This window comes from Vibrio mexicanus, assembly GCF_001012815.1.
GTDB classification, from domain to species: domain Bacteria; phylum Pseudomonadota; class Gammaproteobacteria; order Enterobacterales; family Vibrionaceae; genus Vibrio; species Vibrio mexicanus.
The window spans coordinates 1-57,671 of sequence record NZ_JYJP01000133.1; the positions used below are offsets into that span (position 1 = coordinate 1).

The 57,671-nt window shown below is 45.6% G+C and carries 40 protein-coding genes, 6 tRNA genes, 9 pseudogenes and 1 riboswitch (1 of these 56 running past the window's edge); of the genes and pseudogenes, 40 read left to right on the forward strand and 15 right to left on the reverse strand.

All coding sequences use genetic code 11. The features are described 5' to 3' along the window. Positions 1-60 precede the first annotated feature (60 nt). A tRNA-Trp gene (locus UA76_RS20280) sits at positions 61-137 on the forward strand. A 384-nt stretch (positions 138-521) separates the two neighbouring features. Here UA76_RS20280 and UA76_RS20285 read toward each other — a convergent pair. Continuing rightward, entirely contained in the window at positions 522-2,048 is a 1,527-nt protein-coding gene (locus UA76_RS20285; RefSeq protein WP_202906963.1) for a phospholipase D family protein, read from the reverse strand. Between the two features lie 311 nt (positions 2,049-2,359). Between UA76_RS20285 and crcB the strand changes: the two are divergent. From crcB to thiH, 7 genes and pseudogenes are all read left to right on the forward strand, one after another. After that, a pseudogene (crcB, locus tag UA76_RS20290) lies at positions 2,360-2,742 on the forward strand (fluoride efflux transporter CrcB). Between the two features lie 65 nt (positions 2,743-2,807). After that, positions 2,808-2,906: riboswitch (TPP riboswitch) on the forward strand. Positions 2,907-3,049: 143 nt separating this feature from the next. Further along, complete coding sequence (thiC, locus tag UA76_RS20300; RefSeq protein WP_047049705.1) at positions 3,050-4,993, forward strand: phosphomethylpyrimidine synthase ThiC; 1,944 nt, start codon at positions 3,050-3,052, stop codon at positions 4,991-4,993. Continuing rightward, on the forward strand, positions 4,990-6,288 hold the full coding sequence (locus UA76_RS20305; RefSeq protein WP_047049706.1) for a thiamine phosphate synthase: 1,299 nt from the start codon (positions 4,990-4,992) through the stop codon (positions 6,286-6,288). Before thiC ends, UA76_RS20305 begins: the two co-directional genes overlap by 4 nt. Then, positions 6,281-7,084, forward strand: a complete 804-nt coding sequence (locus tag UA76_RS20310; RefSeq protein ID WP_238322372.1) for a HesA/MoeB/ThiF family protein — start codon at positions 6,281-6,283, stop codon at positions 7,082-7,084. The genes UA76_RS20305 and UA76_RS20310 overlap by 8 nt, the downstream gene beginning before the upstream one ends. Before the next feature lie 19 nt (positions 7,085-7,103). Then, the gene (gene thiS, locus UA76_RS20315) at positions 7,104-7,313 is read left to right on the forward strand and encodes a sulfur carrier protein ThiS (RefSeq protein ID WP_047049707.1); all 210 of its coding nucleotides are present in this window, start codon (positions 7,104-7,106) and stop codon (positions 7,311-7,313) included. Between the two features lie 4 nt (positions 7,314-7,317). Next, positions 7,318-8,103: a thiazole synthase gene (locus tag UA76_RS20320; protein ID WP_047049708.1), complete on the forward strand. Its 786-nt coding sequence runs from the start codon at positions 7,318-7,320 to the stop codon at positions 8,101-8,103. A 28-nt stretch (positions 8,104-8,131) separates the two neighbouring features. Continuing rightward, a pseudogene (gene thiH / locus UA76_RS20325) lies at positions 8,132-9,242 on the forward strand (2-iminoacetate synthase ThiH). A 162-nt stretch (positions 9,243-9,404) separates the two neighbouring features. Here the strand turns inward: thiH and UA76_RS20330 are convergent. Together UA76_RS20330 and UA76_RS20335 are read right to left on the reverse strand one after the other, a co-directional pair. Further along, positions 9,405-11,210, reverse strand: coding sequence for an aminopeptidase P family protein (locus UA76_RS20330; RefSeq protein ID WP_047049709.1), 1,806 nt, complete (start codon positions 11,208-11,210; stop codon positions 9,405-9,407). Between the two features lie 94 nt (positions 11,211-11,304). Then, complete coding sequence (locus tag UA76_RS20335; RefSeq protein WP_047049710.1) at positions 11,305-12,264, reverse strand: LysR substrate-binding domain-containing protein; 960 nt, start codon at positions 12,262-12,264, stop codon at positions 11,305-11,307. 135 nt (positions 12,265-12,399) lie between these two features. Between UA76_RS20335 and UA76_RS20340 the strand changes: the two are divergent. Both UA76_RS20340 and tsrA read left to right on the forward strand, forming a co-directional pair. After that, positions 12,400-13,559, forward strand: a pseudogene (locus UA76_RS20340) (multidrug effflux MFS transporter). An 87-nt stretch (positions 13,560-13,646) separates the two neighbouring features. Further along, positions 13,647-13,928: an H-NS-like global regulator TsrA gene (gene tsrA / locus UA76_RS20345; RefSeq protein ID WP_047049711.1), complete on the forward strand. Its 282-nt coding sequence runs from the start codon at positions 13,647-13,649 to the stop codon at positions 13,926-13,928. A 58-nt stretch (positions 13,929-13,986) separates the two neighbouring features. Here the strand turns inward: tsrA and asnC are convergent, their stop codons facing one another. Then, the gene (gene asnC / locus UA76_RS20350; protein ID WP_047049712.1) at positions 13,987-14,451 is read right to left on the reverse strand and encodes a transcriptional regulator AsnC; all 465 of its coding nucleotides are present in this window, start codon (positions 14,449-14,451) and stop codon (positions 13,987-13,989) included. A 127-nt stretch (positions 14,452-14,578) separates the two neighbouring features. Here asnC and UA76_RS20355 point away from each other — a divergent pair, with 127 nt between their 5' ends. Together UA76_RS20355 and UA76_RS20360 are read left to right on the forward strand one after the other, a co-directional pair. After that, a complete protein-coding gene (locus UA76_RS20355; RefSeq protein WP_047049749.1) occupies positions 14,579-17,695 on the forward strand; it encodes a bifunctional diguanylate cyclase/phosphodiesterase in 3,117 nt (1,038 codons plus the stop codon). A 95-nt stretch (positions 17,696-17,790) separates the two neighbouring features. After that, positions 17,791-18,572: pseudogene (locus tag UA76_RS20360) on the forward strand (class I SAM-dependent methyltransferase). 81 nt (positions 18,573-18,653) lie between these two features. Here UA76_RS20360 and UA76_RS20365 read toward each other — a convergent pair. Beyond that, entirely contained in the window at positions 18,654-19,079 is a 426-nt protein-coding gene (locus UA76_RS20365) for a universal stress protein (RefSeq protein ID WP_047049713.1), read from the reverse strand. A 156-nt stretch (positions 19,080-19,235) separates the two neighbouring features. On the opposite strand from UA76_RS20365, the gene ftnA reads away from it, so the two are divergent. The 4 genes and pseudogenes from ftnA (at position 19,236) to UA76_RS20385 (ending at position 22,490) form a co-directional block, all read left to right on the forward strand. Next, positions 19,236-19,763 carry a non-heme ferritin gene (ftnA, locus tag UA76_RS20370; protein ID WP_047049714.1) on the forward strand — a complete coding sequence of 176 codons (528 nt, stop codon included), beginning with the start codon at positions 19,236-19,238 and terminating at the stop codon, positions 19,761-19,763. Positions 19,764-19,834: 71 nt separating this feature from the next. Continuing rightward, entirely contained in the window at positions 19,835-20,158 is a 324-nt protein-coding gene (uspB, locus tag UA76_RS20375) for a universal stress protein UspB (RefSeq protein ID WP_047049715.1), read from the forward strand. Positions 20,159-20,330: 172 nt separating this feature from the next. Next, complete coding sequence (locus tag UA76_RS20380; protein WP_047049716.1) at positions 20,331-21,524, forward strand: BaiN/RdsA family NAD(P)/FAD-dependent oxidoreductase; 1,194 nt, start codon at positions 20,331-20,333, stop codon at positions 21,522-21,524. A 143-nt stretch (positions 21,525-21,667) separates the two neighbouring features. Further along, positions 21,668-22,490: pseudogene (locus tag UA76_RS20385) on the forward strand (HDOD domain-containing protein). Positions 22,491-22,493: 3 nt separating this feature from the next. On the opposite strand, the gene UA76_RS20390 reads toward UA76_RS20385, so the two are convergent. After that, the gene (locus UA76_RS20390) at positions 22,494-23,384 is read right to left on the reverse strand and encodes a DMT family transporter (protein WP_047049717.1); all 891 of its coding nucleotides are present in this window, start codon (positions 23,382-23,384) and stop codon (positions 22,494-22,496) included. 143 nt (positions 23,385-23,527) lie between these two features. Here UA76_RS20390 and rmuC point away from each other — a divergent pair. The 7 genes and pseudogenes from rmuC to tatC all read left to right on the forward strand — a co-directional run bounded on the left by rmuC (position 23,528) and on the right by tatC (position 29,791). Then, a pseudogene (rmuC, locus tag UA76_RS20395) lies at positions 23,528-25,059 on the forward strand (DNA recombination protein RmuC). Positions 25,060-25,122: 63 nt separating this feature from the next. Next, the gene (gene ubiE / locus UA76_RS20400; RefSeq protein WP_075202613.1) at positions 25,123-25,965 is read left to right on the forward strand and encodes a bifunctional demethylmenaquinone methyltransferase/2-methoxy-6-polyprenyl-1,4-benzoquinol methylase UbiE; all 843 of its coding nucleotides are present in this window, start codon (positions 25,123-25,125) and stop codon (positions 25,963-25,965) included. Positions 25,966-25,997: 32 nt separating this feature from the next. Continuing rightward, positions 25,998-26,603, forward strand: coding sequence for a ubiquinone biosynthesis accessory factor UbiJ (locus UA76_RS20405; RefSeq protein WP_047049718.1), 606 nt, complete (start codon positions 25,998-26,000; stop codon positions 26,601-26,603). Continuing rightward, positions 26,600-28,234, forward strand: coding sequence for a ubiquinone biosynthesis regulatory protein kinase UbiB (ubiB, locus tag UA76_RS20410; RefSeq protein WP_047049719.1), 1,635 nt, complete (start codon positions 26,600-26,602; stop codon positions 28,232-28,234). The genes UA76_RS20405 and ubiB overlap by 4 nt, the downstream gene beginning before the upstream one ends. A 51-nt stretch (positions 28,235-28,285) precedes the next feature. Beyond that, entirely contained in the window at positions 28,286-28,525 is a 240-nt protein-coding gene (gene tatA / locus UA76_RS20415; RefSeq protein WP_047049720.1) for a Sec-independent protein translocase subunit TatA, read from the forward strand. 3 nt (positions 28,526-28,528) lie between these two features. Continuing rightward, entirely contained in the window at positions 28,529-28,966 is a 438-nt protein-coding gene (gene tatB, locus UA76_RS20420) for a Sec-independent protein translocase protein TatB (protein WP_047049721.1), read from the forward strand. Between the two features lie 75 nt (positions 28,967-29,041). Next, on the forward strand, positions 29,042-29,791 hold the full coding sequence (gene tatC / locus UA76_RS20425; protein ID WP_047049722.1) for a twin-arginine translocase subunit TatC: 750 nt from the start codon (positions 29,042-29,044) through the stop codon (positions 29,789-29,791). A 289-nt stretch (positions 29,792-30,080) separates the two neighbouring features. Here the strand turns inward: tatC and UA76_RS20430 are convergent, their stop codons facing one another. After that, positions 30,081-30,848: a TatD family hydrolase gene (locus UA76_RS20430; RefSeq protein ID WP_047049723.1), complete on the reverse strand. Its 768-nt coding sequence runs from the start codon at positions 30,846-30,848 to the stop codon at positions 30,081-30,083. 215 nt (positions 30,849-31,063) lie between these two features. Here UA76_RS20430 and hemB point away from each other — a divergent pair, with 215 nt between their 5' ends. The 3 genes and pseudogenes from hemB (at position 31,064) to spfP (ending at position 35,996) form a co-directional block, all read left to right on the forward strand. Continuing rightward, complete coding sequence (gene hemB, locus UA76_RS20435; RefSeq protein WP_047049724.1) at positions 31,064-32,110, forward strand: porphobilinogen synthase; 1,047 nt, start codon at positions 31,064-31,066, stop codon at positions 32,108-32,110. Between the two features lie 927 nt (positions 32,111-33,037). After that, positions 33,038-35,755, forward strand: a pseudogene (gene polA / locus UA76_RS20440) (DNA polymerase I). A gap of 193 nt (positions 35,756-35,948) precedes the next feature. Next, the gene (spfP, locus tag UA76_RS25805; RefSeq protein ID WP_438356636.1) at positions 35,949-35,996 is read left to right on the forward strand and encodes a small protein SpfP; all 48 of its coding nucleotides are present in this window, start codon (positions 35,949-35,951) and stop codon (positions 35,994-35,996) included. Positions 35,997-36,505: 509 nt separating this feature from the next. Here the strand turns inward: spfP and yihA are convergent. Then, positions 36,506-37,198 carry a ribosome biogenesis GTP-binding protein YihA/YsxC gene (gene yihA, locus UA76_RS20450; RefSeq protein ID WP_047049727.1) on the reverse strand — a complete coding sequence of 231 codons (693 nt, stop codon included), beginning with the start codon at positions 37,196-37,198 and terminating at the stop codon, positions 36,506-36,508. Between the two features lie 148 nt (positions 37,199-37,346). On the opposite strand from yihA, the gene UA76_RS20455 reads away from it, so the two are divergent. From UA76_RS20455 to hemN, 5 genes are all read left to right on the forward strand, one after another. Then, a complete protein-coding gene (locus tag UA76_RS20455; RefSeq protein WP_047049728.1) occupies positions 37,347-37,964 on the forward strand; it encodes a c-type cytochrome in 618 nt (205 codons plus the stop codon). A gap of 808 nt (positions 37,965-38,772) precedes the next feature. After that, a complete protein-coding gene (locus tag UA76_RS20460) occupies positions 38,773-39,414 on the forward strand; it encodes a class I SAM-dependent methyltransferase (protein WP_047049729.1) in 642 nt (213 codons plus the stop codon). Next, positions 39,411-39,980 carry a Der GTPase-activating protein YihI gene (yihI, locus tag UA76_RS20465; protein ID WP_047049730.1) on the forward strand — a complete coding sequence of 190 codons (570 nt, stop codon included), beginning with the start codon at positions 39,411-39,413 and terminating at the stop codon, positions 39,978-39,980. The genes UA76_RS20460 and yihI overlap by 4 nt, the downstream gene beginning before the upstream one ends. 21 nt (positions 39,981-40,001) lie before the next feature. Then, a complete protein-coding gene (locus UA76_RS20470) occupies positions 40,002-40,490 on the forward strand; it encodes a DUF2489 domain-containing protein (RefSeq protein WP_047049731.1) in 489 nt (162 codons plus the stop codon). A 169-nt stretch (positions 40,491-40,659) separates the two neighbouring features. Next, positions 40,660-42,048, forward strand: coding sequence for an oxygen-independent coproporphyrinogen III oxidase (hemN, locus tag UA76_RS20475; RefSeq protein ID WP_047049732.1), 1,389 nt, complete (start codon positions 40,660-40,662; stop codon positions 42,046-42,048). Positions 42,049-42,144: 96 nt separating this feature from the next. Here the strand turns inward: hemN and ilvY are convergent, their stop codons facing one another. Then, positions 42,145-43,035, reverse strand: a complete 891-nt coding sequence (gene ilvY, locus UA76_RS20480; RefSeq protein WP_047049733.1) for an HTH-type transcriptional activator IlvY — start codon at positions 43,033-43,035, stop codon at positions 42,145-42,147. Positions 43,036-43,177: 142 nt separating this feature from the next. On the opposite strand from ilvY, the gene ilvC reads away from it, so the two are divergent. Next, positions 43,178-44,662, forward strand: a complete 1,485-nt coding sequence (gene ilvC, locus UA76_RS20485; RefSeq protein WP_047049734.1) for a ketol-acid reductoisomerase — start codon at positions 43,178-43,180, stop codon at positions 44,660-44,662. Positions 44,663-44,966: 304 nt separating this feature from the next. On the opposite strand, the gene ubiK is transcribed toward ilvC, so the two are convergent. The 4 genes and pseudogenes from ubiK to UA76_RS20505 form a co-directional block, all read right to left on the reverse strand. Next, the gene (gene ubiK / locus UA76_RS20490) at positions 44,967-45,227 is read right to left on the reverse strand and encodes a ubiquinone biosynthesis accessory factor UbiK (protein WP_047049735.1); all 261 of its coding nucleotides are present in this window, start codon (positions 45,225-45,227) and stop codon (positions 44,967-44,969) included. Between the two features lie 169 nt (positions 45,228-45,396). Further along, positions 45,397-48,517, reverse strand: a pseudogene (locus tag UA76_RS20495) (multidrug efflux RND transporter permease subunit). 11 nt (positions 48,518-48,528) lie between these two features. Then, positions 48,529-49,634 (reverse strand): annotated as a pseudogene (locus UA76_RS20500) (efflux RND transporter periplasmic adaptor subunit). A gap of 18 nt (positions 49,635-49,652) precedes the next feature. After that, entirely contained in the window at positions 49,653-50,234 is a 582-nt protein-coding gene (locus UA76_RS20505) for a TetR/AcrR family transcriptional regulator (protein ID WP_157617701.1), read from the reverse strand. A gap of 242 nt (positions 50,235-50,476) precedes the next feature. Here UA76_RS20505 and rep point away from each other — a divergent pair, with 242 nt between their 5' ends. Continuing rightward, positions 50,477-52,492 carry a DNA helicase Rep gene (gene rep / locus UA76_RS20510; protein ID WP_047049737.1) on the forward strand — a complete coding sequence of 672 codons (2,016 nt, stop codon included), beginning with the start codon at positions 50,477-50,479 and terminating at the stop codon, positions 52,490-52,492. 94 nt (positions 52,493-52,586) lie between these two features. Here rep and UA76_RS20515 read toward each other — a convergent pair whose 3' ends face one another. Further along, positions 52,587-53,000 carry a c-type cytochrome gene (locus UA76_RS20515; protein ID WP_047049738.1) on the reverse strand — a complete coding sequence of 138 codons (414 nt, stop codon included), beginning with the start codon at positions 52,998-53,000 and terminating at the stop codon, positions 52,587-52,589. A gap of 288 nt (positions 53,001-53,288) precedes the next feature. On the opposite strand from UA76_RS20515, the gene UA76_RS20520 reads away from it, so the two are divergent. From UA76_RS20520 to UA76_RS20540, 5 genes are all read left to right on the forward strand, one after another. Then, positions 53,289-53,365, forward strand: a tRNA-Arg gene (locus UA76_RS20520). Between the two features lie 47 nt (positions 53,366-53,412). Then, positions 53,413-53,488: transfer RNA gene (locus UA76_RS20525), tRNA-His, on the forward strand. Between the two features lie 71 nt (positions 53,489-53,559). Next, positions 53,560-53,636, forward strand: a tRNA-Pro gene (locus UA76_RS20530). A 47-nt stretch (positions 53,637-53,683) separates the two neighbouring features. Then, a tRNA-His gene (locus UA76_RS20535) sits at positions 53,684-53,759 on the forward strand. Positions 53,760-53,766: 7 nt separating this feature from the next. After that, a tRNA-Pro gene (locus UA76_RS20540) sits at positions 53,767-53,842 on the forward strand. Between the two features lie 48 nt (positions 53,843-53,890). On the opposite strand, the gene UA76_RS23780 is transcribed toward UA76_RS20540, so the two are convergent. Next, positions 53,891-54,049 (reverse strand): hypothetical protein, encoded by a 159-nt coding sequence (locus tag UA76_RS23780; RefSeq protein ID WP_157617699.1) that lies wholly within the window; start codon positions 54,047-54,049, stop codon positions 53,891-53,893. An 881-nt stretch (positions 54,050-54,930) separates the two neighbouring features. On the opposite strand from UA76_RS23780, the gene UA76_RS20545 reads away from it, so the two are divergent. Both UA76_RS20545 and UA76_RS20550 read left to right on the forward strand, forming a co-directional pair. Further along, complete coding sequence (locus tag UA76_RS20545) at positions 54,931-56,646, forward strand: dipeptide ABC transporter ATP-binding protein (protein ID WP_047049739.1); 1,716 nt, start codon at positions 54,931-54,933, stop codon at positions 56,644-56,646. 108 nt (positions 56,647-56,754) lie between these two features. Next, positions 56,755-57,671, forward strand: the 5' portion of a protein-coding gene (locus UA76_RS20550) for an ABC transporter substrate-binding protein (RefSeq protein ID WP_047049740.1). 637 nt of this gene lie beyond the right edge of the window; only the first 917 of its 1,554 coding nucleotides appear in the window; its start codon is at positions 56,755-56,757; its stop codon lies off the right edge, out of view.

Genomic DNA, 57,671 nt, shown 5'->3' on the forward strand with positions numbered 1-57,671 from the left:
GCCATTTATTCCAAGACCTCGCTAACGCGAGGTTTTTGTGAATTTGCTATATAGAATTTTAGGGGTGTAGCTCCAATTGGCAGAGCAGCGGATTCCAAATCCGCGTGTTGGGAGTTCGAATCTCTCCACCCCTGCCATCTTAGAAGCCTCAGCAGAAATGCTGGGGCTTTTTTGTATCTGTTGCTTCTGCGAAGCAATGTTGGGATAACTAGGCGTCCCCCTGGATCGCCAGCCCGGTCGAATCCTCTACCTTGGCCATCTTAGAAGCTTAGCAGAAATGCTGGGGCTTTCTAGGTTTATAGATATGTAAAAGTAAGTATTAGGAAGTGTTCCTAGCCCCCGAGTGATGTGAGTATTACCGAAGGGCTCAGTCCAAAAGGGCGGAGCTTTTTGATGTAGATTACATTGAGAGCTCTATCGCTTTCTAAACGTTACTTTAGGACTGATACATAAAGTAATAGGTATCTACTTATATGGGTTCATACAAGAGCATATAGAGCCCTTCGCGCTATGTTTGAGTGTTAGAGTATACTTTTAGGGACAATGCGACGTATCTTCACACCTAACCGCTTAAAAATGCTCACCGTGTTGTCAGGGTTGAAATCTTTGGTAATTCGCCACGCGTTTTCAGGCTCCATCTCCTCGAGCATGCCATTTCTCACGCTTTGGGTAATTTCTTTAGATGGAATGATAGTGAAGCTTTCTGTATTAAGGTTTGCACTTCTAGGGTCCAGGTTATACGTGCCAATGACAGTAGTATGCTCATCAATGGTCATGGTTTTTGAGTGCAGACCAAATATTGGCGTAGTCGGTAAACGTTTGTGCATATGTTCGGTCATTACTCTCTGTCGAACTTGCGCGTTTGGTCTGAACTCATAAATGTCGACACCGGTTTTAAGTAACGCTTTTCGATCTCTTTGATAGCCACTGAAGGCCTCTAGGTTATCGTTAGAAGCAAGGCTATTGGTGAGTATTCTGATATCGATACCTTTGTTTACTAGGTCCGCAAGAAATGCTCTGTCAGCTTTCGTTGTAACAAGGTAGGGTGTCTGTATAAGGATACGTCGTTTAGCAGTCGTCGCGAGTTCGACCAGTCTATCTTTCGTTACACTACCGCCTCCAAGAAAGGTCTCTTGATCGTTTTTTCCAGGCTTATCTGCGACATATTCTACGCCGTCAACAAACTGCAGCTTTCCCTGTTTAATTAGCTCGGCAAAAGTATTAGGTACCTCTTCAATCTGAGCTCGGATCTCCGGATGAAAATTGCTCGGGTCGCAAGCGTACTGGTGCAATTTCGAGAAGTCTGGGTCTTCGATTAAGGGACTTTTTGATACGAGATTCTGAACTGGTACAGCGAGCTCATGTTGCCAATACTCTTCAAATGACGTGTTGATACTGTCGGATACTTCGCCTGCGAGCAGTACATCTCGATCCCTGAAGTTATAGGTATGATCAAAGCCAAAGTACTCATCTGCAATATTCCGTCCGCCAGTTATCGTCAGCTTCTTGTCCACTACAAATATCTTGTTGTGCATTCTTTGGTTAAAGCCATGAAAGTCGATCGCTAGGTTTGCGACTTTCTGAACTATATTTTTGCCAACGTTCGCGTTTGGGTTATATATTTTGATATCGATATTAGGATGGCTAGCAAGTAAGAACAGTTCGTTCCCTTTAGCCTCTAGCATTATGTCGTCTACCAGCACTCTAACTTTGACACCTCTATCGGCAGCTCGTACTAGATACTCTGTTGCTATCAGTCCTATATTGTCCACAGAGAAAATGAAGTATTGGATATCAATCGACTCTTCAGCTCTATCCGTTAACCAAGCTCGGGACATCATAGCTTCTGTGCCTTGCTCTAAAACGTATACTCCACTCTTTCCTTGCAGTTGCTTTTCGTACTTCGCCATATGAACTGACAATGGTTTAATTTCTCTATGGGGAAGTTCAGAGCAATACTCGTTGGCTAAACTGGATGTACTGAGCAAAGCAGTGAGGCTTCCTAATAGGAGTATGCGAGAGGAGAGTGGGTAGAAATTGGGTTTCATTCGTGACTCCGATCCGTGGATATCAATGCCTTGCATATGCTACTACCGATACTTGTAGTGACTCAATGTCTCTATTATTTCTTTACTTTGTTAAGCCGTACGTGTCTCAAATTCGCACTGTTTTGTCTTGCACGTAACTTATATAGACTCTCATACTGTTAAATGGTTTGTGTGTTGCTAATAAGTGACTCCTGTAACTTTTTAAAACGACGTTAGTTATTCTATATAGTCTCACTGAGTTTTTTCTATTTGTAGGTCCATTTTCGAACACTTACCGCTACAATAGCGACAGTTTAAAATTTGGAGGCGTTATGAGTCAGTTCGCTATTTTAGGTTTTATTGCATTGGGTGGGCGTTTGGTGCTTGTTCCCGATATTTGGTTTCCGAGTTTTGTGCGACTCTGCTTGGTAGAGGGTTTCCTTACGGCACACTCACCGTAAACGTAGTCGGTTCTCTCATTATGGGCTGCTTAATTGCTGCTTTTGAAAATGGGTCGTTAGCCACAGAACCTTGGCGCCAGATCATCGGCCTTGGCTTTTTAGGCGCTTTGACTACCTTTTCAACATTCTCGATGGACAATGTTACATTAATGCATCAGGGTGAATATCTAAAGATGGGTTTGAATGTCATTCTTAATGTCACCTTAAGCATCACGGCTGCGTGGGTGGGTTTTCAATTTATCATTAAGAGTTAATTTAAATTTACTGCGTTAAAATTAATCGATTAACTTGGTTTAAACAAATCGATTACTTATAATGCATCTACTTGTCGGAGTGCCATTAGGCTGAGACCGTTTATTCGGGATCCGTTGAACCTGATCAGGTTAACACCTGCGAAGGGAACAAGAGAAGATACTCTATTCCGTTGTCTAAATAGATCTATCCTATATCTGTTGTGCATGAGCTTTGAATCACCGTACAACAGCACCTCTTGTCGCATCTTTCCGCCAAGCATTTTTATCTAAGTTCTTTCTTCTAGAATAACAATTAAGGAAAAATGCTATGTCGAGTCGCAAGCAAGCGAGACTGGAAGCAAAACAGTTTATTGATACGTTATCAGTACAACCTTATCCAAATTCAACCAAAGTTTATGTCGAAGGCTCACGTCCTGACATTCAAGTGCCTATGCGTGAAATCGCGTTGGCTGACAGCTTAATAGGTGGGACAAAAGAAGCGCCTATCTTTGAGCCGAATGAAGCTATTCGGGTGTATGACACATCAGGTGTCTATACCGATCCTGAGCACACCATAGACCTATACAACGGCCTACCTAAGCTTCGCAAGCAGTGGATTGAAGAGCGTTCGGATACAGAGCTGCTAGATGAAGTGAGCTCTGTATATACCAAAGAGCGCCTAGCGGATGAAACACTGGATGATTTACGTTACGGCAACCTTCCTAAAATTCGCCGTGCTAAAGAGGGCAAGTGCGTTACTCAGCTTCACTACGCGCGTCAGGGGATTATCACTCCAGAGATGGAATACATTGCCATTCGTGAGAACATGGGCCGCGCTAAGTACCGCAACGAAGTGTTGACGCAGCAGCATCCTGGTCAAAGTTTTGGTGCAACACTACCAGAAGATATTACTCCTGAGTTTGTGCGTGATGAAGTTGCCCGTGGTCGTGCGATTATCCCATCGAATATTAACCATCCAGAATCTGAGCCAATGATCATTGGCCGTAACTTCTTAGTGAAGGTAAACGCCAACATTGGTAATTCTTCGGTAACTTCTTCAATTGAAGAAGAAGTAGAAAAGCTGGTTTGGTCGACTCGTTGGGGTGGCGACACGGTAATGGACTTGTCTACTGGCCGAAACATTCACGAAACTCGTGAGTGGATTCTTCGTAACAGCCCGGTACCAATCGGTACGGTGCCTATGTATCAAGCTCTAGAAAAAGTTAACGGTGTCGCAGAGAACCTTAATTGGGAAGTCATGCGAGATACGCTAATTGAACAAGCAGAGCAGGGGGTTGATTACTTCACAATCCATGCAGGCCTTCTACTTCGTTATGTGCCGATGACGGCCAAACGTGTCACGGGTATTGTTTCGCGCGGTGGTTCTATCATTGCTAAGTGGTGTCTTGCTCATCACGAAGAAAGCTTCCTATACACTAACTTCAGAGAGATCTGTGAAATCTGTGCTAAGTACGATGTCGCTCTGTCACTGGGTGATGGTTTACGTCCTGGTTCGATTGCAGACGCGAATGATGAAGCTCAGTTTGCCGAGCTACGTACATTAGGTGAGCTGACTAAAATCGCTTGGGAATACGATGTACAGGTCATCATTGAGGGCCCTGGTCACGTGCCAATGCACATGATTAAGGAGAATATGGACGTTCAGCTTGAGCATTGTGATGAAGCGCCATTCTATACTCTTGGCCCACTGACGACCGATATTGCACCCGGTTACGACCATATTACTTCGGGTATTGGTGCAGCTATGATTGGTTGGTATGGCTGTGCAATGTTGTGTTACGTAACACCGAAAGAGCATTTAGGATTACCTAACAAGGAAGACGTTAAGACGGGCCTAATTACTTATAAGCTTGCTGCTCATGCTGCTGACCTAGCAAAGGGTCACCCAGGTGCGCAGGTTCGTGATAACGCACTGTCTAAAGCGCGCTTTGAGTTCCGATGGGAAGACCAATTTAATCTTGCTCTAGACCCAGATACCGCACGTGCGTTCCATGATGAGACGCTTCCTCAAGAATCAGGCAAAGTTGCTCATTTTTGCTCTATGTGTGGTCCGAAATTCTGTTCGATGAAGATATCTCAAGAAGTTCGTGAGTATGCTAAAGACACTGAGCAAGTTGCTCGTGACCAGGCAATTCAGGTGAAGATGTTAGACGATCCTTTAGAAGGAATGCGTAAGAAATCTGAAGAATTCCGTTCAACAGGATCAGAACTTTATCACGCGGCAGTAACTAGTGAGGCGGAGACGCAATAGTGAAAATCTTGATTCCTTCTTCGAGAATCGAGTTTACTGGCCATATCCAACAGTCCCTGCTTTTGGCTCAAGAGCAGGGGTTGTCTATTGATGATATCGAGTTGGGTGTAAGCCCAACTCAATCTATTGTCATTGAGGCCGAAGGTAAACCGAGCTTATCTCTCTCTTCTAACTTACTTTGTGATGATATTGAGAATGATGCGTGTACTTTCCATATTCAATACCCTAACGAGCTAGGTAGCCAAGAGCTCGATGCATTACCTACAGAAGGTAATGTGCTGGTATCAGTAAAGGTTAATGATGGCATTTATGACATCTGGAATGATGGCACCTTAAAAGCGCTAGATATTTCCGAGAGTGACGCTCCTGATCTCGCGGCCAATATCCAGCATCTTTGCCATATTGCCAGCTTGCTAAGTCTAGATTTTCCTATTGAAGATTGTATGACTCTGGCAGGAGGACTACGTAATGTTTCACGTGAAACATGGCCAAAGTCGTTCCATGATTTCCCAACGCCAGTATTGGAAAATGCTTTACTCGATATCAAAGTAGGATGGTCTACGCGCAGTCATCACGTTAAATTCCCGTATCATGCCGACAAGAATCTGGGCCTGTATCCTGTTGTAGACAGCGCTGAATGGATTGAGCGTTTGCTTAAACTTGGGATTAAGACGCTCCAACTAAGAATCAAAGATCCTCAACAGCCAGACCTAGAGCAGAGTATTGCGAGAGCAATAGAGCTTGGACATCAATACAAGGCCAACTTGTTCATTAACGATTACTGGCAGCTTGCAATTAAACATGGAGCCTTCGGTGTACACCTTGGCCAAGAGGACATTGAGGAGTCTGACTTAACTCTATTGAGTGAGTCTGGAATTCATCTTGGCTTATCCACTCATGGATACTATGAGTTGCTACGAATTGTCCAAATCAACCCTAGCTACATTGCGCTTGGACATATTTTCCCTACCACGACTAAAGTCATGCCATCGAAGCCGCAAGGCCTAGTTAGATTGGCTCTGTATCAGCAACTGATCGACACTATTCCTTATGGCGATAACGTGGGTTACCCAACGGTGGCTATTGGTGGGATCGATTTGGAAACGGCCCCTAAAGTTTGGGAAACAGGTGTATCGAGTTTAGCTGTTGTACGCGCTATAACGTTAGCCGACGATCCCAAACAAGTCATACAGAGCTTCGATCAAATAATGCATAGCAGTCCTCAGTTAGAGCAAACTAAGCAAGCTGAAAAGATGCTTGAAGGAACAATGTTAGAAGGATCTGTGCGTGTCTAAAAAAACGATTTCTGATGCTGAATTTCTTCGCTATCAACGCCAAGTATCTTTGCCAGAAATTGGTGAAGAAGGTCAACACAACTTAGTTAATGCTTCCGTATTAGTTATCGGTTGTGGTGGGTTAGGCAGTGCTGCATTGATGTATTTGGCTGGTGCGGGCATCGGTAAAATTGTTATCGCAGATGATGATGTAGTGGATGTCAGCAATCTTCATCGTCAAACCATCTATCGTGAGGAAGATCTCGGTGTTAGCAAAGTGGCTGCAACGAAACGACAATTAAACGCGCTAAACCCGAAAGTCAGTATTCGGACTATCAACAAACGAATGGACAGTTTTCAGCTAGGTCTTGAAGTATCGTTAGCTGATATTGTCTTGGATTGTAGTGACAATTTTGAGTCCAGACATCAGTTAAATGAAGTTTGTTATAAGTACTCGAAACCGCTTATTTCGGGAGCGGCAATTGGTTGGACCGGGCAAGTTGCTATGTATTCCTTGGGTGATGACATGCCATCAACGATGGGGTGTTATGAATGTCTATATCCGAAAGAACATGGCAACAATCAAAATCAGGCAAATGCTAGGTGTAGTGATCTTGGTGTAATAGGCCCAATCGTTGGCGTGATAGGTAACATGCAAGCACTGCTTAGCATTCAACATTTAGCAGGCATGCACGAGCAAATCACGACGAGCAAAATTCATCTCTTTGACGGGCAAACAATGCAGTGGCAGCAACTGACGATTCCGAAAGACCCAACATGTTCTGTGTGCGGTGCTCATCAGAAAGCAGATTTCTAAGTTGGCAATTAGGTTAAATATGGAAACGATACAAGTAGTAATCAATGATACGCCGACCAGCGTGAAAAAGGGTGCATCATTAAGTGAAGTTATCTCAGAGCTGGACCTACCTAACGATGGATGTGTTTTCTCTATCAACAATACCGTTGTGCCTAAAAGTACTTGGCAAACGACAATATTAAATCAGGGCGACAGTATCTCACTGTTCCAAGCGATAGCAGGGGGCTAGACCTATGTTTGCATTAGAAAGAAAACTAAAGATAGCTGACAAAACTTTTGGCTCACGTCTGTTCACCGGTACCGGTAAGTTTTCGAATAATCAGATCATGGCTGAAGCAATCAAACGATCAGGGTCTGAACTTGCGACAATGGCGCTTAAGCGTGTAGACGTTAACGACAAGCAAGATGATATTTTAAAGCCCCTGGTTGATTCTGGTGTGAACCTACTGCCGAATACGTCTGGTGCAAAGACGGCTAAAGACGCTATTTTTGCGGCGCATTTGGCTCGCGAGGCGCTTGGTACTAATTGGCTAAAACTCGAAATACATCCAGACCCAAAATATTTAATGCCAGACCCAATCGAAACGCTAGCTGCGGCAGAGCAACTAGTTCGAGATGGGTTTGTCGTTCTTCCTTATTGTCACGCAGACCCTGTACTTTGCAAACGCCTTGAGGAAGTGGGCTGTGCTGCAGTGATGCCTTTGGGTGCGCCAATTGGCTCTAATAAGGGGATCGTTTCGAAAGACTTTCTCGAGATTATTATCGACCAAGCCAACGTGCCGGTTGTTGTTGATGCTGGTATAGGTGCTCCTTCTCACGCAGCATTTGCGATGGAACTTGGTGCCGATGCAGTGCTTGTAAATACTGCAATTGCAGTTGCGAGTAATCCTGTTGAAATGGCTCATGCATTCAAGCTTGCTGTTGAATCTGGACGTATGGCTTACGAATCTGGTTTAGCTGGGCAGGTAAATCATGCGGTTGCATCAAGCCCACTAACCAATTTTTTAGATGAACTTTGAGTGATAGAAAACACATAAGGAACGAGCAATGAGCTTCGTTGATCAGTTCAAACAACTTAACTGGGACGACATCAGTTTATCTATCTACTCAAAGACGAGTGCTGATGTTGAACGCGCGCTTTCAAAAAATAAGCGGGATTTGGAAGATTTTAAAGCCTTAATTTCTCCGGCGGCAGAACCGTATCTAGAGCGAATGGCACAGCTATCTTACGCTGCCACAAGAAAACGTTTTGGTAATACGGTAGGACTTTATGTACCGCTTTATCTTTCGAATCTATGTGCCAACGCTTGTACGTACTGTGGCTTTTCGATGGAGAATCGAATCAAGCGCCGTACGTTGAGTAAAGATGAAATACTTGCTGAAGTCGAGGCTATCAAAGCGATGAAGTTTGATAGCGTGCTGTTAGTAACTGGTGAGCATGAAACGAAAGTAGGGATGAACTATTTCCGCGAAATGCTGCCTATCATCAAGCCGCACTTCAACTATTTGGCAATGGAAGTTCAACCTTTAGAGCAAGACCAGTATGCAGAGCTGAAAACTCTCGGTTTAGATGCGGTCATGGTGTATCAAGAAACTTACCATCCAAGTACTTATGCATCGCATCATTTGCGTGGTAACAAAACGGATTTTTACCGTCGTCTGGATACACCTGACCGCCTTGCGAAAGCCGGAATTGATAAGATTGGTATCGGTGCTCTTATCGGGTTAGAGGAATGGCGAGCAGACTGTTTCTACGTCGCGGCGCATTTAGATTATCTCGAAAGGACTTATTGGCAAACTCGTTACTCTATTTCGTTCCCAAGGTTAAGGCCTTGTAAAGGTGCACTTCAACCCAAATCGGTCATGACTGATAAACAACTAGTGCAGCTCATATGTGCCTATCGATTGCTTAATCCAGAGGTAGAGCTGTCCCTGTCTACGAGAGAGTCTGCTCATTTCCGCGATAATATGTTGCCGTTAGGCGTTACGTCCATGTCTGCGGCGTCAAAAACTCAGCTGGAGGATATGCAATGGAAGATGTTGAGCTTGAGCAGTTCGAGATAAGTGACGAGCGAAGTGCAGCGGATGTCGAATCTATGATTCGAAACAAAGGCTTCGACCAGTGTGGAGAGATTGGCATTCTGCTTATTCGGGATGATAGGGCACAGATAATGCGGTGTGAATAGAGTGCAGGTTCATCCTGCTCTTTGTAGATGTTTCACGTGAAACATGAAAAAGGCTTCCAAATAGGAAGCCTTTTTACTACGAGAAAACTCACGCTAGAGTTTATCAAAGAACGATGAGGGTATGCCTGCTAAATCTATGCCTGCTGAATCAATGAATGCTCAAGCGGTTGTGTTGCATTGCGGAGCCATTCCTTAACTTCGCCATCTACAAGATGATTTAAATCAGCCCAAACTTTCTGATGGTAGTCATTCAACCAGTTCAATTCAGGTCGAGTCAGTAAGTTCGCATCGATGTTTCTTACATCAATTGGGCATCGAGTGAGGGATTCAAACCCAAGTATCTTTAAGTCACCTTGCGTTGGAATCTCAACGACAAGTTCTAAGTTCTCAATTCGGATACCAAACTCATCAGCTCGGTAATAGCCAGGCTCGTTGGACAGTACCATGCCTTCAACGAGTGGGATGTCTATCTGTCGCTTTGAAATACTCGCAGGGCCTTCATGAACACTCAAGTAATGTCCAACTCCATGACCGGTACCGTGGTCATAGTCGAAACCCTCAGCCCAAAGGTGCTGTCTTGCTAGAGTATCAAGCTGGTAACCTCGAGTACCTTGAGGGAAGCGAGCTCGTGCAATACCAATATGACCTTTGAGAGCTAGTGTAAACTGGCGAATCATAAAGTCTGAAGGCTGACCAATTGCGATGGTTCGCGTGATATCAGTTGTGCCGTTTAGGTACTGACCACCCGAGTCAACTAGGTAGAGTGAATCCATTGAAAGGTTAGTCGATTCGGCTTCATTCAAATGATTGTAGTGACACATGGCCGCATTGCTGCCCGCCGCCGATATTGTATCGAAGCTCAGATCTCGCAGTGTACTGTCTTCTTTGCGGAACTCATGTAAGCGGTCGGATAGCGCGCCTTCACTATGTAGATTTCCACTTTCCACTTCCTTATCCAGCCAAGATAGGAACTTGACCATAGCGACACCATCTTTAATGTGGCTATCGCGCATGCCTTTAATCTCAACGCTGTTTTTGGCCGCTTTTGGCATTGCGCATGGGTCTGCTGATTTAACAACATGAGCACCAGCATTCTGAAGGACTAAAGTGAACCAAGCGTTGCTGGTAACGGGGTCAATGAGGACTTTCTTATTCGAAAGGTTAGATAACGCAGTTTCTAATAAGTTTGGATCTTGGAGAGATACACCAGCGCCGACATGCTTATCAAAGCTATCTTCAATACGTGATTCATCGATGAAGTAGGTAAGGTTACCTGATGTATCGATGATGGCATGCGATAGTAAGACGGGTAAGCGAGAAACATCGCTACCGCGAATGTTCAATAGCCAGCAAATCGAGTCTAACGATGTAATGACTGCAGCATCGACACCTTGAGAAGAGAGTACTTTACCGATCTGTTGACGTTTATCAAAACTGGATTGCCCAGAGTGTTCTACTGGCATCAGGTAAGTTTTAGATAGCTGAGCAGTTGGTCTGTCATGCCATAACTCATCGATCGGGTTATGCGGGAGCACAACGAGCTCCATCGCTTCGTTAAATGTTGCCTGCGCGTTCGTCAGCCAATTTCCACTGTGCATCTTAGGATCAATGGCAACCTTACTGCCTCTGTCTAAGTTTTGTTTAACCCATTCCAGGCACGGTTCTTCAATAAGATGGCGGTACTCAAACAGTTCGTTTGGTACTTGTTTAGTTACTTGAACGGTGTAGCGGCCATCTACGAAAATGGCAGCCTTATCTTGGGTAACAACGGCAGCACCCGCTGATCCGGTGAAGCCGGTTAGCCAATGCAAACGTTCGTTGTGTTCTGGAATGTACTCGCCGAGAAACTCATCTTCATGAGGAATGATGATTGCGTCTAGGCTCTGTTGTTTGAGCCAACCTCGAAGTGCTTCGAGCTTTTGTTCGGTGGTTGTTAACATCGATAAATCCTTCATATCGTCATTATTAGCGCAGTGAACGTCACTACCATAGTTACCATGGGAGCACACTGAACCCATTAAGCTAACGTTCTAATTAGTCGTTGGCTGCAAATTCTCTCAGAGAGCCAATGCTTTCATTGATTATGTCTCGTATCCAACATATCGCAGGATCATTCTCTCTATCTCTGTGCCAGAACAGTGTATACGCCATTGGCGGAAATTCTAGTGGTAAAGGCAGAGTTTGTAGGTCAAGTTGATGAGAAATCATGTTAATGAAATGACTGGGGGCAGTGAACACGAAATCAGTGTAACTACACAAGCTGGCCGCGCTGTTGAAGTCAGGCACGGTTATAGCGATGTCGCGCTCTAAACCTAGATCTGCAAGCCTGTAATCTAGCAGCCAGCGATCATTGCCATCACATCGAACTTGAAGATGGCGCTGCATAAGGTAAGCGTCTAAGTCCCATTCACCTGACAGTGCAGGGTGGTTCTTTCTAACTAGGCATATCTGTCTATCACGATAGATTTCTTGCTCACAGATATCCGGTGGTGGAAGCATCGTTAGCTTTGCATCGTTGATGTCGATGTCTTTACCAGTGATACCAAAATCGAGTTCACCTCGCTGCAACTGGCTAAATGTAGACAGATCCCAAGCATGAGTACTAATCGTTACTTTTGGCGCTCTGTTGAACACGACAGGTAGAAAGTGGGGCAAGATTAGAGGGTAGACACTTTCAACTGCAGCGATTTGAAAACGATAGTCGCTAACGCTTGGATCGAACTGCTCTGGTTGACTAATTTGTTCAAGCTGGTTGAGTAACTTGTCTAGCTTAGGTTTGATATAGATTGCTTTCGGAGTTGGAAGCATGCCATGTGCTTGCCGAACAAATAGAGGATCATCGAACTGTTCGCGTAATTTGGCTAAGTTTTTGCTAACGGCCGATTGGCTTAAGCATAACCTTTGCGCCGCTCTGGTGACGTTAAGCTCTTCAATAAGTACATGCAGACAGACGAGCAAGTTTAAGTCCATCCGGACAAGCTTTTCAATTTTCATGAAATTCTCTATTGGAATAACAGTAATGACTAAAGGTCACTGTTTGTAATATCTAGAGTAGCTTACACTTGCGTAAATTTCATCGAATAATCGGACTGTTTTGTGCAAAGTTCTACCCAAACCAATGTGACGAAAATGCAATTTGCTTTGCTAACCATGCTTGTGTTGTTTAGCCCGTTAGCGATCGATATTTACCTGCCTGCGTTACCGCAGATCTCACAGGCGTTTCACGTGGAACACACTCTGGCACAAGACACGATTACATGGTTTTTATTTGCTATGGGTGTTGGGCAACTTTTTGCTGGCCCACTAGCGGATAAGCATGGACGTCGAACTGTTGCGATTGCAGGCATTACTATCTACGGTTTGAGTGCTGTATTGGCGTGGAGCGCTCAAACGATTGAGTGGATGTTGATGGCTAGGTTGCTACAAGGCTTAGGTGCGTGTGCGACATCAGTAGCGGCCTTTGCAACAGTTCGCGACCTATTTGGTCCTGAAAAAAGCGGGAAGATGATCAGCTATCTGAATGGAGCGATCTGTTTTATTCCCGCATTGGCACCAATCTTGGGAAGTTGGCTTACGCAGCAGTTTGGCTGGAGAAGCAACTTCAGCTTCATGGCGCTGTTTGCTCTTTTTGTTGGCGCGATTATGTTGGTCAACATGAAAGAAACCAACCCAGCAACGGAAAAACAGGCTGTGTTTAAGCTTGAGCGTTACTGGTCCGTATTGAAAACGCCAACTTTCATCTTCCACTCAACACTGTGTATGTTAGCTATGGCGGTTATTCTTGCTTACGTCACTTCTGCACCAGTCGTGTTGATGGATGGTTTGGGGCTTACGATGAATGAGTTCACGTTCTGGTTTGGCATTAATGCGTGGTGAATATCATTGCATGCTTAACGGCACCTAAATGTATGGATGCGTTTGGCACTCGCACTACGTTAATCAGTGGGGTTCTTCTGATGTTGTTCGCTGGCGTGATGATGTTGCTACTAGCAAATACTGCGCAAGCGTGGGCATTCATGACGCCGATCTTTGTCTCTTCTGTCGGATTTGCATGGGTACTGGGCTCGGCAGCAGGTAAAGCACTCGCTCCATTTGGCGATAAAGCGGGGACAGCTGCGGCGCTTCTAGGTCTATTCCAAATGAGTGGGTCTGGATTAGTGGTAGGTCTAATGCAACGAGCCAATCTTGAGCCTCAGCATATGATTGCTGTTCAGATGTTGTTGGTTGCACCAGCGCTATTCATTCTACTAAGCAAAGTCGGTAAAGCATGGCACAAAGTTACTGTTTAACCTAATAAACACTGTTTTATTCATGAGTAAACAGGTGTATATTTGTTGCACTAATATAATCATTTTAAGCAGTGGATTTTCGCAGTAATGACAATGACAACTTACGAGATGGCTCGTGTTCTCGAGCAGCTCGAAGAGGCACCAGAGAAGGTGATGTTTGGCAAGCTACTGGCTGAACTTGGTAACCAAAGTGGTGAGCGTATTCAAAGCGCAGCGAAGCAAGTGCCTTTGCCTTTACTGCGCGATATGGTTTTTCAGTTTCAACAAGTGATCGAAGCTCGAAAAGATGAGCAAGTCGACCTAATGGCAAAACAACTTGCTGACCAAGGTATCTCAGCAGAAGAGTTAGCGGCATTCCTTAAGCGCTAATATTTCTTTAAAGATGCTCGTATCGTGATTGAAAGAACTCCCTAAATAGGGAGTTTTTTTATGGGTTAACGTTACGGTTAATTGGGTTCTGCAATGAGATTAATGTCTCGGTCGATTGCACTTCATCAATGGCTTGTAGCTTGTCGATCAGCACATATTGTAGTTCTTCGATGGACTTGCACATCAGCTTAACGAAGATGTTGTATGCGCCAGTGGTGTAGTAGGCCTCAACGACTTCTTCTAATGCGTTCAACTTTTCAAGCGCGGAGTGATAGTCGCGAGCAGCATTTAAGTTAATACCAATGAAGCAGCAAACGTCATAGCCGAGTTTTTTTGTATCGACAATGACTTCAGTACCTTGAATGACTTCTGCAGACTTCATCTTCTCAATTCGAACGTGGATAGTGGCAGGGCTAACATCAAACTGTTTGGCCATCTCGGCATAAGGCGTGCGAGCGTCTTCCATTAAGGTCTTCAAGATTGCTTTGTCGAGATCGTCTAGCTTGGCTTGAGTGATTTGCATCTGTCTTCCTTAGATTGATGGCGATTATGGCTTCGTGATTGAGTCGGCGTTCTTTATCACAGATAATGTTATCATTAACAACTACCTAACACCTGAGAGCCGTGCTGTGATTCTACGTCTTTTGTTCATGATTATTGCATTATGTAGTAGCTGCGTATTAGCGCAAGAGCAAGATAAAGACGTATTGGTGGTTCACTCATATCATCACGGCTTTTTTTGGACGGATTCCTTTCAGGCTGGCTTACAAGAGTCGTTGCAAGATCAGGATATTCGTACCCGCATCCTTTACCTCGATACGAAACGACTTCAAACCCCTGAATATCTAGAGCAGCTAAAAAGCCTATACAAGACCAAGTTTGAGCAAGAGTCTTTCTCTGCGATTGTTGTGAGCGATAACAACGCGTTAAGGCTAGTTAAAGAGCTTGCAGAATACGTGCAAGGGACGCCAATCATCTTTGGTGGCATCAATCACTATCAGCCCAAGCAGCACGAAGGATTACTGGCAACCGGGGTGATAGAGGATATCGACCTTGCCAGTAACTTATCTCTAATAAAGCGTATTCAGCCAAACGTAAAACGAATCCACATAGTCAGTGATCACTCAATCACCGGCGGGCTAGTTAGGCAGCAGATAGTTGAGTTTGTTAGACACAACCCAAACTATGCCAGCTACATTAGGCATCTTGTACCTGAGACATTTGATTCCCTTAAGCAGCAGCTCAAGGTGATGAACGAATCTGACGGTGTTCTGTTTTGGATCTATTACCGAGATAAGTACGGTAACATCATTAGCGATGATGACTGGAGAGAGCTCAACCAACAAGCGACCGCACCAATCTATATGGTGCAAGATTTAGGGCTTGGTTATGGCGCGGTTGGCGGTGTGATACAAAGCGGACGCAAACAAGGACAACAAGCGGGTGAAATCCTTGTTAAGGTGCTGGCCAACCCAGAGGCACCTCTGCCTAAGCCGATTGCCGGCACGCCGGAAATCAAATTGGATTACCAAGCGGTCGCTAAATGGGGGTTAGGTATTGAAGGGGAGGCTGCGTCAGTCATCTTCAATAAACCACTGTCATTTGTGGAACGTTACGAGCGAGAGATTCAACTGGTTGCTAGTTTGTTGCTTGGCTTGGCGATCATCGTTTGCACGCTCATTTACTTCCTCATTCGACTGAAAAAAAGTGAAGGTTCGGCTAAAGAAAGTCAGTTGCTATTAGAGTCTATTTTTGACCAGAGCTATCAGTATATTGGGCTGCTTGATGACGAGGGAAAACTGGTTTCGAATAATAGTAAGTTGCAAGAGCTGCTATTTTTTCAAGGTTATCAACTCGATAAGCCGATTTGGAATCATGAGCACTGGGAGGTTTCTGGTGCGAAAGCACTCGAAGCATTCTTTAAACGCAAAGGTGGGGGCGTAAGCCAAATTGAATGTGAAATCTGGCATCAGGATAAGGGATCTATGATGTTAGAGGTCTCTATTAAGCCATTGCCGCAAGGTTTGTCGACACGAAGTAAATACTTACTTGAAGCGCGAGATATCACCTCACGTAAACTCACCGAAGAGAAACTAATTCAAAGAGAAAAGAGCTTAAGCCATTATTACGATAAACAGCCCGTGATGATGATTACGTTGGATGAGCAAAATCGCATTCAGCAAGTGAATAGCTTCACTGAACAGCTGCTGGGCAAAGAATCGAACCAATTATTGGGTCACTACCTCAGTGAGCTTTATTCTGATCCCACATCGCTTTCACCTCGCCAGATACTGCTTCAGCCTAAGCAAGCGGTGCATGGGGTATGGCGTCGCGAAGTGGAGTACCGCCATCTTGAAGGGCATGACTTGTGGATCCGAGAGAACATTCGTCCACTGCCTGAAACGGGTCATTTGCTAATCGTTGGTGAAGACGTGACTGAAATGCGCAACCTAGCAGACCAACTTGCCTATCAAGCTCGTCATGACCTATTGACCGACACCTTCAACCGCAATCAGTTTGAGATCGAACTGGAAAAGGCGCTCAAAGAGGTTGAGACGCGTATGCGCACTCACGCCATGCTTTACCTCGATCTTGACCAACTGAAGGTGTTGAACGATACAGCAGGCCATGAGGCGGGTGATGCGGCCATTCAGTTTGCAGCCAGTGCGTTAGAGGAAACCCTTCCATATAACTCTGTTCTTGCTCGCATGGGCGGAGATGAGTTTGCCGTACTCCTGAAAGACTGCACTGAGCTCGATGCTGTACACGTTGCCAAGGACATCATTAATAACCTCAATGAACATTCGTTTTTCTGGGAAGAGATAAGCCTAAACTTAACGTGTTCTATTGGTATAAGACTGATTGACGATACGGCGATCTCTCCTCAAATGGTGCATGCTCAAGCAGATACGGCCTGCCATGCGGCTAAAGAAGAGGGGCGAAATCGTTATAACCTCTACTGCCAAGATGATGAAGATCTAAAACGTCGTCATCAAGAAATGGCGAGTGTCAGCTTAGTGCATGATGCGCTTGCCAATGATCGTCTTGAGCTGTTTGCCCAGCAAATCTTACCGCTTAGCGGAGATTCAACAGCGCTCCACTTTGAGGTGTTAGTGCGAATCAGGCAAACCAACGGGGATTACATTTCTCCAGCGATCTTTATGCCCGCGTCAGAGCGCTATAACATCGCACACAAGATTGATAAAAAAGTCGTAAGTAATACCTTGGCTTGGTTGGAAAGTCAGCCGCAAACGTTGGAGGCGATAAGTCGCTGCTCAATTAATTTATCGGGTCATTCGATTGGCAACGCGGAGTTTATTGAGTTTCTGATAACGGCGTTGGAACGCACCACAGTACCGAGCGACAAGCTCTGTTTTGAAATTACAGAGACCGCTGCGATGAACAACATGAATTTGGCGATTAAGGTATTTGGTCGCTTAAAAGAGCTAGGTTGCGTTATTGCGTTAGATGACTTTGGCTCTGGCCTATCATCCTTTGGTTACTTGAAAAAGTTGCCTGTCGATGTAGTGAAGATTGACGGCTTATTTGTGCGTGATATTGACGTTAACGAGATGGATTATGTGATGGTACGTTCTATAAATGATCTAGCCAAGCAGATGGGGAAAATTACGGTGGCGGAGTTCGTTGAGAACACCGATATTATTGATAAGTTGGTGGAACTTGGCGTGGATTATGGTCAAGGTTACATTATTGGCAGGCCAAAACCGATTCAACAGCTCGCTGATGAGTTGATGGCAGCAAGATAAGTACCATTTACTCGCACTATTCATTCGTAGCATGGTGCAAAATTGGGTAAACTTGCCGACCTTCTATCAGCACCAACGACCAAGCGGAGACTAAAGTGCAGCTACAACTCATTTGTGAAGACCCAAGTTTAGAGTCGCACTTTAGCGAGCTTACCTCGCGTTGGGGCTTGCAGCACGATGCAAACAGTATTCTCGCACTTGTCCACACTGGTGAGCGTTTAGAGCTGCGCAAAACGGATGAGCCTAAACTAGGCGCCATCTTTGTCGATCTCGTGGGGGTGCAGTTGGTCATCGCAGAAAGTTTGGTGGCGGTAAAGGTCAAGCAATTGCAAAAGCGGCAGGGCTGAATAAAGGAGCGCTACCGACAGTATTGGATGGCACTGCAGGATTAGGGCGCGATGCGTTTGTATTGGCATCACTTGGTTGTCGCGTGCAGATGGTGGAACGTCACCCAGTGGTTGCAGCGCTACTCGAAGATGGCTTGGCGCGCGCTAAACAGGATGCCGATATAGGCGAGTGGGTCTCCGAGCGAATGACACTGCTTTATGCCTCCAGTCATGATGCGCTGTCTTCACTGAGTTTAGATCCTAATTTTGAGAAACCTGATGTGGTTTATCTCGACCCGATGTACCCACACCCAGAGAACAAAAAGAAGTCGGCTCTGGTTAAAAAAGAGATGCGAGTGTTCCAATCTTTGGTGGGGGCTGATATCGATGCGGATGCATTGTTGGAACCTGCCTTAGCCCTTGCAAATAAAAGAGTGGTGGTCAAAAGACCAGACTATGCAAACTGGCTAGATGAGGCCAAACCGACCATGGCGATAGAGACCAAAAAGAACCGATTTGATGTTTATGTGCTCTCTTCGATGAAAGATTAAGATCAGCGGATCCTAACGATTACAAAAAACGCCCACGACTATCGTGGGCGTTTTGCTATCTAGTGCGTGACTGATTGGTGATCAATCGTTTATTGGAACCACAAGCAGGTCGACAGGCGTGCAGTTAATCAGTTGCTTCGTTGAGGACAACAGCTTGCTCCAAAAGTCCTGATGATGGCCGCAGATCACTAAATCGACCGAGTGTTCTTTAATGGTATCGCACAGCTCATTAGAAAGGTCACCACTACCCACTAGGGTGTGCTTAATAGGAAAGTCGGCATATTCGGCCAGCTCTTGAAGCTGCTTTTGCGAGCTTTCCATTGTGTGGTGTTGGGTTTCGGCAAGGTTGATATCGATGAGGCCCGTATATAGCTCGGCGTAATTCACATCGATATGGATGAAAGAAACGTCGGCATTGAGAGGTTTAGCGAGCGAAACCGCTTTATCGACGAGAAGCTTGCTGTCTTCGGAAAGATCGATAGCAACAAGGAGATGTTGGTAACTCATGGCACTTCCTCCATTTCACTGTCTGTCTTAAGAATAGCACTCGTAGGCGATTGTTTTTGTTGTTGTGATCTCAAGATCCACATCTTCGCGTATCGGTGGTATGGTAGTCAGGTAACAACAAATAAAAGCAGAAAGACAGTCAATTAGGAGCATTAGATGTTATCTCAAGCAATGGTTGAAAAATTGAATGAGCAAATTAATCTCGAATTTTTCTCATCCAATCTATACTTACAAATGAGTGCTTGGTGTGAAGACAAAGGATTTGAAGGTGCAGCTGAGTTTCTTCGCGCTCATGCAGTAGAAGAAATGGAACATATGCAGCGTCTATTCACTTACGTAAGTGAGACAGGTGCGATGCCAATTTTAGGAGCAATTGACGCTCCACAGCACGAATTCGCAAGCTTGGGTGATGTGTTCCGTCTAACGTTTGAGCATGAGCAGATGATTACGCAAAAAATCAACACGCTAGCTCACGTTGCATTCTCTAGCCAAGACTACTCAACATTCAACTTCCTGCAGTGGTACGTTGCTGAACAGCACGAAGAAGAGAAGTTGTTTAAAGGGATTTTAGACAAGCTAGAACTGGTTGGCGAAGACGGCAAAGCTCTGTTCTTCATCGACAAAGACCTAGCGCAAATGGCAAAAGAAGGTTCATCTTCTATCATGGATGCCCCAGCTGAATAAACTCAGCGAAAAGACAGCGTAGTTATCGTCTTTTTCTCTCGGGCATGGATAGTCGATGTAGGGAGGAAAAGATGATCACTGGCGATACCATTCTACTGGCATTAATGTTGGTAACTGGGGTAAACATGGCCCGTTACCTAACAGCACTTCGTTCTTTAATTTATGTCATGCGCGAGGCGCATCCTCTCTTGTATCAGCAAGTCGACGGAGGGGGATTCTTTACCACCCACGGTAACGTCACCAAACAAGTGCGCTTGTTCCACTATATAAAGAGCAAAGAATACCATCACCACCATGACACCTTGTTTACGGGCAAATGTGATCGCGTGCGTGAGCTGTTTATTCTGTCTGCCACCTTGTTCTTCGTGACGCTACTCGCGGCATTCATTGTGTAGCCCGAGTCTGTGTAGGTCTTGCCAAAGAAGTTGGCAGTTTTGACGGCATGATACGATGCATTGGCATCACGCTCATTAGTAGGTAAAATAGCCAAAAATTAAGCAAGGATGTGCAAACGCACATCCTTTTTTTATTGCCTGCTTGGCCGGCAATTGAGTAAGAGAAGTAAGCATGAGTGAAAGGTTTGACGTTGTCATAATTGGTGCGGGCGCAGCAGGGTTAATGTGTGCGGCAGAAGCGGGTAAACGTGGCCGTAAAGTGCTGGTGGTTGACCATGCTAAAAAGCCGGGACGAAAAATCCTGATTGCCGGTGGTGGCCGTTGTAACTTCACTAACTATGATGTGACTGCCAAACACTTCCTTAGTCAAAACCCACACTTCGTTAAATCGGCGCTGGCTCAATACACCAACTGGGACTTTATCTCGATGATCTACAAACACGGTATCGAGTTTGAAGAGCGCGATCATGGTCAGCTATTTTGTGTTGGGGACGATGACTCAAAAAGCATCGTTAAGATGCTGCTGGCAGAGTGTAATTTACCAAGTGTTCAACTGCGTTATCAGCAAGAAGTCACCGACATCGAGCAAACAGACTCTGGTTTTTCCCTGCAAGTGAACTTCAAACCGGTTGAGTGTGAGTCGCTTGTTGTGGCGACGGGCGGCTTGTCGATGCCTAAGCTAGGTGCAACGCCATTTGGCTACAAGGTGGCTGAACAGTTTGGTTTATCGGTTGTGCCGACGACGGCAGGCTTGGTTCCTTTTACTCTGCACAAAGAAGATAAAGAAGACTTTGCCGAACTGTCAGGTATCGCGATTCCTGTTGAGATTACGACGGTAAGCAAGAAAACCTTCAAAGAGGCGTTGTTGTTTACTCACCGTGGACTCTCTGGCCCTTCGGTGTTGCAGATCTCGTCTTATTGGAAGCCAGGTGAAAAGGTCACGATAAATCTGGTTCCTGATGTGGATGTTGATGAGCTGCTGACACAGTCTGTCGCTAAGCACCCAAATCAAAGCCTAAAGAACACCTTGGCTAAAGTGCTGCCTAAGCGCTTAGTGGAAGTTCTGATTGAACGTAAAGTTCTGCAAGATAAACCGCTGATTCAGTTTGGCCCTAAGCAACTCAAAGCGATCACTGAGACTTTAGAGCATTGGCAAATCGTACCAAATGGAACTGAAGGCTACCGCACCGCAGAGGTGACTTTGGGTGGTGTGAATACCGATCATATCTCTTCGAAAACCATGGAATGTAAGCAAGTGAAAGGCTTGTACTTTGTGGGTGAGGTGATGGATGTAACCGGCTGGCTTGGGGGTTACAACTTCCAGTGGTGCTGGTCGAGTGGTTTCGTCGCAGGTCAATGGGTATAAGGCTTCATTAAGGTTCTATAAACTTTTTACTCATATATAAACGAGCGGTTCACTCATCATTATTGTGAGATTGTTTCCGCTCTAAAGTTTACTTTTTGTCCTATAGTAATGAGAAGAAAATCAATAAGGCAAAAGGTGCAACTATGGGTCAAGAAGCGCTGATCTCCCGAATCAATGAGTTACCAAGAATTGAAAGCATACTGCAAGAGTTGCTTGAAATGGTGAATCGAGAAACCCTCGATTTTGGTGAGTTATCGAAAAAGATGTCGATGGATCAGGTGCTCAGTGCTCGTGTCCTACGAATGGCAAACTCAGCGCACTTTGGTGGGGTGAATGGGTCTCTACCATTAACGACGCCATTATACGGGTGGGGGCAGGCGCCATCCGAACCCTCATCTCCTCCTCAATACTCTCAACCACCTTTCCTAAACTTGAAACCCTCAATATTAAAGATTACTGGGCGAATACTTTTGAAATCTCGCTGATTGCGAGCACGATAGCTAAAGATATTAAGCTCGATCCCAATCTTACCTTCACTACGGGCGTGTTGCACAACATTGGCGAGCTGATGATTCATTCTCTCGTCCCGGAGCAAGCCGTCGTTATTACAACAAGGGTAGAAGCAGGTGAAGATCCAACTAAGGTGCAGCGTGAGGTGTTAGGAACCGACTCACAGCAGCTTGGCGCTGTGTTGGCAGAGACTTGGAAGTTTCCCCAGACATGATTGATGCGATCGCCAATGTCAATCATCCAGGTCAAGCAAGTGAATCCAAACATTTGGCGTGTACCTTGTTCCTTGCTCGGGATATTCATCGTCGATGGGATTCGATGCTAACGCCGAATGAAAAACAGCACTACTTAGAAAGTAGTGCTGCGGCAAAAGCGTTGAAAGTGTCGCTTAACTTGATTGATGAGATTGATGCGATTCGTGGCCAAGGTGTTGAAATGGCTTACGAACTGTTCTAGATCTCACTGATCTTTGGGCTTGGTTTTGAGCTGCTGGATCACTAAGCCCAAGATAATCAGAACCAAGCCTATTAATGTGGTTGGGTGGATCTGCTCACCAATGATGGTTGCGAGCAAAATCAATGAGATAAACGGTGAAGCAAAGATAAGGTTACTAATACGCGCAGTGTTGGCTGTCAGTTTCATTGCGCTGAGCCATAGAACAAAAGTCACGCCCATTTCAAATAAACCCACGTAGGTCACCGCCAGCCAGCCTTGAGTGGTAATCTGACTCCAGCTTTCGCCTTCATACCAGCTTAGGCCCAATGCAAATGGGATGGCAACGAGGAAGCCAAGCAATACGCCAATCACAGGGTCCGCTTTATTCTTGGTATTTAAGATCCAATATCCTGCCCACAGCAACGTAGAAAGTAGGGCAAGTGCCACACCTGCAGGGCTATCAAAGTCGAGTCCTAGAATGTCGCCTTTGGTGGCAATTACAATCACCCCAAAGTAGCTAAAGCCACAAGCAATCCAATCCTGTTTGCGAATAGTTTGGCCGAGAAAAACGGCGGCCATTAAGGTCAGCGTAATCGCCCAACTGTAATTGATGGCCTGAGCTTGCGATGCAGGCAACAAGTCATATGCCTTGAACAAGATGAGGTAATACGCCAATGGGTTGATTAGCCCTAACATCACGTAATACCAAGGGTTCGACAAGAAGGTAGTCGAGAGTTGGGAAAGCTTGCCTTGGGCAAAGCAGATAGCGATTAACGCGACAGCAGACACAATACTCGCCACAGTGAGCATTTGGATCGGAGTAAACTCTGCCAGTGTGAGCTTAAATGCAGTCGCAACTGTCGACCACAGCAGCACGGCAGAAAGGCCAAAACCTAAAGCACGACGCTCGTTCATTATTTGAATTCTTATAGTGGATGTGAAGGCGAATACGCCAAAGTGCGATTAGTCTATCTGTGATTATAAATGCGACAAACTGGACATTTATCCAGTATAGAAATACCATTTGAGTAGGTTTGACTGGGTAAAAAGTGATTACCATGCAATGGTTTATAGAACATCAGAATCTCATCTTTAGCGCTCTGAGTAGCGCTGCGCTCGCCGGTGTATCGGTCGGCTGGTGGGTTAAACAAAAAACCAATCTCAAAACGCAGCTGCTTGAGCAGCAAATAGAATCGAATCAGCAGCTCTTTCAGTCTCAGCTGGAGCAAGTAAAGAAGGAGCTGGCTGAAGCCTTGTCAGAGCTTGATGAGCTTGATGCCGCTCGCGATCAATCGGCGCACGAGCTTAAGCAATCCCACGGTAAATTCATGGCTGTCATGGAAAAGCTGCGCTACTTCGAAGCGGTAAAGCAGGAGCGTCAGCAATATGCTCAAGAGTTGAATGAAACGCGTGAGCAAAAATCCCAGCTTGATGCGCAGCTAAGAGAGCAAAGTGCGCGTCACGAGCAAGAGATGAAAGCCAGTGAAGATAAGCTAAAGCTTCTAGAACAGGCTGAAGAGCGTTTGAAGCAGCAATTTGAGCATCTGGCCAATCAGTTGTTTGAGGCTAAGACAGCCAAAGTCGATCAGCAGAATAAGCAGAGCTTAGAAGGGTTACTTTCCCCATTAAAGGAGCAGCTAGAGGGCTTTAAAAAGCAGGTAAATGACAGCTTTAATATTGAAGCGAAAGAGCGCCATACATTGGTCCATGAGCTAAAAAACTTACAAAAGCTCAATGAGCAGATGACGCGTGAAGCCGTGAATCTGACTCAAGCCCTTAAAGGTGACAATAAGCAGCAGGGTAACTGGGGGAAGTGGTGCTAGCGCGAGTGCTTGCCGAATCCGGTTTAAGAGAAGGGCACGAGTATCAAACTCAGGTCAGTTTGCAAAACGAAGCTGGCAAACGCTATCAACCAGATGTGATTGTTCACTTACCTCACGATAAACAGGTGGTGGTGGATTCAAAAATGGCTTTGGTGGCGTTTGAACGCTACTTCAATGCCGAAACCGATCAAGATAAAGAGCGTGCCTTAGCGGCTCACTTGGTCGCGCTCCGTGCTCATATCAAAGGGTTGAGTCAGAAGGACTACCATCAGCTTAAAGGTATTCAAAGTTTGGATTACGTGCTGATGTTTATTCCGGTTGAACCTGCATTTCAAGTCGCTATTCAAGCCGATCCTAGCTTGGTTAAAGATGCCATGGAGCAGAACATCATTTTAGTGAGCCCAACGACCTTGCTAGTGGCGCTCAGAACCATAGATAACCTGTGGCGTAACGAAAGGCAGAATCAGAACGCGCAAATTATTGCTGAACGTGCAAGCAAGCTATACGACAAACTCCGTCTATTTGTGGACGACATGGAAAGCTTGGGCAGTGCACTTGATCGCGCCAACCAAAACTACCAAGGCGCTATGAATAAACTCGTCACTGGGCGCGGGAATGTGATTCGTCAGGCTGAAGGATTTAAGCAATTAGGGGTAGAAGTGAAGCGTCCTATCTCAAGTAACTTGGTCGAAATCGCACAAAATGATGCTTTGTTAGAAAATGATCAGGGAGTTGAAAGACATCCCGCTGAGGATAAAGTAAACTGATTGGCCGCAACGCAGGGGGGTGATGCCTTCTAGTTGGTTAAGCGTTGCCCAAGAGGAATCATCATGACGGATACAAGCGTGCAATCAAATACAGCAACAGAAATGAACGAAGCGAATCTCGACCAAGGAGTTCACAACGAAGTGGCTCACAGTGAAGCAGCTCGTAATGAAACGACTCACTTTGGCTTCGAAACCGTAGCGAAAGAAGAGAAAGTCGCGAAAGTTGCGGAAGTGTTCCATTCAGTAGCAGCAAAATACGACATTATGAATGATCTGATGTCAGGTGGCATTCATCGTTTGTGGAAGCGTTTCACGATTGATTGCAGTGGCGCGCGCCCGGGTCAACGCATTCTTGATTTAGGTGGCGGTACTGGTGACTTAACCGCGAAATTCTCACGCATTGTTGGTGACAAGGGTCATGTCATCTTGGCTGACATCAACAACTCTATGCTGAACGTCGGTCGCGATAAACTGCGCGATATCGGCATCGTGGGCAATGTGCACTACGTGCAAGCCAACGCAGAAGAGCTGCCGTTTCCAGACGACTACTTTGACTGTATTACCATTAGTTTCTGCCTACGTAACGTTACCGATAAAGACAAAGCGTTGCGCTCGATGTTCCGTGTACTTAAGCCAGGTGGCCGTTTGTTAGTATTGGAGTTCTCCAAACCAGTCTTAGAGCCTCTATCAAAGGTTTACGATGCTTACTCATTCCACTTACTGCCTAAGATGGGTGAAATCATTGCAAACGATGCTGATAGCTATCGCTACCTTGCTGAATCTATCCGCATGCACCCAGACCAAGATACGCTGCAAGGTATGATGGAAGAAGCGGGCTTCGAGAAGACCAACTACTACAACCTCACCGGTGGTATCGTAGCACTTCACCGTGGATACAAGTTTTAACCGCGAAAGTTCAACGCGCCCTAAGGAACAGTATGCCATTTGAACCTCTGGTGACGGCAGCCATTGAAACGTCGCTCAATATTCTTATCAACGACGACCCAGAACTGGGTCGCCGTTTATCTCGCCTGAAAGGCAAAGTCATTCAACTGCATATTAAAGAGATCGATCGTGCGATTACCTTCGTGTTTAGTCAGCAAATCGATGTCCTTGGTCAGTATGAAGGCGAACCCGATTGTTACCTCTCTTTAAACTTATCGATTCTTCCTGAGTTAAGAGAGCAATCCAACATCACCAAGTTGATTAAAGAAGATCGCTTAGTGCTTGAAGGGGATATCCAGCTCGCACAGAAGTTTGCTCAGTTGATGACAGACTGCAAACCGGATTTGGAAGAGTGGTTATCACGTGTAACGGGTGATGTCGTTGCTCGAACGCTGGTTCAAGGCGTGAAAAACGTCGGCGAATTTGTACAAGGGCAAGCAAGAAAGCATCAAGACCACTTAGGTCAAGTCATTACTGAAGAGTGGAAGTTGGCTCCAGGGCCTTTAGAAGTCGCTTACTTCTGCGACCAAGTAGCGGATGCTGACCAGTACGCTAAACAGTTAGAAACTCGATTAAACGCTCTGGTGGAGAAAGCATGACCCCATCAGAGTTAAAACGTTTGTATCACATCATCAAAGTGCAGCTTGAGTATGGGTTGGATGAGCTACTGCCAACTCATGAGCTGACTAAAGCCCCTTTGCTCGCTCGCAAGTCGCTATTTTGGATCAAGAATAAGCATTCAGATAAGCCGCTTGGTGATCGACTGCGCTTAGCTCTTCAAGAGCTAGGACCTGTTTGGATCAAGTTCGGCCAAATGATGTCAACTCGACGCGACCTGTTTCCTCCTCATATCGCCGATCCGCTTGCTATGCTGCAAGACAAGGTTGCGCCTTTTGATGGTGAGCTGGCCAAACAGCAGATGGAGAAGGCCCTTGGTGGTCCGTTAGAGAATTGGTTTACCGACTTTGATATCACGCCACTGGCTTCTGCGTCGATTGCTCAGGTTCATACAGCGAAGTTAAAAGAGTCAGGACGAGAGATCGTTCTGAAGGTGATTCGCCCTGATATTCGCCCTGTCATCGATGCTGATTTGAAGTTAATGCATCGCATGGCTCGCATTGTGGCTAAAGCTCAGCCTGATGCACGCCGTTTAAAACCAGTAGAAGTGGTTCGCGAGTACGAGAAAACGCTACTCGATGAGCTAGACCTGCGCCGAGAGGCAGCAAATGCGATCCAATTGCGTCGAAATTTCGAAGGCAGTGAAGAGCTTTATGTTCCTGAAATAATTACCGACTATAGTAACGAAACGGTGATGTGTTCAGAGCGCATTTACGGCATTCAGGTTTCAGATATCGATGGTTTAAAAGCCAATGGTACTAACATGAAACTATTGGCAGAACGCGGCGTAAGTGTATTTTTTACGCAGGTGTTTAGAGATAGCTTCTTTCATGCCGACATGCACCCGGGGAACGTTTTTGTTAAACCGGAACATCCAGAAAATCCTCAATGGATTGGCTTGGACTGTGGCATTGTTGGTACGCTAAATAGCGAAGATAAACGCTACTTAGCCGAAAACTTACTGGCTTTCTTTAATCGCGATTATCGACGTGTAGCAGAACTGCATGTGGATTCGGGGTGGGTTCCACGTGAAACCAACATCGATGAGTTTGAATTTGCGATACGCATGGTGTGTGAGCCAATTTTTGCCAAGCCATTGTGTGAAATATCATTTGGTCATGTGCTGTTAAACTTGTTTAACACCGCACGTCGCTTCCATATGGAAGTGCAACCACAACTGGTTTTATTACAAAAGACGCTTCTGTACATCGAAGGGTTAGGTCGTCAGCTCTATCCACAGCTTGATTTGTGGGAAACGGCGATGCCATTTCTTGAAGAGTGGATGATGAACCAAGTTGGTCCTAAGGCCTTTATCAACTCTGTGAAAGATAGAGCGCCATTTTGGGCAGAGAAACTTCCTGAACTGCCAGAGCTGCTTTATGACAGCCTAAAACAGGGCAAAGCGATGAACCATAGAATGGATCAGCTTTACCAAGGTTATAGGCAAAGTAAGCGCCAGCAAGCAACCGGAAAATTTTTGTTTGGTGTTGGCGCCACTTTAGTCGTATGCTCAGCAATACTGTTAAGCAGCGGCTTTGAGTCGTTGTCTCTTGCGGGAGGTATCGCAGGGGTCACATTTTGGCTGTTCAGTTGGCGTGCATATCGCCGTTAACCGTTAAACTGACTATTAGTTATTGATAAATAAAGACCCGAGGAAAAGAGAATGGGTGGTATTAGTGTTTGGCAACTTCTAATTATTGCTGTCATTGTTGTTTTGCTGTTCGGTACAAAGAAACTGCGCGGTATTGGTGGCGACTTAGGCGGTGCTGTTAAAGGTTTCAAGAAAGCGATGAGCGATGAAGAATCTGATAAGAAAGATGCAGATTTCGAGCAAAAGAACATCGAACAGCAGAAAACAAACGCTGCTGAAACAGAAACTAAGAAAGACAAAGAGCAGGCGTAACACGTGTTTGATATCGGTTTTTGGGAACTGGTATTAATATCTGTTGTAGGGCTGGTGGTATTGGGACCAGAACGCTTACCTCATGCTATTCGCAGTGTGTCGAAGTTTATTAGCTCTGCTAAAAACATGGCCAATAGTGTCAAAGACGAACTGTCGCATGAGTTGAAAGTTCAGGAATTGCAGGAAAACCTACGCAAGGCTGAAAAAATGGGGATGGAAGATCTGTCACCAGAGCTTAAATCTTCGGTTGAAGAGTTAAAGCAAGCTGCGCAAGAGGTTCAACGTCCTTATGCTAAGAAAGAAACGTCTGAAAGCTTAGAGCAAGAAAAAGCGCCAGAAGTTGTCAATCAAGCAGCATCACCTGAAGCGGAAACGCCGGAAGCCACAGAATCGCTGAATGCGTCAGTGGCACAGTCTACGGCAGATAAGAAAGCCGAATAGTCTCGCATAGCTAGGAGCTACAATGGGCAAACCCCTTAGTAGCTCCTTTTTGATCTGATTGAATTGAGGTTAGACATGTCTTCTGTTGAGCAGACACAGCCTTTGATTAGCCATTTATTGGAACTTCGTAACCGCTTATTACGCTGTATTGTCGCAGTCTTGGCGGTATTCCTTGGCTTAATCTACTTCGCTAACGACATCTATGAGTTCATCTCTGCGCCGTTAGTGGACCGCCTTCCTGAAGGGGCGACGATGATTGCAACCGACGTTGCATCACCATTTTTCACACCATTAAAACTGACATTGATTGCGGCGCTGTTCATTTCAGTACCGTTTATTCTTTATCAGGTTTGGGCATTTGTAGCGCCGGGCTTATATAAGCATGAGCGCAGGCTGATTATGCCACTGCTGTTCTCGAGTTCTTTGCTGTTTTACTGCGGTGTCGCGTTCGCGTATTTCGTGGTGTTCCCATTGGTGTTTGGCTTTTTTACGGCCATCTCATTGGGCGGCGTTGAGTTTGCCACTGATATCTCAAGTTATCTGGATTTTGTATTAGCGCTGTTCTTTGCATTTGGTATCGCGTTTGAAGTGCCGGTTGCCATTATTCTGCTTTGCTGGACAGGTGCGACGGATCCAAAGAGCCTAAGCGAGAAGCGCCCTTACATCATCGTGGCCGCTTTCGTGGTGGGCATGATGCTGACACCGCCAGATATGATTTCTCAGACCTTGTTGGCGATTCCAATGTGTTTGTTGTTTGAAGTAGGTTTATTCTTTGCCCGTTTCTACACTCGCAAGGAAGATGAAGAGCCAGAACAGGTTGAATAGTATTTGTTTTGAAATGAAAAAAGGTTACCCAATGGGTAACCTTTTTTGCTGATGGCTGGCTATCTCACTTTGATAACGTGTCCGCACTTCTCGCACACGTAAAGCTCTTTAATTCCAAGAAGCTTTTGCCAAAGATTACGATGCTCTCTTCGCAGATAGTTTCTGTGATCGCACATATACTCATTCCCTGTGATTCTGCTGGTTGCATAATAAAGGGAAAGTTTATAAATTCCATCAACTATATTGAACCAATATCACATTAATAGTGACTTGGTTTCATATTTTCGGCCTATTTAATGTTTTTGAAGAGATTTAGCGCGTTTTTTGATGTTATCTCTATGATTTTGTTGACTTCTGTTCCTCGTAGGTCAGCCACTCTGTCCGCAACAAGAGAGACAAATGCAGGCTCATTGCGTTTACCGCGATGAGGTACAGGGGCTAGATATGGGCAATCTGTCTCCAAAATCACCTTACTCAGATCGAGGTGAGGGATAACCTTATCCATTCCACCATTCTTGAATGTTGAAACGCCGCCTAAGCCCAAGTGGAAGCCTAAATCGTTAATCGCTTTAGCTTCTTCAACGCTGCCACCAAAACAGTGAAAGACACCCGATAGAGAACCGTCTTGCTCGGTTTTAAGCAGTGCTAATGTCTCTTCAATAGAGTCGCGAGTATGAATAACGACAGGTAAGTTGAGCTCTTTAGCCCAGTTGAGCTGCGTGATGAAGGCTTTCTCTTGCTCCGCTTTATACGTTTTATCCCAATAGAGATCGATGCCGATTTCACCGACGGCAATGAAATTGTGCTTATCAAACCAAGAGTGGATAGTTTTAAGGGTTTCATCGACGTCTGCGTCAACATAGCACGGGTGCAGGCCCATCATTGAGCGGCAAACCTCTGGATAGGCGGCTTCTGTCTTTAGCATTGGCTCGATAGATTCAAGATCAATGTTCGGTAGCAGAATATGGCTGATCCCTTGTTCAAGTGCGCGTTTCACCACTTCATCTCGGTCATTATCAAATTCAGTCGCGTAAATATGGGCGTGGGTATCAATCATGGTTATCTCAGATGGGGTTGTGCATTTAACAAAATTATACGGCAGTGTCGGTGGTGACCACAAACTTCAAATAATACGGTCTGTAGGGAAAGGTGATTCGCTAAATAGGCATCACAGTTCCTATTTTTTTATTCTGAGGCGCTAGCGCAACGAGTGGAGAATGATATGATTTTGGTTTACCACCAAGGTGTACTGTTTCAGACAAGGAGAATCGAGTGTCTGCATCTATTCAAGGGCAATTCCCAGAGCGCCGTATGCGCCGTATGCGTAAGCATGACTTTAGCCGTCGCTTAATGGCAGAAAATCAACTATCCGTTAATGATCTTATCTATCCGATGTTTATTCTGATGGGCAAAGATCGTCGTGAAACCGTGGACTCGATGCCAGGTATCGAGCGTCTATCGATCGACTTAATGCTTGAAGAAGCTCAGTATCTTGCACAACTCGGCGTACCCGCGATTGCGCTATTTCCAGTGGTAAACCAAGATGCGAAATCACTGTGTGCAGCAGAAGCTTATAATCCTGAAGGTTTGGTGCAGCGCGCTGTACGTTCATTGAAAGAGCATGTTCCTGAAATTGGTGTGATTACCGATGTTGCGCTTGACCCGTTCACCACACACGGCCAAGACGGCATCATTGATGAAGACGGATACGTGCAAAATGATGAGACAACCAAAGTGCTCATCAAGCAGGCGCTTTCCCATGCAGAAGCCGGGGCGGATGTTGTTGCGCCGTCAGACATGATGGATGGCCGCATTGGTAAGATTCGTGAAGCGCTAGAGAAAGCAGGCCACATTCACACCCAAATTATGGCTTACTCGGCAAAATATGCGTCTTGTTACTATGGACCGTTCCGTGATGCAGTCGGTTCTGCAGCTAACCTAAAAGGTGGCGATAAAAAGAACTACCAAATGGATCCAGCCAACAGCGATGAAGCCATCCATGAAGTGGCAATGGATGTAAACGAAGGCGCAGATATGGTGATGGTGAAGCCAGGGATGCCATATCTGGACATTGTGCGCCGGGTTAAGCATGAGCTTCAAGTGCCAACCTTTGCTTATCAAGTCTCTGGCGAATATGCGATGCACAAAGCTGCGATTCAAAATGGTTGGTTAAAAGAGCGCGAGACCGTTTTGGAATCTTTACTGTGCTTCAAACGCGCAGGTGCTGATGGCATTCTGACTTACTTCGCAAAAGATGTCGCAGAGTGGCTTGCCGAAGAGAACGCACAGGCGGCGCAATATTTAAAATCTGAAGACTAACAGCGTAGTGATTCTGCGTTAATGATTGAAAAGGTTGGCTAAGGTCAGCCTTTTTTGTGTCTGATGGCCAGGAAATTATGGCCTTTTTGGTGAATTGTCGTGTAGATCAGAAGCTAGATAGCGGCTAAGTGAAAAAAAATTCACTTGTCTTAGGGGGAGTTGTTTTATATATAACTGATTGAATATTATGCCATTTAAGATTGATATCTAATCAGTTCAGCCAGTGTATACAAAATTAAATGAGAAAAGATCTCATTTAGTTGTTGACGTTTAAATGAGAATCATTATTATTAACAGCGTCTGAGGGAACGAGGTAAAGTTCACAGGGACGTGAAGTGACCAGATTTGAAATGGTGATGACGCAATACCTAACCGAACTTTTACAAGTTCTTTTTGACACGACATTGCTCACATTGCTTCCAGTGTAATTTATAGCTTTTGACAAAGCGTGGATGATTTTTTCTGAAATGGCTTTGACATATTTTTGCTAGGCGACATCTTCGGGTGTCGCTTTTTTTATGCTTGAAATGGGGATCTTTTGTGCTAGAGCAAAAGGGAACCAATAGGATTTTCCACAGCTTAGGATCGCAATGGGATCATTATGAACTTTAATGATCGATATAATAGCTGTTTTAATTCAGTGATTTAAGTTGCGTTGTTGGTTATTTTGCACCCTGTTTTGTATTTTGTGGAATTTATTATAAACAGACTTATCCACAGAAGAAGGGGCTGAGTGGATAACAATTCGGCGTGTTGGCCTTTGTGAGACTTAAAATGGATTCAAAGGGTGAGTCATGGCATTCTAAGCGGATAACTTTCTTACTCTGTTTGGATACATAAATTATGGCACGCATTCCGGATAATCCGTTGATACTTATCGATGGTTCGTCATACCTTTACCGCGCTTTTCACGCTTACCCTGGCACCATGAGTAATGGTGACATTCCGACCAATGCTGTCTACGGCGTTGTGAACATGCTTCGTAGCATGATGCGTCAGTTCTCATCCGATCGTATTGCCGTCATCTTTGATGCGAAGGGCAAAACCTTCCGTGATGATATGTATCCAGAATACAAAGCAAATCGCCCACCTATGCCAGATGATCTGCGTTGCCAGATTGAGCCGCTACACAATGTCATTCGTGCAATGGGTCTGCCTCTGATCTCTATTCCTGGTGTTGAAGCCGATGACGTGATCGGTACATTGGCCGCTCAGGCATCAAAGCAAGGCATGCCAGTATTGATCAGCACTGGTGATAAAGACATGGCGCAGCTAGTGGATGAAAACGTCACCTTGATCAATACCATGACCAATGTCGTGATGGATCGTGAGGGAGTGGTTGAGAAGTTTGGTATCCCGCCAGAATTGATCATCGACTACCTAGCTTTGATGGGAGATAAAGTCGATAACATTCCGGGTGTCCCTGGAGTGGGCGACAAAACCGCAACGGCACTTTTGCAAGGCATTGGTGGTTTAGACAAGCTTTACGATCATCTTGATGATATTGCACCTTTGGGTTTCCGCGGTTCAAAGACCATGGCCAAGAAGCTGGTGGACAACAAAGAGAATGCGCTGCTGTCCTACGAGCTTGCCACAATTAAACTAGATGTTGAGTTAGAAGAGACGTCGGAATCGCTTGTTAAAGCTGAACCTAATAAAGATGAGCTGATCAAACTATATGGCCAACTGGTGTTCAAGTCATGGCTAAATGAGCTACTAGACGGTGGCACAGGTGTGGTCGAAGCGGATGAGAAGTCAGGCGCTGCGCGTGCATCGGCATCATCTTCTTCTTCTGCTTCTACATCAGACATGGATACTTCAGCGGTAACCATTGATCGCAGCCAGTACGAAACGATTCTGGACGAAGCAAGTTTCGCCAAGTGGCTAGATAAGTTGAAAGCCTCTGAAGTGTTTGCCTTCGATACCGAAACAGACAGCCTAGACTACATGGTGGCAAATCTTGTTGGTGTTTCTTTTGCGACCGAAGAAGGGGTAGCGGCATACGTACCTGTGGCTCATGACTACTTGGATGCTCCGCAGCAGTTAGATCGTGACTGGGTTCTTGCTCAGTTAAAGCCAATTCTAGAAGATGATGATCAAGCGAAAGTAGGCCAGAACCTCAAGTACGATGCGAGTGTGTTAGCTCGCTACGGCATTGAGATGAAAGGCATCAAGCACGACACCATGTTGGCATCTTACGTTTATAACAGCGTTGGCGGTAAGCATGACATGGACAGTCTGGCATTGCGCTTCCTTCAGCATAGCTGCATTTCATTCGAACAAATTGCAGGCAAGGGTAAGAAACAGCTGACCTTTAACCAAATCGAATTGGATCAAGCATCACCTTATGCAGCAGAAGATGCAGACGTGACGCTTCGTCTGCACAATCGCATCTACGACAGCATTCAGAAAGATGAGAAACTCGCACGCATCTACAATGAAGTAGAGATGCCGCTAGTGCCTGTCCTCTCACGTATCGAGCGCACCGGTGTATTGATTGATGACATGCAGCTTAGCGCTCAATCTCAAGAAATAGCTGTGCGCTTGGATGAGCTAGAAAAGCAGGCCTTTGAGATTGCAGAGCAAGAGTTCAACATGAACTCGCCAAAACAGCTACAAGCGCTCCTGTTTGAGAAGATGGGGCTACCTGTGATTAAGAAGACGCCTTCAGGTACGCCTTCAACAAATGAAGAAGTGCTGCAAGAGCTAGCGTTGGATTACCCACTGCCAAAACTTATCTTAGAGTATCGTGGTTTGGCTAAGCTAAAATCGACGTATACCGATAAGCTACCGAAGATGATCAACTGAGACGGGTCGCGTACATACCTCTTATCATCAGGCGTGACGGCGACAGGTCGATTGTCATCAACTGATCCAAACCTTCAGAACATCCCAATTCGTAATGAAGAGGGACGACGCATTCGTCAGGCATTTGTTGCGCCTCACGGCTACAAGATCATGGCAGTCGACTACTCGCAAATCGAACTGCGTATTATGGCGCACTTGTCGGGCGACAAAGCGCTACTAGATGCCTTCCAACAAGGTAAAGATATCCACGCAGCCACTGCCGCTGAAATCATGGGCACGACGATTGATCAAGTGAGCTCAGAGCAGCGTCGCCGCGCGAAAGCCGTTAACTTCGGTCTTATCTACGGTATGAGTGCGTTTGGTTTGGCGAAACAGCTAGGCATTCCACGTGGTGAAGCTCAGGATTACATGAACAAGTATTTCGAGCGTTACCCTGGCGTAATGCAGTATATGGAAGATACGCGCAGTGCAGCCGCAGAGCAGGGCTACGTTGAAACTATTTTCGGTCGCCGCTTACACCTTCCTGAAATCAAGTCACGTAACGGTATGCGTCGTAAAGCTGCAGAGCGAGCTGCTATCAACGCACCGATGCAAGGCACAGCTGCAGACATCATTAAGAAAGCCATGTTGTTGGTGGATGACTGGATTCAGGCAGAGGGCGATGGCCGAGTGAAACTGCTTATGCAAGTACACGATGAACTGGTATTTGAGGTTCAAGAGTCAGCATTGACCGAAATTGAAAGTAAAGTACAAGAATTGATGGAATCTGCAGCACAGCTTGATGTACCGCTGGTGGCGGAAGCTGGGCATGGTGACAACTGGGATCAGGCACACTAGCCATTTTTTTAATAAAACGGTCAATTAATTATGAGCCAGCGCACAAACGCTGGCTTTTTTTATGAGTGAAATAAGTTGGTGTGATTTTGACTGTATTGTAGGAAAAGGAAATATTTTTGAAAAAAAACTACAAAATTGGTTTTCATTTCTGACCAATTGTTGTACATTAATCTGCGTAGGGTACAGAGGTAAGATGTTCTATCTTTCAGACCTTTTGTTTCACGTTATTGGATTAGGCTGATTCAGCCGCCCCAGTCAGTATTTGACTGGGGCGTTTTTTCTTGTGGCAAAGAAAATTTCTTATCACGCTTCTCTGCACCTAAATTCCCAGCCTAAACTTCTTCCCAAGTTATCGTTTGAGTGACAAGTTTGGTAATTTTTTACCAGTCACAGTTCTATTATTTTCTATAGTAAATGAAGCGCATATATTAAGCACAGTGTTATTAAGTGTTTGTTATTACGGATTTTATTGATCTTTGCGTTGTGTTCAAAAAATCAACACACTAGGTTGAATAAGCATTAAAAGTCGTTGATCCTAAGTGAACAATAATAACGATTAATGATTTCTCTCCCGTTTCCCCGCTCTAGTAGCGGGGATTTTCTTATTAAGCGCGAGTTCTTACGGGAGTTATCCCTTTTACTGGTTTATAGACTGACTCGGTTTATAGACGGCAGAAACGAAAACGCCCCGCGATAATCGCGAGGCGCTTTAGTAGCTTTAGTCTTTGGGTATAGACGAATAAGAAGGGGTTACTCTTGGCTATCGTCTTCGATGTGTTGTTCGCTTGCCAGCTCGTCTGCTTCTAGTTCTTCAACTATCTCTTCAGTAACGATCTCAAAAGCAGGCGCAAACCAGCTGTCTAATCGGCTGCGTAGTACGTCAACGCCAATCCCTTTTAATGAAGAGAAGGCATCAACTTTAACGTCACCACCGAATCCTTTTGCTTCTTGACGAATCTTCAGAAGAGTTGCCTTACGTGCACCGCTTTTCAGCTTGTCTGCTTTAGTCAGCAATACTTGAACAGGAATGTTGCAGTCTACCGCCCAGTAGATCAGCTGTTGGTCGAGATCTTTCATTGGGTGGCGAATATCCATCAATACCACCAAGCCCTTTAGACATTTACGTTTTTGCAGGTATTCACCCAGCGACTTCTGCCACTTCTTCTTCATCTCAAGTGGAACTTGAGCAAAGCCATATCCTGGTAAATCAACAATATGGCAGCCATCATCCACTTTAAATAAGTTAATAAGCTGAGTACGACCTGGAGTTTTACTCGTCTTTGCTAGACTTCTTTGGTTAGTCAATCGGTTTAAAGAACTCGACTTACCGGCGTTGGAGCGTCCTGCAAACGCAATTTCGATCCCTTCGTCTTCAGGTAGATGACGAATGTCTGGCGCACTGGTAATGAAATGCGTGTTTTGATAATGAATTTTTACGCTCACTGTTAACTCCATCTCGACTTTGTGTAGTCGATTGATTACTTTTTTGTGAAATTGTGTAAAATAACCGTGCTCGGCATAGGGTCGCCTATTGTATCACGACTGGATACAGCAAGTGATACTGGAAGCTTGATAATTATAATGGAATGTCATGAAGAAATTAGCGCTAATCTTGAGTCTTTTAGCCAGCTGCTCCGCGTGGGCGCAAGGTAATATAGAAGCTGGTAAAGCAAAATCCGTAACTTGTGCTGCCTGTCATGGAGCAGACGGCAACAGTCAACTCGCCATTTACCCAAGCATTGCGGGTCAACATGCGAAGTACATTGAAAAGCAGTTAAAAGATTTTAAACTCGGAATGACGAGTGGCGGCAAACAAGGCCGCGTCGATCCTGTGATGGGTGGTATGGCTATGCCGCTATCAGAGCAGGATATGGCAGATCTGGCTGCGTATTACGCTTCGGTTCCGCTTGCACCGAACTCCACCCCTGAAAATGTGGTAGAGCAAGGTAAAATCTTGTACACCGCAGGTGATGCAGAGCGAGGCCTAACGGCTTGTATCGCTTGTCATGGCCCTCGTGGTAACGGTACTGAGCTATCTGGCTTCCCGAAAATCTCGGGTCAAGGTGCTGAGTACATCAAGGCGCAGCTAGAGAAATTCCGTGATGGAAGCCGTGCCAACGACATGAACGCAATGATGCGTGATGTCGCGAAGATTCTTACGGATGAAGATATCGATACTTTATCTAAATACGTTGGCGGCCTGCACTAATCAATCCCTATACTAAGAAATCATAAAAACGTTCGAGCACTGTTTTACCGAAATGCCTCAGCTTATGCTGGGGCATTTTTGGTTTGAAATTAGTGTGATTTGTTCCCACTTTGGGTTTTCCTATCGGATCGCCAGTTGGCGGTGAGCTTTGTAAGATATTTGCCATACTTGTGTCATCAAACTTTACCTTATCGTTTGTAACTTACTGTCTTTTATATGGTTATTTTTATCGGTGCTAAATGGGTAAAAATAATCGAAATGGCGCCATTGTTTCATTTCTAAGAGTGGGTAAAGTACATCCATCGGCAGGAGCTGATAACGGATTTAAGACCAAGACGGTCTCCATGGATGCAAGTTAGGATGACTTGGCAGATTGAATGGAAAAGGTAGGTAGGAAACCTACTCGATAGGGATGGTCAATTTGTCTAAAGGTTAAGACAGCAGAAACGGACCCGGCTTAGGAAGAGCTGTGTGACAGGAAGTTAAACGGAAAGCCAAAATTCATCAGGATGGTGAAAAACAACACTTGGCAGGGAAAGCTCTAAAAACAAATGGAATATTGATGCACTGCTTTGAGTGCAACACAGTTTCGCCACTTGATGGCATTTGGAAAGCGATGAGATGACTCATCGCTTTTTTTATATCTGCAGTTTGGCTGAGGGTAGATTTGGTGTGGCTTTGCATGATTTGACCAGTGAAGCAAAGCGCGAGGCACTTTTTTTTCAAATATGGTGATAAATTACACAATTTCGCTCCACTCCCTAAGCAGTTTCTGGTATGTTGCGCATCCCTGTTTGAGGTTCAAAGCATGCAAAACTGTCCTTTATGTCACAATCTAGATACGCACCATTATCACAGCGATAAGCGACGCAACTATCTGCAGTGCAGCGAGTGTCAGTTAGTATTCGTGGATCCTAAGCAACGGCTAGATGCAGAAGCTGAGAAGGCTCACTATGATCTGCACGAAAATGATCCCAGTGACCAAGGGTATCGTAGATTTTTATCTCGAATTGCCGACCCAATACTGCAGAGAGTTGAACCTCAATCCAACGGGTTAGATTTTGGTTGTGGCCCAGGTCCAACACTCTCTTTGATGTTAGAAGAGCAGGGGCACAACATGAAACTGTACGACATCTACTATCATCCGAATCGTTCGGTGCTAGAGTGTCAGTACGATTTTGTCACTGCCACAGAAGTGATAGAGCATCTCTATCATCCTGATGAAGTGTGGCAGCAATGGTTAAATTTAGTTAAGCCAGGTGGCTGGATTGGTCTGATGACTAAGATGGTCATCGATAAAGAAGCGTTTGCAACTTGGCATTATAAAAATGACGTTACTCACGTTGTCTTTTTTAGCCGTCAAACGTTCGAATATTTGGCAGAGCGGGATAAGCTCCAACTAGAATTTGTAGGCAATGATGTAATTTTGCTGAGGAAGCTCCAGAAATGAGTCGTAGTAAGAAATCAAGAAAACCAAGTGCGTTAAGACAAGACGAAGTCGTCGTTACGCGTAATCGTACAGAATCGGATGTAGAAGGTCGCCTTCGTAAGCGTTTGAAAAAGCGCAAAGGTCTTAAAACCGGTAACCGTAATTCAGAAGCGACGGAGAAGAAGCTTCGCCAAGAGCAGCAGAAACGCGATCCACGTTTAGGCAGCAAGAAGAAAATTCCTCTTATTGTTGAAGCGAAGAAGAAGCCAACTAAGCAAGAGCGTCGAATCTCAGCAGAGAAAGAGCTTGAGATGCTTGAAAACGATGCGCAACTGAATGTTCTGTTGGATCGTCTAGATAACGGCGAAAACCTAGGTGCCGGTCTACAAAAATACGTAGACGAGAAGTTAGATCGCATTGAAGTTCTAATGAAACAGCTAGGTTTGTACGAAGAAGAGCCAGAAGAGATCGAAGAAGAAGTATTCGAAGAGTCTGCGCCAAAAGCAAAGAAAGCCAAAGCGCCAGCGTCTGACGATGAGCTGCTTTCTCAGTTTGAAGGCTTAGATCTGAACGAATTTAAAGAATAAAGGGTAAAGAGTAACTAGACAATGAATGTAACCGTATTGGCAGTATTGGGTGTCCTTATCATCCTTGGGCTTGCTACATACGCAGGTTACCTTCTGCTCCAAGTTAAGAAGCAAAAGGAATTGCAACTGCGTCATCAAGCTTTAGCGATTGAAAAGCGCAACTCAAACATCTTTGAGAATGTGCATACCTTGTGTCTTGCAGGTATCCAAGGCCAGTGTGATTTGTCTGAGATCAGCATCCGTGTTTACAACATCATGGATTATGTTCAAGGCGAAGCGCGCGTGGACTTTGATGAAACCTATCCAGCAACGGCTGAGCTATACCACATCGTTAAAGACATGGCTCGCGGTGAAGAGCGTCAGAAGCTTGAAAAGCGCGATCGCATGAAGCAGAACTTAGAGCGTCATAAAGCAGAAACTCGCTTAAATGACGCCATCGTAGAAGAGCTCAAACGTCTTCAAGAAACAGTAAAGCCACTGAATAATCAGATTAATATTCAGATGATGTAGTGACTAAATGGGTTGCCATGATCCCTAACCTTGGGGCGCTCATAAGTGATCCACTTAGCAGATATACAGTTAAGTTAATAAAAAGCGCAAGGGTGGCCGAAATACGCCATTGTCGTGTGGCAAAATAGCCCCTGAAAGCGTTTAGATAGATAACACAACGGAAAACACCATGCCGCAGTCAGACATACCTAGTGAGCAAATCGTATGGGATCAGGCGATCCTAGATAAGTACAACTATTCTGGGCCACGTTACACGTCTTACCCAACTGCACTAGAGTTTCATGAAGCGTTCACCATCGCTGATTATGATATGGCGTGTACGCAGTATGAAGAGCGTCCGTTGTCGCTGTATGTCCATATCCCATTTTGTCATAAGCTTTGCTACTACTGTGGTTGTAATAAAGTCATCACTCGCCATGCTCACAAAGCGGATGAATACCTCGATGTGATTGAGCATGAAATTCGCCAACGTGCGTCTCTACTGCAAGGTCGTCGAGTGACGCAGCTGCATTTTGGTGGTGGTACACCAACGTTTTTAAGCGAGCGCCAAATCAGTCGCTTAATGGCGATTTTACGTGGTGAATTTCAGTTTGAAGTCGATGCCGAAATCAGTATCGAAGTCGATCCGCGTGAAATCGAATTGGACATGCTGGATCACCTACGCAGTGAAGGCTTTAACCGTCTAAGTATCGGTGTTCAAGATTTCAATAAAGAAGTGCAGAAGCTGGTTAACCGTGAGCAAGACGAAGATTTCATTATCGCGATGGTTAAGCGTGCCAAAGACTTAGGTTTCCGCTCGACTAACCTTGATCTGATTTACGGCCTGCCAAAGCAAACCAAAGACTCATTTGCGAATACACTTTCTCAAGTGCTAGAGATGCAGCCTGGTCGTTTGTCTGTGTTTAACTACGCTCACATGCCGCAGCTGTTTGCCGCGCAGCGTAAGATTAAAGATGAAGATCTGCCTGAGCCACAAGAGAAGATGGCGATTTTGCAAGACACCATAGCAACCCTAACGGGCGCGGGTTACCAGTTTATCGGCATGGACCACTTTGCACAGCCAGATGATGAGTTGGCTGTGGCGCAGCGCGAAGGCGTGCTTCATCGTAATTTCCAAGGTTACACCACTCAAGGAGAATGTGACTTGGTGGGTTTCGGTGTCTCTGCTATCTCAATGATTGGCGATGCTTACGCGCAAAACCAGAAAGAGTTGAAGAAGTACTACGCGCAAGTGAATGAAGAGCGTCATGCACTATGGCGGGGCGTTGCTCTCGATAGTGATGACTTACTTCGCCGTGAAGTGATTAAGCAACTGATCTGTAACTTTAAACTTGATAAGACAATGATTGAGTCAGAGTTTAAAGTGACGTTTAATCACTACTTCAAAGAAGATTTAGAGCTTCTACAAACCTTCATTAACGATGACTTAGTGGAAGTGGATGACAAAGAGATCCGCGTGACGTTACGTGGCCGTCTGTTGATTCGTAACATCTGTATGTGCTTCGATAAGTATCTACGTGATAAGGCGAGGCAGCAGCAGTTCTCTCGCGTTATATAGATTTTCTTAGTACCAAAGCGACAAATTAGAAAAGCCACCGTTTTACCTAAATCGGTGGCTTTTTTTGTATCTGAACCTCTCTACGATGCGATATGTTTATGGCGCGATGTAAGTATCGCACGCCATATCCCATAAGGCTTTGACCAGTGGGTTGTCCAACTGGGAACGCTTGCAACAGACCCCAAGCTTGAACGGCTTTATTGAAGCGACTTTGAGGCGTTGAATCTTCTCTTTCACTGGGCTGTTGTTGATCACCACGTCGGGCGCAATGCCTACGCCACAACCTAACGCCACCATACTCACAATTGCTTCATGACCGGAAACTTGGGCGTAAATAGTGGGTTTAATCTTCATGGTCTTAAACCACACATTGGCGCGCTCTCGAGCCGTTCCCGATTCGGGTACGATGAAAGGGATGGATGACCAATCCGGTTTGTCTTTCTGCAGCTCATCGGCAAAGTTACTCACGCCAATTGGCGCAATGACCGACAGTGGAATTTCACTGATGGTTTCAAACTCAATGCGAGCGGGGAGCTGCTCTGGTTGGGCAGAAATGGCAATATCGACATCGTCGGCAAGCACTTTACCTATCGCTTGGGCAGGGTCGCCAGTTGAGATCTTAAACTCAATCAAAGGGTGCTGAATTCGGAAGTCAGACAGCAAGTCGGGCAGGTGGCTATAGCTTGCGGTTACTGAACAGAACAGGCGAATCTCACCTTTCAACTCTTGCTCATTGCCATCGATCTGGGCGTTGTACTGTTGCCACTCAGACAGGATACGCAATGCGACAGGAAGCAGCTTTTTACCTGCAGGTGTGAGCTCCACACTGCGGTTATCACGTAAGAACAGACTTTGCCCAGTTTCATCCTCCAGTTTTTGGATCTGCCGGCTCAGTGCCGAAGGGCTAATATGCATCGCCGAAGCAGTTTTACTGAAGTTCTTACTATCACACAGATGAATGAACATCTGCAGGTGTTTAATATTCATAAATCGATCATCTTACGTTGCATAAATTGCAATAACTAATTGTGAATATATCACTTTAAGCAACGACTTGTCTGTTTTAGTATGAACTCATTCGGTACGAAGAGACCGACCTACATGGAACAATTTCAAAGGAGCGCCCGATATGGCTAACTATTTCAATACCCTAAACCTACGTGAGCAATTAGACCAACTTGGTCGTTGTCGTTTTATGGACCGCGAAGAGTTCGCAACAGAAGCGGATTACCTAAAAGGTAAGAAGGTCGTAATCGTAGGTTGTGGTGCTCAAGGCCTTAACCAAGGTCTAAACATGCGTGATTCAGGCCTAGACGTGGCTTACGCTCTACGCCAAGCAGCGATCGACGAGCAGCGTCAATCGTTCAAAAACGCAAAAGACAACGGTTTTGAAGTAGATAGCTACGAGAAGCTAATCCCACAAGCAGACCTCGTTATTAACCTTACTCCAGACAAGCAGCACACTAACGTTGTTGAAACGGTAATGCCGTTAATGAAAGAAGGCGCAGCACTAGGTTACTCACACGGCTTCAACGTTGTTGAAGAAGGTATGCAAATCCGTAAAGACCTAACGGTTGTTATGGTTGCACCTAAGTGTCCAGGTACAGAAGTACGTGAAGAGTACAAGCGTGGCTTCGGCGTTCCAACACTAATCGCTGTTCACCCAGAGAACGATCCAAAAGGTGAAGGTTGGGATATCGCGAAAGCATGGGCTGCAGGTACAGGTGGTCACCGCGCGGGTTGCCTAGAGTCTTCATTCGTTGCGGAAGTTAAATCTGACCTAATGGGTGAGCAAACTATCCTATGTGGCATGCTACAAGCAGGTTCTATCGTTTCTTACGAGAAGATGGTTGCTGAAGGTATCGACCCAAGCTACGCAGGTAAACTTCTACAATACGGTTGGGAAACCATCACAGAAGCACTGAAATTCGGTGGCATCACGCACATGATGGACCGTCTATCTAACCCAGCTAAAGTTAAAGCTTTCGAGCTTTCAGAAGAGCTAAAAGAGCTAATGCGTCCGCTATACAACAAGCACATGGATGACATCATCACAGGTGAGTTCTCAAGCACTATGATGGCAGACTGGGCTAACGACGACGCAAACCTACTAGGCTGGCGTGAAGAGACAGGTGAAACTGCATTCGAAAACTACCCAGCTGGCGACATCGAAATTGCAGAGCAAGAGTACTTCGATAACGGTATCCTTCTAGTGGCAATGGTTCGTGCAGGTGTTGAGCTAGCATTCGAAGCAATGACAGCATCAGGCATCATCGACGAGTCAGCGTACTACGAGTCACTACACGAGCTTCCACTAATCGCAAACACGGTTGCACGTAAGCGTCTATACGAAATGAACGTAGTAATCTCAGACACAGCAGAATACGGTAACTACCTATTCGCTAACGTAGCAACTCCGCTACTACGTGAGAAGTTCATGCCTTCAGTATCAACTGACGTTATCGGTAAAGGTCTAGGCGAAACGTCTAACCAAGTAGACAACGCAACGCTAATCGCTGTAAACGATGCAATCCGTAACCATCCAGTTGAGTACATCGGTGAAGAGCTACGTGGTTATATGACAGATATGAAGAACATCGCGGTAGGCGGCTAATTACTTGCCTTAAGGCTTCATTTCGGTGTCGAAGGTGCTCATTTACTATCGTAAACTCCGCGCCTTCTTCTAGAAATGAAACCTTAATTCTGCGTAATTCGCTAACCTCAAGAATAGGTTAGTGAGAACCCCAGACAGATGGGGTCAACAATACAAAAAAACACAACATTAATGAAAAGGCTTGGTCGCCGTTGACCAAGCCTTTTTTATTTGTGTCGCGTTGTATCCAACAGGTATGAAAAAGCCGATGCAACTGCATCGGCTTTTGAGTGTTACTTTGCTTCGAAAGCGTTGGCTTTATTTATCAGCTAACTTTCTTATCAACCAACTTGGCTTCAAGGTCCGCTAGCTTCTGTTCCATTTCTGTTAGCTTTTGGCGCGTGCGAAGTAGAACTTGAGTTTGTACATCAAACTCTTCGCGGCTTACCACGTCTAGCTTGTTCAGTTGGCCTTGGATAACTTGGCGAACCTTCTGGTCTACATCTGCACCTAGCTCTTTGACAGGAGCAGGCATAGAGTCGTGAATTTGTTTAGCAATTTGCTCTAGTTTCTTTGGATCAAACATGTGGGCATAAACTCCTATTGTGTTAGCGCTATTCTATGAGAAGCTGCCGATAATGTCGCCTACTAATCGACAACTTACCGTGCGGGCTCAAATCTATGCTCAAATAAAAAGGCCACCGAAGTGACCTTTTCTCATTATTTTGCTGAGTCGTTCAATGTAGCGTTATACGTTACTTGTTCTCAGCGAGTTCACGATGTGCCGCTTTCGCTTCATCCACACGCGCAAGTTTCTCTAAGTCCTTGTCTTCGACAAACACAGGCAGAGGCTTGTGTTTTTCAGCAAGGTAGCTGTAGATAACCGGCAGTACGAATAGCGTAAACAGAGTACCAATCGCAAGACCAGCAACGATAACAATACCGATACTAAAGCGCTGAGCAGCACCGGCACCGGTGGCGTACATCAGTGGGATAAGACCCGCGATCATCGCTGCCGTTGTCATCAGGATAGGACGAAGACGCACTTTCGCCGCTTCCATTACCGCATCCATCTTGTTTAGTTTGTTGTGTAGCTGCTCTTCTTTGGCGACTTCACAGATCAAGATACCGTGCTTGGTGATAAGACCAACCAGAGTGATCAGACCGACCTGAGAGTAGATATTCATGGTCGCTGCACCCCATGCAAGCGCAATCAAGGCGCCACAAATCGCCAGTGGCACAGACACCATGATAACCAGCGGGTCTTTAAGTGATTCAAATTGAATCGCGAGTACCAAGAAGATGATCGCCAGCGCCAAACCAAATGTTGCGTACAGCGCGCTACCTTCCGTTACGTACTGACGAGCTTCACCCATGTAGTCATGGTTGTAGCCACTTGGTAGTTTTTCGGCAGCAATGTCTTCAAACCAAGCAATGGCATCACCCATCGCTGAACCTGGCGCAGGTACCGCGCCTACGGTTGCTGAGTTTAGCTGGTTGAAGTGAGGTAGTGAGCGTGGCTCTGCAACAACATCAATGGTGATCAAGCTACCTAGTGGCACTGCAGCACCGTCCGCGGCACGTACGTAGTAGTTGTTCATCGACTCTGGGTTGAGACGCCATTTACGCTCTACCTGCGGAATCACTTCGTACGAGCGACCATTCAGGTCGATACGGTTCACGTAACCGTCTGCCATCATAGTACTTAGCGTTAAACCAATGTCTTGCATGGTCACGCCGTAGGCACCCGCTTTGTCTTTGTCGATCTTGATTTTCATCGTTGCCGAATCGTAGTTCAGATCAAGATCAGAGTAGACAAACATTGGTGAGGCATTCACCTCTGTTAGCACTTCGCTAGCAATAGTGAATAGGCTCTCAAACGCATTTGGTGTGGTAATAACGAACTGAATCGGTAGGCCAGAACCTGCACCTGGTAGCTCTGGCATCTGGAATGCCGTTACTGCCATACCTGGTACATCAGAGACTAAGTTACCCACACGGTTTGCCACTTCTGCTTGAGAGGCTTCACGCTCACTCCAAGGCACCATAGAAGCGATACCAAATGCTTGGTTCGAGTTAGGCACACCCGTAAACACCTGAGCGAAGGCCACTTCTGGCTGATCCGATAGGATATTGTTTACATCGTTCATGGTGTTTTGCATAAAGTCTAGGTTTGCGTTTGATGGCGCAGTACCCATTAGCATGATTACCCCTTTATCCTCGGAAGGTGCAAGTTCACTTGGGATGAACTTGAATAGGTAGGTAAGCTAGCAAATACAATCACGGCGAACGCTAGAATCACAGGGCGATGTTGCATTACCGCTTTAAGCATTGCTGCGTAGCGATTGGTCATGCGATCTAAGAAGTGATGAACCGTTTTCTCAAACTTGTTCGGTGCTTCGTTCGCTTTCAGCATCTTCGAACACATCATTGGCGATAGCGTTAATGCCACGATACCCGATACAAATACCGCACCCGCAAGGGTTAAGGCGAACTCTTTAAATAGTGAGCCCGTAATACCACTCATTAGCGCAATTGGCGCGTAAACTGCACCTAGTGTCAGTGTCATCGAGATAACGGGTACTGCAATTTCACGCGTACCAATAATGGCTGCGCGGAATGGCGATTCACCAAGTTTGATGTGACGGTCGACGTTCTCAAGTACAACGATAGCATCATCCACCACCAGACCGATGGCGAGTACCATTGCCAGTAGCGTCATCAAGTTCCAAGAGAAGCCCATTGCTTGCATTACCATCGCTACACCAATCAATGAGAGTGGGATAGTGACGATAGGGATGATTACCGCACGGAACGAACCAAGGAAGATGGTGATGACCACCAATACGATCACTGCCGCTTCCACAATCGTCTTGATTACTTCATTGATCGACTCGTTAATCGCAATTGTAGAGTCGTACATGATGTTCATGTCGATGTTACTTGGAAGGTTGGCTTCTAGTTGAGGTAGAAGCTCAAGCACGTCGCTGCGATGTTGATTGGGTTCGCACTTGGTGCCGCGTTAATTGCAGCAACAACAGCTTCTTCGCCGTTGGCACTCGCACGATACACGTCGTGGCTCTTCTCAAGCGTCACTTTCGCGATATCGCTTAGGCGGGTAACGTCACCCTCATCAGAGCTGATAACCAGGTTCTTAAGCTCTTCAACGTTCGATACCTGAGTATCGGCACTGCCGTTGTAAAGCACGAACTCACCCACAGCCTGACCAGTCGCAGACTGATAGTTGTTGGCGTTAAGAATGTTCATCACATCCACGGCCGTTAAGCGCAACGCGGCCATTTTGGCAGGGTCTAACCAAATACGCAGGGCGTATTTCATACCACCGTAGAGGTCAACCTTAGAGACACCGTTAACGGTAAACAGCTGTGGGTTGATTACACGTTCAAGGTAGTCAGTAATTTGGCTAGATGACAGCTCATCACTGGTGAAACCGATATACAGAACCGCGGTTGTCGAACCGGTCGACATGGTTACCGTTGGATCTTCTGACTCTTTTGGAAGCTGCGAACGAACCGAGTTGGTTTTCGCCAGAATATCCGAAAGGGCCGCGTTCGGGTCGGTGTTGAGCTTCATATTGACCGTAATGGTGGACTGACCCAGTACCGACTGGGAGGTCATGTAGTCAATATTATCGGCTTGAGCAACCGCCTGTTCGAGAGGCTGGGTAATAAAGCCTTGAACTAGGTCGGCACTGGCGCCGTAGTAGCTGGTTGTGACAGTCACAACCGTATTCGTCATTTCAGGGTATTCACGAACCTGCATTTTGAAGATGGCCTGCATACCAAGCAGGGCAATCAAAAAGCTGATCGATACCGCTAAAACTGGACGTTTAATGAAAACATCAGTAAAGCGCATTACTTATCCCCTTACAGCATTGGTGTTTCAGCTGGTGGCGTTGTTGCATCGCTCTCTACCACACGAACTTTCGCATCATTACTTAAACGAACTTGGCCAGAAGTCACGATTCGGTCACCTGGGTTTACGCCTTCAAGAATGTGCGCGATCTCTTCGGTGCGTTCGCCCACTTTAACCACTTGCTGCTTAACGCGCGTTTCACCTTCAACTTCTGAAATCACGTAAACGTTGTCACCGTAAAGCGTAAAGGTGATCGCGGTTTGTGGCAGGGTTACTTGGTTTTCAAGCGTTGGTAGGATGATGTTAGCGCGAGCGAACATACCGCTTCGTAGCTGACCATCGCTGTTTGGAATATCTGCCTGAACTTGGATCAAACCACTTTGGATGCTAACGGCAGGTTCAATGGCTGAGATTGAGCCTTTGAAAGTGCGGTTTGGATACGCGTCGACGGAGATATCCACCGATTGGTTGATTTTGATGCGAGAGATGTCTGTTTGCGGCACCGTGAAGCGCAGGCGCATCACGCTGGTATCTTCTAAACGAACAATCTTAGTACCGGATTGTAGGTATTGGCCCAAGTATACGTCGCGAATACCGACCACGCCTGAGAACGGTGCTTTGATTTCACGACGCCCAATAGAGGCTTTCAAGCTCTCGATATCGGCCGATAGAGAGAAGAAGTTTGCTTCTGCTTCGTCAAATGCTTCTTTAGAGATAGAACCTTTCTTGTAAAGACCTTGGTAGCGCTTAAACTTTGCTTCTGCAGCAGGCAGGCGAGCTTCAGCACTCTTAAGGTTGGCTTTTTCTACATTGGAGTCGAGTTGTACCAGAAGTTGGTCTTCTTCAACCTGTGCACCAGATTGAAATGCGATGCGTTCAATCACGCCGCTAGTTTCATTGGCAATCGTGACACCTTGGTTAGGTTCGATAAAACCGATCGCTCGATCACCGGAACCCAATCGACCGCTTCAACATCAACAGCAGTCACTGGGAACTCAGGTTCTGGGCGATTCGCCAAGTATTCAGCGATTTTTTGTTGTTTGAATAAATTGAAACCTATCACGCTGCCGAACAGAAGTACGGCGATAAGTAACATAAAGAAAGTCCACTTTTTCATTCTGACTAGAACTCCAAATTAGTGATTTATGATGGCGTCCCAACTGGCTTCCATTGCGGCACGTAATGCCTCACCTTCCAGTTGATATAGACCCATTGACTGTTTTCGAGCAAGCACGACGCTGGTTTCAAAACTTAAGCCAGCCAGCACAGGGTTTTCGAGTGGCTTAAAAATGCCTTGCTCTTTGCCTTGTTCAAACAGCTCATTGATTTTAGAGAACATCTCTCGCTCAAGCTGCCTGTTTTCTGGGTTGTGGGCACACGGCAAAGAGTCGTATTGCACACGGCTACTTAAGGTTGTTGAGCTAGATGAAGCCAACGTCCAAATATTCATCCACATGGTGCAGTAACGTTCTTTCAAAGACATGTCATCACGTAAACCCGCTTGCACACTACTGGCAATACGTTTGACAACATGCAAACGGACCTCATCAAGAAGATGTTCTTTGTCTTCGAAATAACGATAGATGGTTCCTGCGGCAACCTTGGCTTCTTTAGCGACTTTCTGCATAGAAAGGCCTTGAAACCCAGATTCGGCGATCAGTTTTTCTGCAGCCTCTATAATTAAGGTGCGCTTATCATTGGATTTATCAGTTACCATGAATGCATAACAAATGAATGAACGTTCATTCATTATAAACCATAACTATGAATCCTATGCAACAATGTTTTGCGAAACGTAAGAATTCTTTACATTGAGAATAATTGCTTAGAGGCAACTTTCTACTGAAATGAACTTCTATTGAAACGACTTACTTTAGAAACAACTTACTTTAGAAACATAGCAATCTGATGAGGTCAGGATTATTATAGCCGCCAAGAAATGACCAGACTGAGATCCCCATGAAGCTAAACCCAAGACAAGATGAAGCGGTAAAATACGTCTCTGGCCCATGCCTAGTGCTGGCGGGTGCAGGCTCGGGTAAAACACGCGTAATTACCAACAAAATTGCGTATCTGGTTCAGCAGTGTGACTACAAAGCTCGCAACATCGCAGCGGTAACCTTTACCAATAAGGCCGCGCGCGAAATGAAAGAGCGTGTCGGTCAAACATTGGGTAAAGCGGAATCGAAAGGCTTGATGGTCTCGACCTTCCACACATTGGGCCTCAATATCATTCGTCGCGAGTACAAAGCTTTAGGTCTAAAAGCGGGTTTTTCTCTATTTGATGACCAAGACCAAATGGCGCTGCTAAAAGAGTTAACAGAAAAGCAGCTCGATGGAGACAAAGACCTCCTTCGCCAACTGCTTAGTACCATTTCTAATTGGAAGAATGGCATGTTGACCGCCGAGCAAGCCAAAGCGCGTGCTCAAGGTGAACAGCAGCAACTCTTCGCTTTTTGCTATGAGATGTACCTCAAGCAGATGAAGGCTTACAACGCGCTGGATTTTGATGATCTGATCTCGTTGCCAGTACTGTTGCTACGAACCAATGAAGAGGTGCGTACTCGCTGGCAAAACCGTATTCGCTACTTGCTGGTGGACGAATATCAAGACACCAACACCAGTCAGTATGAACTGGTGAAGCTAATTGTCGGTGAACGTGGCCGCTTAACAGTAGTAGGCGATGATGACCAGTCTATCTATTCTTGGCGTGGTGCAAAACCGCAGAACTTGGTGCTACTTGGTGAGGATTACCCTAATCTTCGTTTGATTAAGCTCGAGCAGAACTATCGCTCAACCAGTCGTATTCTTCGCGCTGCTAACATCTTGATTGCTAATAACCCGCACGTTTATGAGAAATCGCTGTTCTCAGAAATTCCAGACGGGGAAAAACTCAAAGTGTTGATGGCCAAAAATGAAGAGCACGAGGCGGAGCGTATTACCGGTGAGCTTATTGCGCATAAGTTCCTAAATCGCACCGAATATCGAGACTACGCGGTGCTTTATCGTGGTAACCATCAGTCACGCTTAATTGAAAAGTATCTGATGCAAAACCGAGTGCCTTATAAGCTCTCGGGTGGTACTTCCTTCTTTGCTCGCGCGGAAATAAAAGACATTATGGCGTACCTGCGCGTGCTGGTGAACCCAGATGACGATAATGCTTTCTTGCGTATTGTGAATACGCCGCGTCGAGAGATTGGCCCAGTGACGCTTGAAAAATTGGGCAGCTACGCCAACATGCGTGGCAAAAGTTTGTTTGATGCCAGTTTTGAGATGGGGTTAGAGCAGCACTTATCGGGTCGAGGTTTAGAAAATCTGCGTCGCTTTACCCAGTGGATCGTGCAAATAGGCGATAACGCAGAGCGTGGCAATACTGTTGAAGCAGTTCGCTCGCTCGTTCGCGATATCAATTACGAAGATTGGCTATACGAAACCTCTTCAAGCCCGAAAGCGGCCGAAATGCGCATGAAAAACGTGTCGGATCTTTATTCATGGATCGTGGCCGATTTGGAAGGCGATAACTACGATAAAGAAGAGAAGACATTAAAAGAGGTCGTTCAACGTCTGACACTGCGCGACATGATGGAACGTGGAGAGGAAGAAGATGAAGCGGATGCGGTGCAACTGATGACGCTTCATGCATCGAAAGGTTTGGAATTCCCATATGTGTATTTAATGGGAAGTGAAGAGGGCATCTTGCCGCACCAAACCAGTATCGATGAAGACAACGTCGAAGAAGAGCGCCGCCTAATGTATGTAGGCATTACTCGAGCACAGAAAGAGTTGACCTTTACTATGTGTAAAGAGCGCCGCCAGTTTGGCGAGTTGATTAAGCCAACACAAAGCCGCTTCTTGGATGAGCTCCCGTTTGATGATGTGGAGTGGGAACAGAAGAAGAAAGCGGTATCGGCAGAAGAGCGTATGGAAAAAGGCCAAGCCCATATTGCTAATATACGGGCGATGTTTAAGAAGTAGCGTTACAACGCAGATTTTAGACCAAAGATTTGTTCTCAAAACTAAAAAGGCTTGCTCCTCACGAGCAAGCCTTTTGTATAAGAGTATATAAAGCTTATAGATCTTTAATCATATGGTCGATGGCTGCGATAACTTCGTCATCTGAACAATCCATACATGAACCACGTGCTGGCATCGCATTGAAGCCATTGATTGCGTGATCATTTAGAATGTCGCGACCTTGAGCAATACGTGGAGCCCAAGCGCCTGCATCACCTGTCTTAGGTGCACCAGCAACACCGGCACCGTGACAAGCGGTACAAAACATACCATAAACAGTTGCACCATCGCGCGGGCCAGAAGGCTCAGCAGCGACAGGCTCAGCACCCACTAGGTAAACATCACCAACAGGCTTAATACGCTCAGCGATCGCGTCATATTCTTCTTGGCTAACATTGGCGGCAAAAGAGGCGGCTGAAAAAGTCACGGCTGCGACCAAAGCGGTTATTACTTTTCGAGACATATCCATTAAACTCACTTTACGTTCCTGAAGGTAAGTACGTGCTTACCTAATTATTAGAGTGTCGAATTGATTTTAGCTTATCGCTGTTAAATCAATGTAAATAATGGGTGATTATATCCTGATAACTTGTTGCAATAAACAGCAAGTTAGCGGAGGTTGGGGAGTTATCACTCGTGAAATAGGTCTTTGTCACACTTTAATCGTTGAAAAAGGCACCAAACAGTAAAAAAAGTTGAAAAAGTACTAGACGCCATAGTGTGATATACGTATTATTCCCATCCGCCGATAGGGCATGCGCCCGTAGCTCAGCTGGATAGAGCGTTGGCCTCCGGAGCCAAAGGTCGAAGGTTCGAATCCTTTCGGGCGCGCCATCCGGATGCTTACACAAGTAAGTGAAATATTGGCGAAAGAAAAAATGGTGGCTATAGCTCAGTTGGTAGAGCCCTGGATTGTGATTCCGGTGGTCGCGAGTTCGAATCTCGTTAGCCACCCCATTTTTCTCTTGGAATAAGCGGGACCAGAGAGTTGACCCTCTATAACGTAACCAAGTAAAAAAATACTATGTCGGTGAATAGCGCAGCTTGGTAGCGCATCTGGTTTGGGACCAGAGGGTCGGGGGTTCGAATCCCTCTTCACCGACCACTATTATTATTTATGGCTTTTCAAGCGGTAAATACAAAAAATTGATGGTGGCTATAGCTCAGTTGGTAGAGCCCTGGATTGTGATTCCGGTGGTCGCGAGTTCGAATCTCGTTAGCCACCCCATTGATTTCGGTGAATAGCGCAGCTTGGTAGCGCATCTGGTTTGGGACCAGAGGGTCGGGGTTCGAATCCCTCTTCACCGACCACTACACGAAACCCTCGTCGAAAGACGAGGGTTTTTTGCTTTCTGGAACTCATTCGTGCATTCGAACCAAGTGTGGGTTCGCCTGATGTTCAAGAAATAGCTCTCCACCGACCATCATTAAAAAAGCCTCATCAGAAATGATGAGGCTTTTTACTTTCTGGAACTCATTCATGTATTCGAACCAAGAGTGGGTTCGCCTGTTGTTCAAGAAACAGCTCTTCATCGACCATCATTAAGAAGCCTCGCCAGTAATGACGGGGCTTTTTTACATCTCTTGATCATGTATTTGTGCACATATCGAGTCGGGCTCTGGAAGCCCAGTCGCATCGAATTCCTCTTCACCGACCATCGTTAAAAAATCTCAACTTGCTGATCATGTCAGCAATGGCATTCCACTTCACTCTCACATCTCTTATCCAAACTATTCACTGACACCTAAGATACAGAGCACAATTAGTACTTTTTCATGCCTTATTAGTGAGAAAATATAGGCCGTTTTATCGCATCAATCAGCGGGGGTTCGATCGGCTGCTATACTTCCTCTTTAATGCCTGAATGAGAGATATTTTTCTCAGATTAAATAGTTTGGCGCGATTTTCATTGTTTGTGCAGAAAGGTTTTATAGTTTTTTATCAGATGGATTATCTAATAAATGGGATCTATTCAGATCTTATATATCGATAATGTGAGTTAAATTGGTTTTTGTTTTTGTTTTGTTAATTCAAACCAAGATAAAAGCTCTGGTGAATTATTCAAACTGAGTTTTTTATATAATTTTGTTTTACTCTCCTCAGTTAGCCATAAAATCTATTCGTGACGACCACTAATGAGTCTTGAATAAATTGGTAATACCAATATTTAATGCACTTTTGTTGCATATATATATGGGTATGCTGCTCTAAAAATGCTCAATCTCGCTTTTTTATCCTCTATTTGTTGCTTTTCTGTGAAATATTTGCCAAATTGATGACCTTATAAAATACCAGAACAATATACTGGTAAGAATGGATTCAATTTAAGGCCACCCTTGTTTCAAATTTGGTGGCCGCAGACAGGGCAGAAAACTGTCACGCAGTAGAGGTCTGGTTAATGTCACTTTTAGAAGTTAAAAATCTTCGTATCGAGTACCCATCTCGTCACGGTGTTCACGCAGCGGTAAAGTCACTTTCGTTCAACATTGAACGCGGTGAGATTGTAGGTGTTGTTGGTGAATCTGGTGCAGGTAAGTCAACGGTTGGTAACGCGGTTATCGACCTACTGAGCCCTCCTGGGCAAATCGCTAGTGGTGAAGTATTCCTTGATGGGGAAAAGGTTTCGGGCCTAACTCCTGAAGAGATGCGCAAAGTTCGCGGTTCCAAAATCGGTTTCATTTTCCAAGATCCGATGACGTCGTTGAACCCTCTATTTACGGTTGAACATCAGTTGAAAGAGACGATCCATGCCAATATGAAGGTATCGGATCAAGAAGCCTACGATCGCGCTTTGTCTTTGATGGAACAGGTGGGCATTCCTCAACCAGAAAACCGTTTAAAACAGTTCCCTCACCAATTCTCTGGCGGTATGCGTCAGCGTGTGGTTATTGCGATTGCATTGGCTGGTGAACCTGATCTTATTATTGCCGACGAACCAACCACGGCACTGGATGTTTCGATTCAAGACCAAATCTTGGGTTTGATTCGCGATTTGTGTATTAAGAAAAACGTGGGTTGTATGTTGGTAACCCACGATATGGGCGTGGTATCGAACGTGACTGACCGCGTTGCGGTTATGTACCGTGGCGATTTGGTCGAGTTTGGTCCAACACAGAAAGTTCTCGGTGACCCAGATCATTCCTACACTCGTAGCCTAATTTCAGCCGTACCACGTTCTGATGTGAAGCTAGATCGCTTCCCGCTGGTAAGCTACATCGAAGAAGCGCACGAGATGGAGCCGCTAGATGTGAAGAATCACTGGTTAGGCCAAAGCCAAGACCATCGTGATTACACTGGCCCTCTATTGAATGTAGAGAACGTTAACCTGCGCTTCGTGACTAAAGATTCGCTGTTTGAAAGCCGTCGTGAGTATGTTCAGGCATCGAACAATGTAAGCTTCGAAGTATTTGAGGGTGAGACCTTTGGTTTGGTAGGTGAGTCGGGTTCGGGTAAATCGACCATTGCTCGTGTTATTGCGGGTCTGTACGCGCCAAACTCAGGTAAAGTCACGTTTGAAGGCATCGATCTGACTGGCTTGAAATCAGAACAAGAACGTCGTCCGCTGCGTCGCCAAATGCAGATGGTATTCCAAAACCCATACACTTCGATGAACCCGCGTATGAAGATCTTTGACATCATCGCGGAGCCAATTCGTTTCCACAAGTTAACCAAAAATGAAGCGGAAACTCGCCAGATCGTGAACGATCTACTTGATCACGTTGGTTTAGGCGTGATGGCAGGTGTGAAGTACCCACATGAATTTTCGGGTGGTCAGCGTCAGCGTATTTCGATTGCGCGCGCACTGGCAACTCGCCCTCGTTTATTGATTTGTGATGAACCAACGTCTGCTTTGGATGTGTCGGTTCAGGCGCAGATTCTTAATCTATTAAAAGATCTACAAGATGAGTTAAATCTCACCATGCTGTTCATCAGTCACGATCTGCCGGTGATTCGTCAGATGTGTGATCGTGTTGGTGTGATGCAGATGGGAACGCTTTTGGAGGTTGCACCGACAGAGCAACTCTTCACGTCGCCTCAGCATGAATACAGCAAACAACTGATTTCTTTAATGCCGGAGTTTACTGGCCTCAGAGAAGATCTAAAAACGGCTTAAGCGGCCTGAGACCTTTTGGCCTACAGGTAACCCCAAGCTCGCTTGGGAACAAATAACAGAAGCAAACACAACAATTAGGGACTTGGATCCCGCATGAAGGAGTTATGCATGAAAACCATGAAAAGCAAACTAGCAGTTGCATTGATGGCTGCAGGTCTTAGCTTTAGCGCAGCAGCGGCAGACATTAAAGTGGCGTATGACGCAGACCCTGTGTCACTAGACCCACATGAGCAGTTGTCTGGCGGCACAATGCAGCTATCTCACATGGTATTTGATCCATTGATTCGCTTTACTCAAGATATGGATTTTGAACCTCGCTTGGCTGAATCTTGGGAGCGTGTTGATAACGAGACTATTCGTTTCAAACTGCGCCAAGGTGTTAAATTCCACTCTGGTAACGACCTAACTGCAGATGACGTAGTATGGACGTTCAACCGTCTAAAAGAGTCACCAGATTTTAAAGGCATCTTCGCACCACTTGTTTCTTTGAACAAAGTTGATGACTTCACGTTCGACATTAAGACTGATGGCACTTACCCACTAGTTGAAAACGTAGCAACTTACATCTTCCCAATGGACAGCAAGTTCTACTCAGGCACAACAGCTGACGGTAAAGACAAAGCAGAAATCGTTAAGCACGGTAACTCGTTCGCTTCAACTAACCAATCTGGTACGGGTCCATTCGTTGTTAAGTCTCGTGAGCAAGGTGTTCAAGTGCAGTTCGAGCGTTTCGACAGCTACTGGGATACAGAGAGCAAAGGTAACGTTGAGAACCTAACTCTAGTGCCAATCAAAGAGTCTGCGACACGTGTTGCTGCACTTCTATCTGGTGGCGTTGACATGATCGCTCCAGTATCTCCAAACGACTACACGCGTATTCAGAAAGCGAACGACATCGAGCTTTACACTATGCCTGGTACTCGTGTAATCACGTTCCAATTGAACCAAAACAGCAACCCTGCACTGAAAGACGTTCGCGTCCGTCAAGCGATCGTGTATGCGGTGAACAACGAAGGTATTGCTAA

Coding starts and splice junctions, on each gene's coding strand:
- UA76_RS20285 (WP_202906963.1), bottom strand. CDS start 2,048: ATGAAACCCAATTTCTACCCACTCTCCTCTCGCATACTCCTATTAGGA.
- thiC (WP_047049705.1), top strand. CDS start 3,050: ATGTCGAGTCGCAAGCAAGCGAGACTGGAAGCAAAACAGTTTATTGAT.
- thiS (WP_047049707.1), top strand. CDS start 7,104: ATGGAAACGATACAAGTAGTAATCAATGATACGCCGACCAGCGTGAAA.
- UA76_RS20320 (WP_047049708.1), top strand. CDS start 7,318: ATGTTTGCATTAGAAAGAAAACTAAAGATAGCTGACAAAACTTTTGGC.
- UA76_RS20330 (WP_047049709.1), bottom strand. CDS start 11,210: ATGTTAACAACCACCGAACAAAAGCTCGAAGCACTTCGAGGTTGGCTC.
- UA76_RS20335 (WP_047049710.1), bottom strand. CDS start 12,264: ATGAAAATTGAAAAGCTTGTCCGGATGGACTTAAACTTGCTCGTCTGT.
- tsrA (WP_047049711.1), top strand. CDS start 13,647: ATGACAATGACAACTTACGAGATGGCTCGTGTTCTCGAGCAGCTCGAA.
- asnC (WP_047049712.1), bottom strand. CDS start 14,451: ATGCAAATCACTCAAGCCAAGCTAGACGATCTCGACAAAGCAATCTTG.
- UA76_RS20355 (WP_047049749.1), top strand. CDS start 14,579: ATGATTATTGCATTATGTAGTAGCTGCGTATTAGCGCAAGAGCAAGAT.
- UA76_RS20365 (WP_047049713.1), bottom strand. CDS start 19,079: ATGAGTTACCAACATCTCCTTGTTGCTATCGATCTTTCCGAAGACAGC.
- ftnA (WP_047049714.1), top strand. CDS start 19,236: ATGTTATCTCAAGCAATGGTTGAAAAATTGAATGAGCAAATTAATCTC.
- uspB (WP_047049715.1), top strand. CDS start 19,835: ATGATCACTGGCGATACCATTCTACTGGCATTAATGTTGGTAACTGGG.
- UA76_RS20380 (WP_047049716.1), top strand. CDS start 20,331: ATGAGTGAAAGGTTTGACGTTGTCATAATTGGTGCGGGCGCAGCAGGG.
- UA76_RS20390 (WP_047049717.1), bottom strand. CDS start 23,384: ATGAACGAGCGTCGTGCTTTAGGTTTTGGCCTTTCTGCCGTGCTGCTG.
- ubiE (WP_075202613.1), top strand. CDS start 25,123: ATGACGGATACAAGCGTGCAATCAAATACAGCAACAGAAATGAACGAA.
- UA76_RS20405 (WP_047049718.1), top strand. CDS start 25,998: ATGCCATTTGAACCTCTGGTGACGGCAGCCATTGAAACGTCGCTCAAT.
- ubiB (WP_047049719.1), top strand. CDS start 26,600: ATGACCCCATCAGAGTTAAAACGTTTGTATCACATCATCAAAGTGCAG.
- tatA (WP_047049720.1), top strand. CDS start 28,286: ATGGGTGGTATTAGTGTTTGGCAACTTCTAATTATTGCTGTCATTGTT.
- tatC (WP_047049722.1), top strand. CDS start 29,042: ATGTCTTCTGTTGAGCAGACACAGCCTTTGATTAGCCATTTATTGGAA.
- UA76_RS20430 (WP_047049723.1), bottom strand. CDS start 30,848: ATGATTGATACCCACGCCCATATTTACGCGACTGAATTTGATAATGAC.
- UA76_RS20455 (WP_047049728.1), top strand. CDS start 37,347: ATGAAGAAATTAGCGCTAATCTTGAGTCTTTTAGCCAGCTGCTCCGCG.
- UA76_RS20460 (WP_047049729.1), top strand. CDS start 38,773: ATGCAAAACTGTCCTTTATGTCACAATCTAGATACGCACCATTATCAC.
- yihI (WP_047049730.1), top strand. CDS start 39,411: ATGAGTCGTAGTAAGAAATCAAGAAAACCAAGTGCGTTAAGACAAGAC.
- UA76_RS20470 (WP_047049731.1), top strand. CDS start 40,002: ATGAATGTAACCGTATTGGCAGTATTGGGTGTCCTTATCATCCTTGGG.
- hemN (WP_047049732.1), top strand. CDS start 40,660: ATGCCGCAGTCAGACATACCTAGTGAGCAAATCGTATGGGATCAGGCG.
- ilvY (WP_047049733.1), bottom strand. CDS start 43,035: ATGAATATTAAACACCTGCAGATGTTCATTCATCTGTGTGATAGTAAG.
- ilvC (WP_047049734.1), top strand. CDS start 43,178: ATGGCTAACTATTTCAATACCCTAAACCTACGTGAGCAATTAGACCAA.
- ubiK (WP_047049735.1), bottom strand. CDS start 45,227: ATGTTTGATCCAAAGAAACTAGAGCAAATTGCTAAACAAATTCACGAC.
- UA76_RS20505 (WP_157617701.1), bottom strand. CDS start 50,234: ATGGTAACTGATAAATCCAATGATAAGCGCACCTTAATTATAGAGGCT.
- rep (WP_047049737.1), top strand. CDS start 50,477: ATGAAGCTAAACCCAAGACAAGATGAAGCGGTAAAATACGTCTCTGGC.
- UA76_RS20515 (WP_047049738.1), bottom strand. CDS start 53,000: ATGGATATGTCTCGAAAAGTAATAACCGCTTTGGTCGCAGCCGTGACT.
- UA76_RS20545 (WP_047049739.1), top strand. CDS start 54,931: ATGTCACTTTTAGAAGTTAAAAATCTTCGTATCGAGTACCCATCTCGT.